Annotated in this window: 52 protein-coding genes; 29 read left to right on the top strand and 23 right to left on the bottom strand. The window is 66.6% G+C overall.

What is annotated here, in order from left to right; all coding sequences use genetic code 11:
* Positions 1 to 4,519 (bottom strand): PAS domain S-box protein (locus V5A38_RS02695; protein WP_332324207.1); only part of this gene is annotated, 4,519 nt, incomplete at its 3' end.
* Positions 4,520 to 4,712: 193 nt separating this feature from the next.
* On the opposite strand from V5A38_RS02695, the gene V5A38_RS02690 reads away from it, so the two are divergent.
* From V5A38_RS02690 to V5A38_RS02680, 3 genes are all read left to right on the top strand, one after another.
* Positions 4,713 to 5,864, top strand: coding sequence for a hypothetical protein (locus V5A38_RS02690; RefSeq protein WP_332324206.1), 1,152 nt, complete (start codon positions 4,713 to 4,715; stop codon positions 5,862 to 5,864).
* 320 nt (positions 5,865 to 6,184) lie between these two features.
* Positions 6,185 to 7,051 carry an ABC transporter ATP-binding protein gene (locus V5A38_RS02685; RefSeq protein WP_332324205.1) on the top strand — a complete coding sequence of 289 codons (867 nt, stop codon included), beginning with the start codon at positions 6,185 to 6,187 and terminating at the stop codon, positions 7,049 to 7,051.
* Complete coding sequence (locus tag V5A38_RS02680) at positions 7,048 to 8,631, top strand: hypothetical protein (RefSeq protein ID WP_332324204.1); 1,584 nt, start codon at positions 7,048 to 7,050, stop codon at positions 8,629 to 8,631. The genes V5A38_RS02685 and V5A38_RS02680 overlap by 4 nt, the downstream gene beginning before the upstream one ends.
* Before the next feature lie 45 nt (positions 8,632 to 8,676).
* Here the strand turns inward: V5A38_RS02680 and V5A38_RS02675 are convergent, their stop codons facing one another.
* Together V5A38_RS02675 and V5A38_RS02670 are read right to left on the bottom strand one after the other, a co-directional pair.
* On the bottom strand, positions 8,677 to 9,561 hold the full coding sequence (locus V5A38_RS02675; protein WP_332324203.1) for an ABC transporter permease subunit: 885 nt from the start codon (positions 9,559 to 9,561) through the stop codon (positions 8,677 to 8,679).
* Positions 9,558 to 10,547 (bottom strand): ABC transporter ATP-binding protein, encoded by a 990-nt coding sequence (locus tag V5A38_RS02670; RefSeq protein WP_332324202.1) that lies wholly within the window; start codon positions 10,545 to 10,547, stop codon positions 9,558 to 9,560. Before V5A38_RS02670 ends, V5A38_RS02675 begins: the two co-directional genes overlap by 4 nt.
* A gap of 74 nt (positions 10,548 to 10,621) precedes the next feature.
* Here V5A38_RS02670 and V5A38_RS02665 point away from each other — a divergent pair, with 74 nt between their 5' ends.
* Both V5A38_RS02665 and V5A38_RS02660 read left to right on the top strand, forming a co-directional pair.
* Complete coding sequence (locus V5A38_RS02665) at positions 10,622 to 10,831, top strand: hypothetical protein (RefSeq protein ID WP_332324201.1); 210 nt, start codon at positions 10,622 to 10,624, stop codon at positions 10,829 to 10,831.
* A 53-nt stretch (positions 10,832 to 10,884) separates the two neighbouring features.
* The gene (locus tag V5A38_RS02660; RefSeq protein ID WP_332324200.1) at positions 10,885 to 11,277 is read left to right on the top strand and encodes a DUF302 domain-containing protein; all 393 of its coding nucleotides are present in this window, start codon (positions 10,885 to 10,887) and stop codon (positions 11,275 to 11,277) included.
* Positions 11,278 to 11,307: 30 nt separating this feature from the next.
* On the opposite strand, the gene V5A38_RS02655 is transcribed toward V5A38_RS02660, so the two are convergent.
* The 3 genes from V5A38_RS02655 to V5A38_RS02645 form a co-directional block, all read right to left on the bottom strand.
* Positions 11,308 to 12,267, bottom strand: coding sequence for an acetamidase/formamidase family protein (locus tag V5A38_RS02655; RefSeq protein WP_332324199.1), 960 nt, complete (start codon positions 12,265 to 12,267; stop codon positions 11,308 to 11,310).
* Positions 12,268 to 12,397: 130 nt separating this feature from the next.
* The gene (gene solA / locus V5A38_RS02650) at positions 12,398 to 13,531 is read right to left on the bottom strand and encodes an N-methyl-L-tryptophan oxidase (RefSeq protein WP_332324198.1); all 1,134 of its coding nucleotides are present in this window, start codon (positions 13,529 to 13,531) and stop codon (positions 12,398 to 12,400) included.
* A 141-nt stretch (positions 13,532 to 13,672) separates the two neighbouring features.
* Entirely contained in the window at positions 13,673 to 14,242 is a 570-nt protein-coding gene (locus V5A38_RS02645) for a metallophosphoesterase (RefSeq protein WP_332324197.1), read from the bottom strand.
* A gap of 165 nt (positions 14,243 to 14,407) precedes the next feature.
* On the opposite strand from V5A38_RS02645, the gene V5A38_RS02640 reads away from it, so the two are divergent.
* The 8 genes from V5A38_RS02640 to V5A38_RS02605 all read left to right on the top strand — a co-directional run bounded on the left by V5A38_RS02640 (position 14,408) and on the right by V5A38_RS02605 (position 22,087).
* Positions 14,408 to 16,702, top strand: a complete 2,295-nt coding sequence (locus V5A38_RS02640) for a type II/IV secretion system ATPase subunit (protein WP_332324196.1) — start codon at positions 14,408 to 14,410, stop codon at positions 16,700 to 16,702.
* Positions 16,699 to 18,630, top strand: coding sequence for a type II secretion system F family protein (locus V5A38_RS02635; RefSeq protein WP_332324195.1), 1,932 nt, complete (start codon positions 16,699 to 16,701; stop codon positions 18,628 to 18,630). The genes V5A38_RS02640 and V5A38_RS02635 overlap by 4 nt, the downstream gene beginning before the upstream one ends.
* On the top strand, positions 18,627 to 19,364 hold the full coding sequence (locus V5A38_RS02630) for a hypothetical protein (RefSeq protein WP_332324194.1): 738 nt from the start codon (positions 18,627 to 18,629) through the stop codon (positions 19,362 to 19,364). The genes V5A38_RS02635 and V5A38_RS02630 overlap by 4 nt, the downstream gene beginning before the upstream one ends.
* Positions 19,361 to 19,885: a hypothetical protein gene (locus V5A38_RS02625; RefSeq protein ID WP_332324193.1), complete on the top strand. Its 525-nt coding sequence runs from the start codon at positions 19,361 to 19,363 to the stop codon at positions 19,883 to 19,885. Before V5A38_RS02630 ends, V5A38_RS02625 begins: the two co-directional genes overlap by 4 nt.
* Positions 19,882 to 20,553: a hypothetical protein gene (locus tag V5A38_RS02620; RefSeq protein WP_332324192.1), complete on the top strand. Its 672-nt coding sequence runs from the start codon at positions 19,882 to 19,884 to the stop codon at positions 20,551 to 20,553. Before V5A38_RS02625 ends, V5A38_RS02620 begins: the two co-directional genes overlap by 4 nt.
* Entirely contained in the window at positions 20,546 to 21,004 is a 459-nt protein-coding gene (locus tag V5A38_RS02615) for a hypothetical protein (protein WP_332324191.1), read from the top strand. Before V5A38_RS02620 ends, V5A38_RS02615 begins: the two co-directional genes overlap by 8 nt.
* Complete coding sequence (locus V5A38_RS02610) at positions 21,001 to 21,552, top strand: hypothetical protein (protein ID WP_332324190.1); 552 nt, start codon at positions 21,001 to 21,003, stop codon at positions 21,550 to 21,552. Before V5A38_RS02615 ends, V5A38_RS02610 begins: the two co-directional genes overlap by 4 nt.
* Before the next feature lie 259 nt (positions 21,553 to 21,811).
* The gene (locus V5A38_RS02605) at positions 21,812 to 22,087 is read left to right on the top strand and encodes a hypothetical protein (protein WP_332324189.1); all 276 of its coding nucleotides are present in this window, start codon (positions 21,812 to 21,814) and stop codon (positions 22,085 to 22,087) included.
* 68 nt (positions 22,088 to 22,155) lie between these two features.
* Here V5A38_RS02605 and V5A38_RS02600 read toward each other — a convergent pair whose 3' ends face one another.
* Positions 22,156 to 23,340 carry an MFS transporter gene (locus V5A38_RS02600; protein ID WP_332324188.1) on the bottom strand — a complete coding sequence of 395 codons (1,185 nt, stop codon included), beginning with the start codon at positions 23,338 to 23,340 and terminating at the stop codon, positions 22,156 to 22,158.
* A gap of 107 nt (positions 23,341 to 23,447) precedes the next feature.
* Between V5A38_RS02600 and V5A38_RS02595 the strand changes: the two genes are divergently transcribed.
* Positions 23,448 to 23,696, top strand: a complete 249-nt coding sequence (locus V5A38_RS02595) for a hypothetical protein (protein ID WP_332324187.1) — start codon at positions 23,448 to 23,450, stop codon at positions 23,694 to 23,696.
* Positions 23,697 to 23,817: 121 nt separating this feature from the next.
* Positions 23,818 to 24,315 carry a hypothetical protein gene (locus V5A38_RS02590; protein ID WP_332324186.1) on the top strand — a complete coding sequence of 166 codons (498 nt, stop codon included), beginning with the start codon at positions 23,818 to 23,820 and terminating at the stop codon, positions 24,313 to 24,315.
* A gap of 6 nt (positions 24,316 to 24,321) precedes the next feature.
* Here V5A38_RS02590 and V5A38_RS02585 read toward each other — a convergent pair whose 3' ends face one another.
* From V5A38_RS02585 to V5A38_RS02570, 4 genes are all read right to left on the bottom strand, one after another.
* On the bottom strand, positions 24,322 to 24,543 hold the full coding sequence (locus V5A38_RS02585; RefSeq protein WP_332324185.1) for a hypothetical protein: 222 nt from the start codon (positions 24,541 to 24,543) through the stop codon (positions 24,322 to 24,324).
* A 286-nt stretch (positions 24,544 to 24,829) separates the two neighbouring features.
* Complete coding sequence (locus tag V5A38_RS02580; protein ID WP_332324184.1) at positions 24,830 to 25,405, bottom strand: hypothetical protein; 576 nt, start codon at positions 25,403 to 25,405, stop codon at positions 24,830 to 24,832.
* Positions 25,402 to 26,175: a P-loop NTPase gene (locus tag V5A38_RS02575; protein WP_332324183.1), complete on the bottom strand. Its 774-nt coding sequence runs from the start codon at positions 26,173 to 26,175 to the stop codon at positions 25,402 to 25,404. The genes V5A38_RS02580 and V5A38_RS02575 overlap by 4 nt, the downstream gene beginning before the upstream one ends.
* Before the next feature lie 294 nt (positions 26,176 to 26,469).
* Positions 26,470 to 27,531, bottom strand: a complete 1,062-nt coding sequence (locus tag V5A38_RS02570; RefSeq protein ID WP_332324182.1) for a membrane dipeptidase — start codon at positions 27,529 to 27,531, stop codon at positions 26,470 to 26,472.
* A gap of 131 nt (positions 27,532 to 27,662) precedes the next feature.
* On the opposite strand from V5A38_RS02570, the gene V5A38_RS02565 reads away from it, so the two are divergent.
* Positions 27,663 to 28,259, top strand: a complete 597-nt coding sequence (locus tag V5A38_RS02565; RefSeq protein ID WP_332324181.1) for a uracil-DNA glycosylase — start codon at positions 27,663 to 27,665, stop codon at positions 28,257 to 28,259.
* A gap of 158 nt (positions 28,260 to 28,417) precedes the next feature.
* Entirely contained in the window at positions 28,418 to 29,065 is a 648-nt protein-coding gene (hisH, locus tag V5A38_RS02560; RefSeq protein WP_332324180.1) for an imidazole glycerol phosphate synthase subunit HisH, read from the top strand.
* Between the two features lie 24 nt (positions 29,066 to 29,089).
* Here hisH and V5A38_RS02555 read toward each other — a convergent pair whose 3' ends face one another.
* Both V5A38_RS02555 and V5A38_RS02550 read right to left on the bottom strand, forming a co-directional pair.
* Positions 29,090 to 29,521, bottom strand: a complete 432-nt coding sequence (locus V5A38_RS02555) for a hypothetical protein (RefSeq protein ID WP_332324179.1) — start codon at positions 29,519 to 29,521, stop codon at positions 29,090 to 29,092.
* Complete coding sequence (locus V5A38_RS02550) at positions 29,518 to 29,925, bottom strand: hypothetical protein (protein WP_332324178.1); 408 nt, start codon at positions 29,923 to 29,925, stop codon at positions 29,518 to 29,520. The genes V5A38_RS02555 and V5A38_RS02550 overlap by 4 nt, the downstream gene beginning before the upstream one ends.
* 113 nt (positions 29,926 to 30,038) lie before the next feature.
* Here V5A38_RS02550 and V5A38_RS02545 point away from each other — a divergent pair, with 113 nt between their 5' ends.
* Positions 30,039 to 31,541: a hypothetical protein gene (locus V5A38_RS02545; RefSeq protein ID WP_332324177.1), complete on the top strand. Its 1,503-nt coding sequence runs from the start codon at positions 30,039 to 30,041 to the stop codon at positions 31,539 to 31,541.
* A 5-nt stretch (positions 31,542 to 31,546) separates the two neighbouring features.
* Here V5A38_RS02545 and V5A38_RS02540 read toward each other — a convergent pair whose 3' ends face one another.
* Together V5A38_RS02540 and V5A38_RS02535 are read right to left on the bottom strand one after the other, a co-directional pair.
* Positions 31,547 to 31,960, bottom strand: coding sequence for a hypothetical protein (locus V5A38_RS02540; RefSeq protein ID WP_332324176.1), 414 nt, complete (start codon positions 31,958 to 31,960; stop codon positions 31,547 to 31,549).
* A complete protein-coding gene (locus V5A38_RS02535) occupies positions 31,953 to 32,351 on the bottom strand; it encodes a hypothetical protein (protein ID WP_332324175.1) in 399 nt (132 codons plus the stop codon). The genes V5A38_RS02540 and V5A38_RS02535 overlap by 8 nt, the downstream gene beginning before the upstream one ends.
* 116 nt (positions 32,352 to 32,467) lie before the next feature.
* Between V5A38_RS02535 and V5A38_RS02530 the strand changes: the two genes are divergently transcribed.
* Both V5A38_RS02530 and V5A38_RS02525 read left to right on the top strand, forming a co-directional pair.
* Entirely contained in the window at positions 32,468 to 33,928 is a 1,461-nt protein-coding gene (locus V5A38_RS02530; protein WP_332324174.1) for a hypothetical protein, read from the top strand.
* A gap of 53 nt (positions 33,929 to 33,981) precedes the next feature.
* Positions 33,982 to 35,097: a glycosyltransferase gene (locus V5A38_RS02525; RefSeq protein WP_332324173.1), complete on the top strand. Its 1,116-nt coding sequence runs from the start codon at positions 33,982 to 33,984 to the stop codon at positions 35,095 to 35,097.
* A gap of 102 nt (positions 35,098 to 35,199) precedes the next feature.
* On the opposite strand, the gene V5A38_RS02520 is transcribed toward V5A38_RS02525, so the two are convergent.
* Positions 35,200 to 37,290 (bottom strand): hypothetical protein, encoded by a 2,091-nt coding sequence (locus V5A38_RS02520; protein ID WP_332324172.1) that lies wholly within the window; start codon positions 37,288 to 37,290, stop codon positions 35,200 to 35,202.
* A gap of 40 nt (positions 37,291 to 37,330) precedes the next feature.
* Here V5A38_RS02520 and V5A38_RS02515 point away from each other — a divergent pair, with 40 nt between their 5' ends.
* On the top strand, positions 37,331 to 37,918 hold the full coding sequence (locus V5A38_RS02515; protein ID WP_332324171.1) for a hypothetical protein: 588 nt from the start codon (positions 37,331 to 37,333) through the stop codon (positions 37,916 to 37,918).
* A gap of 6 nt (positions 37,919 to 37,924) precedes the next feature.
* Here the strand turns inward: V5A38_RS02515 and V5A38_RS02510 are convergent, their stop codons facing one another.
* Both V5A38_RS02510 and V5A38_RS02505 read right to left on the bottom strand, forming a co-directional pair.
* Positions 37,925 to 38,344 (bottom strand): hypothetical protein, encoded by a 420-nt coding sequence (locus V5A38_RS02510; RefSeq protein WP_332324170.1) that lies wholly within the window; start codon positions 38,342 to 38,344, stop codon positions 37,925 to 37,927.
* Positions 38,344 to 38,748, bottom strand: coding sequence for a hypothetical protein (locus V5A38_RS02505; protein WP_332324169.1), 405 nt, complete (start codon positions 38,746 to 38,748; stop codon positions 38,344 to 38,346). The genes V5A38_RS02510 and V5A38_RS02505 overlap by 1 nt, the downstream gene beginning before the upstream one ends.
* Positions 38,749 to 39,148: 400 nt before the next feature.
* Between V5A38_RS02505 and V5A38_RS02500 the strand changes: the two genes are divergently transcribed.
* Positions 39,149 to 39,553 carry a hypothetical protein gene (locus tag V5A38_RS02500; protein WP_332324168.1) on the top strand — a complete coding sequence of 135 codons (405 nt, stop codon included), beginning with the start codon at positions 39,149 to 39,151 and terminating at the stop codon, positions 39,551 to 39,553.
* Positions 39,554 to 39,559: 6 nt separating this feature from the next.
* Here the strand turns inward: V5A38_RS02500 and V5A38_RS02495 are convergent, their stop codons facing one another.
* The 4 genes from V5A38_RS02495 to V5A38_RS02480 form a co-directional block, all read right to left on the bottom strand.
* Positions 39,560 to 40,762 carry an iron-containing alcohol dehydrogenase family protein gene (locus tag V5A38_RS02495; RefSeq protein WP_332324167.1) on the bottom strand — a complete coding sequence of 401 codons (1,203 nt, stop codon included), beginning with the start codon at positions 40,760 to 40,762 and terminating at the stop codon, positions 39,560 to 39,562.
* 55 nt (positions 40,763 to 40,817) lie between these two features.
* A complete protein-coding gene (locus V5A38_RS02490; protein ID WP_332324166.1) occupies positions 40,818 to 41,747 on the bottom strand; it encodes an ABC transporter ATP-binding protein in 930 nt (309 codons plus the stop codon).
* 90 nt (positions 41,748 to 41,837) lie between these two features.
* Complete coding sequence (locus V5A38_RS02485) at positions 41,838 to 42,791, bottom strand: ABC transporter permease (RefSeq protein WP_332324165.1); 954 nt, start codon at positions 42,789 to 42,791, stop codon at positions 41,838 to 41,840.
* A 4-nt stretch (positions 42,792 to 42,795) separates the two neighbouring features.
* Positions 42,796 to 43,812: a substrate-binding domain-containing protein gene (locus V5A38_RS02480; protein WP_332324164.1), complete on the bottom strand. Its 1,017-nt coding sequence runs from the start codon at positions 43,810 to 43,812 to the stop codon at positions 42,796 to 42,798.
* 162 nt (positions 43,813 to 43,974) lie between these two features.
* Between V5A38_RS02480 and V5A38_RS02475 the strand changes: the two genes are divergently transcribed.
* The 6 genes from V5A38_RS02475 (at position 43,975) to V5A38_RS02450 (ending at position 48,272) form a co-directional block, all read left to right on the top strand.
* Positions 43,975 to 44,655 (top strand): TOBE domain-containing protein, encoded by a 681-nt coding sequence (locus V5A38_RS02475; RefSeq protein WP_332324163.1) that lies wholly within the window; start codon positions 43,975 to 43,977, stop codon positions 44,653 to 44,655.
* 258 nt (positions 44,656 to 44,913) lie between these two features.
* Positions 44,914 to 45,750, top strand: coding sequence for a PAS domain-containing protein (locus V5A38_RS02470; protein WP_332324162.1), 837 nt, complete (start codon positions 44,914 to 44,916; stop codon positions 45,748 to 45,750).
* Between the two features lie 137 nt (positions 45,751 to 45,887).
* Positions 45,888 to 46,757 (top strand): prephenate dehydratase, encoded by an 870-nt coding sequence (gene pheA / locus V5A38_RS02465; protein WP_332324161.1) that lies wholly within the window; start codon positions 45,888 to 45,890, stop codon positions 46,755 to 46,757.
* A gap of 86 nt (positions 46,758 to 46,843) precedes the next feature.
* Positions 46,844 to 47,275, top strand: coding sequence for an Hsp20/alpha crystallin family protein (locus V5A38_RS02460; protein ID WP_332324160.1), 432 nt, complete (start codon positions 46,844 to 46,846; stop codon positions 47,273 to 47,275).
* A 223-nt stretch (positions 47,276 to 47,498) separates the two neighbouring features.
* Positions 47,499 to 47,687 carry an Hsp20 family protein gene (locus V5A38_RS02455; protein WP_332324159.1) on the top strand — a complete coding sequence of 63 codons (189 nt, stop codon included), beginning with the start codon at positions 47,499 to 47,501 and terminating at the stop codon, positions 47,685 to 47,687.
* 165 nt (positions 47,688 to 47,852) lie between these two features.
* Complete coding sequence (locus V5A38_RS02450; protein ID WP_332324158.1) at positions 47,853 to 48,272, top strand: hypothetical protein; 420 nt, start codon at positions 47,853 to 47,855, stop codon at positions 48,270 to 48,272.
* Here the strand turns inward: V5A38_RS02450 and V5A38_RS02445 are convergent.
* Positions 48,255 to 48,461, bottom strand: coding sequence for a hypothetical protein (locus tag V5A38_RS02445; RefSeq protein ID WP_332324157.1), 207 nt, complete (start codon positions 48,459 to 48,461; stop codon positions 48,255 to 48,257). The genes V5A38_RS02450 and V5A38_RS02445 overlap by 18 nt on opposite strands.
* A 189-nt stretch (positions 48,462 to 48,650) precedes the next feature.
* On the opposite strand from V5A38_RS02445, the gene leuS reads away from it, so the two are divergent.
* Positions 48,651 to 51,590, top strand: coding sequence for a leucine--tRNA ligase (gene leuS / locus V5A38_RS02440; protein ID WP_332324156.1), 2,940 nt, complete (start codon positions 48,651 to 48,653; stop codon positions 51,588 to 51,590).
* Positions 51,591 to 51,736 lie beyond the last annotated feature (146 nt).

Below are 51,736 nucleotides of genomic sequence, written 5' to 3'. Positions count from 1 at the left end.
TCTCCAGCGCTTCCAGTTGGCGCTCCGAGAGGCTGTGCTCCAGTTGGCCGCCGACCTCGCTCGGCGTGGTGTCGGCCGGCCGGTGCTGGCGCTGGGCGAACAGGTCGAGTTCGGGAATCGTCTCCTCGAGTCGTTCGACGAAGCGCCGCGTGTTGGTCTCCGTCGGCCGTTCGACCACCAGTGTCGTCCGGTCCGGGGTTGCGTGGCCCCGGCGCAGAATCCCGCCGTTCTCCGAGAGGATAGAGCCGAACCACATCGTCCCGCTTCGCTCGACAACCACCTCGTCGTCACTCCGGCCGATGACCTCCACGTCGCCGGGGAGTGTGCGCTCGGCGATGCGGTCAACGTCGTCGGGGATGTCGCCGATGACGGTGTAGACGACGGAGATCGACCCGTCCTGCCGACGCACGGTCCGGTCGTGGCGCACCTGACAGTCCGTGGCGCCGGCGAGGCGGGCGAACGGTACTGGCGCGCCGTCGGCCCGGAACTCCAGTTCGATGGTCTCGTCAGACTCCAGTGCGCGGCGGCGCTCGATAGCGGTTATCGCGTTGCCGATGGAGATACCGAGCTGCGCGAGCGTCTCGCGGGCCGCGCCGTCGAACGCGCCCGGCGTGGTAGCGTGCACGACAAGCACGCCGTGAGTAATCCCCTCGTAGGCGAGCGGTATCGCACACACCGCCTGGACGCCGCGCCGGAGCAGCTCACGGCGCCAGCCGCCGCCGCCGACGAGGTCGCTCTCGACCGCCAGCTCGCCGGTCTGCCACGCGTGCTGAGCGGGGTGCGTGTCCCGACCGTCACCCGTGGGCGCCTGCTCGGCGCGCTCCCGCGCGATACCCGCGGTGGTCCGTGGGGTGAGCCGGTCCGCCCCAGGTTCGACTTCGGCGGTCCACGCGGCCACGAACGGGTCGATATCCACGAGGCGTTCACATACGGCCCGCTCCACGCCGATGCGGTGTGACTGCCCGGTGATTGCCGCCTCGACCCGGCGGGTGAGTTCGGCGACCCGTTCCATCTGCTCGGCGCGCTCGGTCTGGGCCTCCAGTTCCTCACGCTGGGACTCCAGCCGTCGCCGCCCGACGAGGTGGTTCAGTGCCCCCTCCAGCGTCGCCGCGACGAGGTGGGTGGTTTCGTCGGCGGCGTCGCTTCCGTCGGTCCAGACGGTTATGACCCCGTGGCCCGCGAGCGGCATCACCAGCACCGACCCGCTGGAGCCGACCGCGACTGACGGCGCCTCGCTCACGCCGGTCCATATCGGCCGCTCGTCGACGAACGCCTCCCACGGAATACGGTCGTCGGAGCCCCACGCCGGCAGGTCTTCGACCGGACCGACACTGTCGGTCGCCGCCGTCGGTTCGAGCCGTCCCCGCTCGTCGTCGAACAGGTGGACTGCGACCGAGTCGAAGTCGAACACCTCGGTGGCCGCGGCGACGGCGGTGCGACACGCGTCCGTCGTGGAGTCGGCGGTGGTCAACTCCGCCGTCGCAGCCTGGAACGACTGGAGGCTCTGCTGGCGGCGCCGGCGCTCGGTCGTGTCACGGCTCATCGAGACGACCCGGATGACCTCGCCGTCCTCGTCACGAATCGGGTAGAGTCGGCCGTCGACCCAGCGGACCTCGCCATCCTCGCGTCGGACCCGGTAGTCGTAGCTATACACGGCATCACCCCTGGCTTCTGGGTCGGTTAACTCGTCGCTGACCCGGTTCAGGAACGCCATGTGCTCTTTCCGGTCCTCGGGGTGGAGCGCCGCCTCGAACGCGCGGGGGTCCTCGTCCATCTCGGCGACGGGCCGGCCCCAGATGTCCTCGGCGCCGGGGCTGAGATAGTACGTCTCGGAGAAGTCCGGCGCGGCGAGGTGGATGACCTCGTCCACCGCGTCGGCGATCTGGCGGAACTGCTTGCGAGTCCGCTCGAGTTTCTGCTCGCGGCGCTTGCGCTCGGTGATGTCCCGGTCGATGGCGACGTAGCGGTCCTCGCCGCCGATGACCGCCGGCGTGGCCTTGACTTCGAGCCAGCGGCGCTCGCCGTCGCTGGTTTCGGCGGCCCAGTCGACCACCTCCGGTTCGTCACGCTCCATCACGCGCTGGATGATCTCCAGCCCCTTCTCGGCAGTGTACCCCTCGTCGGTCGGGCTGAGCCCCTCGATACCCCGTTCGAGAATCTCCGCCTGATCGTAGCCCACGAGGTCAGTCATCGCCTCGTTGGTGTCGACGATCTCCCCCGTCTCTGGGTCGTGGACCGTGATTCCGTCGATGACGGCGTCGAAAATCTGCTCGTACTCCCGCTGGCGGCGCTTGCGCTCGGTCACGTCGTCGAAGACGGTGACACGCCCGTACCGGTCGGACTCGGGAAGTGGGTAGGCCGTCAGGTGGATCCACCGCGTCTCGCCGTCCGGGCGCCGGTACCGGAACTCGAAATCGTATCGGTCGGCGGCATCGCCGGCGGCGACGTCGTCGAACATCGCGTCCCTGTCGGCGGCGGTTTCCCCGCGGTCCTCGGGGTGGATGCGCTCACGGAACCGGGTGATATCCGCCGCCAACTCCCCGTGGGGGATGCCGGCAATCTCCTCGATTGCCGGGCTCAGGTACGCCGGCTGGCTCACCTCGGCGGCGTCCTCCCAGAGGGCGACGGCCTCGTCGATTCGCTCCACGATGGCCTCCAGTTGCCGGCGACGGCGCCGTCGCTCGGTGATATCCCGTGAGAGCACGAGCACCCGCTGTTCGCCCCCGACGGTCGCCGGCGTCACGTTCGTCTCCAGCAGCCGTCGTTTGCCCTCGGCAGTTTCGACACGCCATTCGACGGTCCGGGGGTCGCCCGTCTCGGCCACCTCGCGCTGTATCTCGTAGGCGCGCGCTTCGGTGAAGCCGTGAGTGCCGGCACTGATGCCGGCGATGTCGCCGGCAAGCACGGTTTCGCGGTCGTAGCCGACGAGGTCACACACCGTCTCGTTGGCGTCGACCATCTCCTCGTTCCACGGGTCGTGGACGGTGACGGCGTCGTTCACCCCGTCGAATATCTGTTCGTACTCCCGCTGGCGGCGCTTGCGCTCGGTCACGTCCCGGACGCTCGCGAGCACCCGCTCGGTGCCGCGGATCTCGACCAGCGAGAGATGGACCTCGGCGGGGAACGCGTTGCCGTCGGCGGTGTAGGCCGGCCACTCGAACAGTTGTGGGCCCTCCTCGCTGGCCTGCTGAATCCGTTCGCGAGCCCGGTCGTAAGTGATGTCCGCCTCGGGCGAGGTTATCAACCCGACCGTCGCCCCGACGAGTTCGTCCCGGTCGTACCCCATCATCTCGCAGTAGCGGTCGTTGACGTCCACAATCCGGCCGGTCTCCGGTTCGTGAACCACGAGGCCGTCGCTGACCCCCTCGAACACCTCCCGGTAGCTCCGCTCCAGGTTCTGCCGCTCGGTGACATCGGCCCAGCGACAGAGCACCACCCGCTCCCCGTTTAGTGACCCGGGCGTGAACGATAGTCGGTACCTGCGCTGCTCGTCGTCGGTGTGGGCCGTCGTCCACTCCGTCGTCTCCAGCGTCATCTGGTCGTCGACCCGCCGGACGAGTTCACACAGCGCGTCCACCGAGCGGTCGGCTTCGACCGGTGCCAGCGCGTCCAGGCCCGCCGAGAGCAGCGCCGAGCGATCCTCGTAGCCCAGGCTCTCGGCGAGCCCGTGGCTCGCTTCTCGCAGCGCCCCCGTCTCGGGATCGTGAAAACTGGTCGCCACGTCCGTTCTCGCCATCGCCCGCTCTACGTCGACCTGTTCGTCCTTCCGCTCGGTCACGTCCCGCTCGCAGGTCACGATTCGCTCGTCGCCGTCGACGACGGTCCGGGTGAGGCGGGTGGCAAGCCAGCGACGCTCGCCCTCACCGGTCGTCACCGGCCACTCCACCGTGACCGGTCCCTTCCCCTCGCGGGCCTCGCCCAACGCTTCCGCCGGCGTCTCCCCGTCGTGACCGGGCGCGGCCATCCCTGCGAACCCGCGCTCGCGGAGCTCCGCACGGTCGTGCCCGTAGAACTCGACGTACTGGCGGTTCACGCGCAGTATCTCGCCGGTCTCGGGGTCGACCACGGCGACGAGGTCCGGAAGCGCCTCGAGCATCTCGGACATCGCCGTGTCCCCCTGGTTCGGGACTCCGCCGTCGGTGAGTGGCCGCCGCGAGGGAGCGATCCCGTTGAGGACCGTCCGCGGGTCGGAAGCGACAGTCGTCGCTGGAACGGTCGTCGTCGCCCCGGCGGCGAGGGCGGCAGTCGGGTCCACACCCTCGCCGACGACGGCCACGACTGGCCGGTCCGGGTTCGCCCTCCGCGCCGTCCTGACGGCGTCGAGGAGCCCGTCGCCGGCGCTCGGTCCGACCACTACGACGCAGTCACTGGTCCGGTCGCTGTTGGCCGGGTCCAACCCCGATAGCCGCTTCGTCTCCGCGAACCGCTCGGTCGCGTCGGCGAGCGAGCGGAGATCGGTTACGGGTCCATCCGCCGTGGCGACGACGAGCAGCGGGCGTTGCGCGTCCCCGATGTCCATGTGAACTTGTTGCTATCGAGTAGCAAAAACCCCACACACTGTCAGGAATCGCCGACACCCGTGTTTCAGCGCCAGCAACCCGGCTTGCGGGCTTATCCGGCTTCCGGACGTGTTCGGTAGATAACCCATGTTGTCGAACTGGTTGGGACACCCGCCTCGGCCCAGCGAGCGTGCCTTACCGACTGTGGGGAGCGTGAACCGCGGTGGATCCCACGTCGCCTCGGCGCCGGTTGGCGACAGGGCAGAGAACACGATGCGGGTGCTGGTCGTCGGTGACACCGTCCCCGGACTCGTGCTGACCCGACTGCTCGAACGCGACGGTCACACGCCCACACTGGTAGGGCGGCGCGGCGACGACACCTTGATCGACGCAGTGCTCGCAGCGTCGGCGGCGGCGACTGTCGACCACCTCGTTGACGGGAGCGTAGCCGCCACCGCCACGCCGGTGACCGAGATTCAGGTGAACTGCGACTGCGGAGCGACCGCCTACTGCGCTGGGGCTGACCCAACATCGCTTTTGCTGGATTACCGCTGGCTTCGACGGTCGCTCCGACGCGCTATCGACCCGAAGAATCGACGGACGGCACGCATCCACCAGCTTCAGCCCTGCGAGCAGGGCGTCGAGGTGGCGTTCGCGGGCGGCGAGCGTGCGATATTCGACCTCGTAATCGGCGCCGACGGCCCCAACTCCTTCGTCGGCTTTCTCAGGGCAAACAGCCGCGAGCGCGACGGAAACGTACAGGAGTGGACGTTCCGAATCCCTCGGCCACAGGACTGGCCGAACGGGATGGTCGAATCGTGGGACGACGACGCCGTCGTGACAGCTTCCCCAGTCGGCGACGGCCTCGCTGTCCGTCTCGGCGTTCGCGGTGGGGCCGACGGGAAGCCGATGCGGAGCACCGTCGCGGCGGCGGCTCTTTCGACGCTGCGTGGCCGACTCGGAGATGCCGTCGGGAACGCGTTGCCCGAACGAGCGAGCTACCGGCGACTTCCCGACCCGGGGGTCGACCCCCGTTGGCGGGCCGAGCGGATCGCGTTCTGCGGGAACGCCGCCGCTCCGGTCGGTCGGCTTTCCGGCCTCGAACCGACGTTGGGCGTCGAGGACGCGGTGACGCTCGTGGACGAGCTGGCCAGGAGTTCGTCGGTCCAGGATGCGCTTGACAGGTACGCGACGGAGCGGACGGACCGCCTCCGCACGCTCCGGGCCGCGGCCAACGACGCGGCCGCCAGCGCCGTGGAGTACCTCCCCGTCCAGAAGCCGGGGTCGCTCGGCCGACTGGCGAAACTTCGGACTGTCGGGTTCGCGTCCGTACTCGGCGGCCAGGACTGTTTCGGGGACCGATGAGTTCCTCGGGCGCAGTTCGAGAGCGAATCGTGAACTATCCAGTAGTTACGTCGTTACCATGCTAATACGCATCTCGTGCGATATCCGACACGACAGGAAGATGAATAGACGTGGAGTCAATCGAGTCAGGGAGGCGGTTAGCGAGCGTCCAATAGCCGCGTTTGGCTGTCTACCGGTCGGGGGGTCGGCGTGATGGCGTGGCTGTTCGACGGGACGGCCGGAATCGCACTGGCGCTCGCAGTGTTGCGTATTACAACCGTCTTGGTGACTGGCCGGGAACTCGCCTGCGGAGGGCTCCCCGCCGACGCACCGGTCTCCCCATGACGCTGGAAATCGATAACCTCGGGAAACGATACGGGGAGACGTGGGCGCTTCGGAACGTGAGCTTCCAGTTCTCCGACGGCGTCGTCGGACTGCTCGGGCCGAACGGTGCGGGCAAATCCACCCTGATGCGCATCGTGACCACGTTCACGACGCCGACAGAGGGGACGGTTCGGTGGCGCGGCACCGACGTCACCGAGAGCCGGCAGGCGGTTCGTGAGGATATCGGCTACCTCCCCCAGGAGTTCGGCGTCTACCCGCATCTGACCGCCGAGGAGTTCCTCTCGTATCTGGCCGGCATCCGTGGTGTTTCGAGTGCCGGTGAGAGGATCGAAGACCTCCTCGCGCTCGTCAACCTGGACCACGCTCGGGACCGCCGAATCGGCGAGTACTCCGGTGGGATGCGACAGCGCATCGGCATCGCGCAGGCGCTCCTGACGGACCCGGCGTTGCTCGTCGTCGACGAACCGACCGTGGGGCTGGACCCCGAAGAGCGGGTCCGTTTTCGCAACGTCCTCACCGAACTCGGCGAGGACCGTGTCGTCGTCCTCTCCACGCATATCGTCCCGGATATCGAAGCCACAGCGGCGGACGTGGCGGTTCTGAACGAGGGTCGCGCCGTCGCACAGCAGCCGCCGAGCGAGCTCATCGGGTGGGCGGATGGGGCAGTCTGGGAGTGGGTCGTCCCCGACGCGGAGCTCACCGCGATACGGAACGAGTACACGATTAGCGGGACGACCCGCAGACGGGAGGGCGTCCGCGTTCGGGTCGTGAGCGAGTCCAGGCCGGCGGACGCGGCGATGGCTGTCGAGCCGACACTGGAGGACGCGTACCTGCATCTCCTCGGGGGGAGAGCGGACGGATGACCCGTCTCACTGGCGTCTACAGTGTTGCAATCGCTGATTTCCGGGAGCGCTCACGAACCCCGAAACTGCTGGTCGTCTCGGTTCTTATCGCGTACGTCGCGAAGTTGGCGACCGTCGACGCCACGCTCGTAATCGCGGACGAGTACACCGGCGTCCCCACCGCAGCGTGGTACGGCGGGGCGGTCGCCGGGGCCGGAACGACGATACTCCTGCTGTTTGGCTACACGCTCGTCGCGGGGAGCATCGAGCGGGACCGGCGCTCCGGCGTTGACGAACTCGTCGCCACCTCGTCGCTCCCGAGTTGGGCGTATCTGCTCGGCAAATGGCTCAGCAACGTCGCGGTGCTCACTGTTGCGACTGGGGTGCTCGCGGCCGCGACGACGGTTTCGTTTCTCCTCGGCGGAACTGGCCCCTTCGACCCTGTCGCGCTGGTCTCCCCGTTTCTGTTAATCACAGTACCCACGGCGATGGCCATCGCCGCGGCGGTGGTCTGTTTCGAGACGATCGGCGTGCTCCGTGGCTCCATTGGCACGGTCGTCTACTTCACGCTCGCGCTCGCTGCAATCATTGCGAGCGTTCCTCCCGACTCACCGCTCGATCTCACCGGGATCATCGTTCTGCGCGACAGCATGAGTAGCTCACTCGCGGCACAGTCCCCCTCGTTTCAGACGCCGATACAGAGCTTCGCTTACCAGTCGGGCGCCAGCGGGCTCCAGCCGTTCGTGTGGGGCGGGTTCAGTTTCTCGCTCGAACTCCTCGCAACGCGTGTCCCTGTGTTTCTGGTGACGGCCGGCTTCCTGGGCGTCGCGGGCATCGCGTTCGACCGGTTCGCCGACCCGGGTGATCTGTTCAGTCTCGGGGGACGTTTCGGTAGTGACACTGGGTCGGACACCGACACGACAGCCGAGCCAGTCGAGGAGGTGTCCGCCGACACTGCAGTGTCCCGACGCGCTCTCGCGACTGCGGACCGTGACGGCGTCCCGGTTGGTCGCGTGCTGAGGACGGAACTCCGGATGGCGCTCCGTGGGCAACCGCGGTGGTGGTCCCTATCGTACGTGGCCGCAGTTGCGGCGACAGCTGTCGCGCCGCTCGGCCTCACCCGGTCGATACTGCTCCCGACAGCCCTCCTTCTTCCGCTTTCGATCTGGTCGGAACTCGGAGCGCGGGAACATCGGTACCGGACGATCGAACTCGTGTTCGTCAACAGCAACCCGGTACAGCTGCTGTTGTTGTCCTATACCGCGGGCGTCGCCGTGGGCCTGCCGCTGGTCGGTCCGACGCTGGCGCGGTTTGCCGTGGCTGGACAGTGGGGTGCGTTCCTCGGCGGTGCCGCCGCAGTGGTGTTCCTCCCGAGTGCGGCGCTCGCGGCCGGCATCTGGACGGGGCGTGAGGGTGTGTTCGAAATCGGTTATCTGATCACGTGGTATCTCGGACCGATGAACGGCGTCATCCCCTTCGACTACACCGCCGCGGTCGCAGCGACGAGTCGTGCTGGGGTCCCGCTTCTCTACCTGTTGCTCGCCGGTCTCGGACTCGGAGCCGCGGCCGTCGGCCGACGGCGGCAGGTGCGTCTTCCGTGAGATGTCGCCACGCGTGAATGCGGTTACAAACCAGTGCCTGGGTCCTTAGAGGTCGAGTCGCTCGAACCGGAGATAGCCAAGCACCGTGGGAATCACCGCCCAGGCGGCCAGGGTCAGGCCGGCGAACCAGTCACTCAGGTAGAACGGCAGCGCTCCGGGGACGCGGTTCTCCAGTTTCAGTTGCTCGGGAGTGGCGTCATTTGGGATGTCCTCGATGCCGAGTTGGACGAACGCCCCGAGCGGGCCCTCGACGAAGTTCTCGGCGACCACCCGGAACGCCTCGAGGGGGCTGAGACGCTTCAGCAGGAAGTACCACGCCTCGACCTCCAGCCCCGGCAGGGAGCCAGTGACGAGCGCATACAACCCAGCCGCCCCGGCATCCCAGACGAGCATGAACACGAGTAGGGAGCCGATAGCCATGGCCATCGCCTTCCCCCGAGTGCGCGCGCCGGCGGAGATACCGACCGCCAGGCCGGCAAATGAGACGCCGAACAGCACCAGCGAGCCGAGCAGTCCCGCCGCGTTGTCGAGGGCGGGCATTTCGATGGCGATGGCGGCGACCAGAATGCTCACCGCCGAGCCAACGCCGATGGTCACGGCGATGACAGCGTTCCGACCGACGAACTTTCCGAGCACCACGTCTCGTCGGGAGTGGGGGAAGCCGAGCAGTACCCGGAGGCTCCCCGACCGCCGTTCGCCGACGATGGCCATGTAGCCAGCAATCAGGGCGATTATCGGGACGAACAACTGGCTCAGCGAGGCCGTCAGCCCGAGGGCCACGTCACCCGTCGCCTCGCTGGTGTCGGAGGTGCCGACGGCGACGAGGATGATGAAGCTCATGAACCCGGCGAAGACGGCGATGATACCCCAGAGCATCTTCGACCGGACAGCGTCCTCGAAATCCTTGCGTGCGACCTGTGCCCACGTCATGCTACCACCTCCGAGGGCTGCTCCTCGGCGGCTGACTCGGACTCGGCGTCACGCTCCATCCTGTCAGGCCCGCCGTTCGTGTAGACGGCGAACAGTTCTTCCAGCGATGCTGACTCCGAACCCACGTCGACCACGTCGTGGCCCGCATCGACCAGGTCGGCGACGATGCCAGCTTTCACCCGCGAGTCAGTACAGGTCACGCGCAGGCGGTTCCCGCGGATCTCCACGTCGGAGACGCCCTCGCTGCTGACGAACTCGGGGTCGGGCATCGTCCCCATCGTCACCTCGAGTGTCGAACTCGCCCCGACGGCCTGTCGAAGCCCTTCGACGGTGTCGACGGCGATGAGGTTCCCGTTCGCGAGGATGCCGACACGGTCACAGACCGCCTCGACCTGGTCGAGGATATGGCTGGAGAAAAACACCGTCGTCCCGCTGTCTGCCTCCTCCCGGACGATGTCCCGCAGCAGTCGGATACCGTTCGGGTCCAATCCTGAGGAGGGCTCGTCCAGAACCAACAGCTCGGGGTCACCTGCCAGCGCCATCGCTAACGCGAGTCGCTGGGTCATGCCTTTGGAGTAGTCACCGACCGGGCGCGCGGCGTCTTCGCCGGCGAGGCCGACACGTTCGAGCAGTTCGTCTGGCGAGTCGTCGCCGTCCTGCCACTCGATGGCGAACTCCAGGTTCCGCCGGCCGGTGAGTCGGTCGTAGAGACTGTAGCCTTCCGGGAGGACGCCGACCCGCTCGCTGACGGCTTGGGGGTCCTCCTGTACGTCGAATCCCAGTACTTCGGCGGTGCCTTCGGTCGCCCGGGCGTAGTCGAGCAGCATGTCGATCGTCGTCGACTTCCCCGCGCCGTTCGGGCCGAGGAAGCCGTACACCTCGCCCTCCTCGACGACGAGATCCACGTCGTCGACGGCGGTGATGTCCGTTCCGAACAGCCCGCCGTCGTATCGTTTGGTCAATCCCTTCGTGTGTATTGCGCTCATTACGTCCCTGTCGTTTGGCTGTTCCCCCGTGTATCCACCCTCCGTGTTTCAGGGTCTGCAACCCGGATCCAGCGGTGGTCGGCATCGGTGCGGCCGACGAGGCGTTCCACCAGCGCGGGGTCACGAGCGCGCCAGTGGCCGGGACGCTGGTGCGCGCGCTCGTGACCGGCGAGGACGCCGAGCTTCCAGCGGCGCTGTTCGCGCTCGACCGGTTCGAGTCCACGTCGCCGGATTTCGAGTTTACGTCGATCTCCGCGGGTGAGGTCGACGAGTCACAGGGCTGACCGTGAGCCAATAAAAAAGACCGGTTAAGTGCGTTGGTCGTATAGTTGGTCGTATGCCCTATACGCTTGAGGAACGGGTCAGTGGCGAGTTCGACGACGTCGTCTCCCAAACCGAAGCAGCCCTCTCCGACGAGGGGTTCGGCGTGCTCTGTGATATTGACGTTCAAAAAACCTTCGCGAAGAAGCTGGACGCCGAGTATCGGCAGTACCGCATCCTCGGCGCCTGCAACCCACCGCTGGCGAAGCGGGCGCTGGAGGAGGAGATCCGGCTGGGTGCGCTGCTCCCGTGTAACGTCGTGGTCTACGAAACAGACGACGGCGTGCGCGTGAGTGCGGTCGACCCGCACGAACTGCTCTCGGTCGTCGACAATCCCGCGCTCGATGAGGTTGCGGACGAGGTTCGCGAGCGCTTCGACCGGGTGCTCGACGGACTGGCCGAGGCTTAGAGGGAGTCCTCGGCCGCCCGGCGGGTTCGCCTATTCGGGGAACAGCGACCCCGCCACGTACGCCGTCACCGTCCAGTTGGGCGCGTCGACCACCTCGCTCACCTTCAGGTCGACGGCGGCCGAGCAGAGGATGTACGCCTCCGCCCGAGTGAGGTCGCGCTCGGCTTCGAGGTGGTCGATCATGTGCAGCACCGCCTTCTTCGTCGCGTCCATCAGGTCCGGCGCGATGCCGGTCGTCGCGTACATCGGCTCGTCGCGGCCCGTCGGCGTGTAGGGGTGGTCGCTCTCGAACTGCGGCTGTTCGATGTCCACGTCCGTCCGGACGTCGAAGCGCGCGGTGACGATCATCGGCGCCTCGATACCCGTGACACAGACCTCGCCGTCGCCCTGTGCGGCGTGGCAGTCGCCGGTCGAGAAGCGCGCCCCCTCGACCTCGACGGGGAGGTAGACCGTCGAGCCCGTCGTCAGGTGCTTGACGTCCATGTTGCCGCCGACGTCGCGCGGGGGGAGTGTGTCGTGTTCGCCGTCTTCCGCCGGCGCGTTGCCGATGGTCCCCGGGAAGCAGTCGATGGGGACCTCGATGCCGTTCACGAACTCGGCGACCCCGTCCTCGAGTTCCCAGGCGTAGTAGCCCGGCTCCTCGAAATGCTCGGGGAGCAGGCCGAGCCCCATCTCGCCGGGCATGAACCCGGTGTACCCCCAGCCCTTGTGCTCGAAGCCGAGCAGCTCGACCTCGAGGACGTCGCCCGGTTCGGCGCCCTCGACGGCCACCGGGCCGGTGAGCGGGTGGACCGGGTCGAAGCTCACGTTCCCGAACTCCTCGGCCGTCGAGTCGGGACCGACCTGGCCGTCGACGGCGTCGCGGCACTCGAAGCGGACCACTTCGCCCGGCTCGACCGTCAACACGGGGTCGATGCTGTTGTCCCAGACGTGGTGGACGTTCTCGTCGTCGTCGCTCAGGTCGTAGTCGACAGTGTGGCTCCGTGACATACGCCGACAATTGGCAACTGAGAGCATAAAGTCGTGGGTGCCGACAGCCGTGCGGGTTCCCATCTCCCGGCGTACCAGCGGTTCGGCGAGAACTCGCAGTAGTCGTCGGGCCGGCTGCCGACCCGGCTGCCTACAGTCGCCCGTCCAGCCGGTGGACACCGATGGGGTTCTCCGTGTCGCCGTCGGTCACGAAGTCCGCCAGCGTCTCGCCGACGACGCTGCAAAATTTGAAGCCGTGGCCGGAGAAGCCCGCGGCAATCGAAACGTGGGGGTACTCTGGATGGGTGTCGAGGTAGAAGTGGCCGTCGAGGGAGTCCGTGATGAGACAGGTGGCGAGCCGCATCGTCGGCCCGTCGGCGCCGGGGAAGCTGTTCTGCGTGAGCTGCCGCAGGAGCTTCTCGTCCTGGAGGGTCGGCTCGTCGTGCCAGTCGTCGGGGTCGATCGTCTCGGCGAACTCGGCCGACCGGCCGAACTTGAACCCCGGCCGTTCAGCTACCGGGAACCCGTAGAAGCTCCCCTCTGGGACGTCGACGCTGAAGACTGGGAAGTTCCCCGGCTGGAACTTCTCGGGCGCCGATGGGTGGAGCCACGCCATCACGCGGCGCTGGGGGACCAGCGCGTCGGAGAGCAGGTCGAGATGCTCGCCAGCCCACGCTCCCGCCGTCACCACGAGGTTGTCCGCCTCGTAGCTGTTCCGGTCGGTTCGAACCCGCACGCCCTGCTCCCGAATCGTCAGGTCGTGAACCTGTTCGCGGCCGTGAACTGTCGCGCCGTGCTCGTGGGCCTGCGTGACGTGCGTCGCGACGGCTCGTTCACATCTGAGGAAGCCGCCGTCGGGCTGGTAGACGCCGCGGTGGTCATCGGGAAGTTCGTAGCCCGGGAAGCGCTCGTTGATCTCCCCACCGGTCAGCAGTTCGTACTCCACATCGTTCGCCTCGCACGACTCGACCGAATCGGTGATCTTCGGGCCGTCGGGCGGGCCAGCGTGGATCGAGCCGGTTTCGGTGAGGATGGTTCGACCGGATTCCGCCTCCAGCCCCCGCCAGAGCTCGCCCGCCCGCTGTGCGAGGGGGACGTATTCGGGATGTTCCGGCTGGGTCAGTCGGAAGATGCGGGTGTCGCCGTGTGACGAGCCGTTCGTGTGCGGGATATCGTACTGCTCGATACCCAGTACGTCGACGCCGCGTTTCGCGAGCTGGTAGACCGCCGCACTGCCCATCCCACCCACGCCGATGACGATGGCATCGTACGAACGCTTGTGCATTGACCGTTATGTAGGGAGAGAGCGCGAAAAGTGTTCGTCCGCTACGCCGGAACCCTTCGAAGAGATACTGTCGGCCCCGTCCAATCACCGCTCACCGTGATCTGACTGGTTGCCGAGGCCCGAACTTTTCAGAGAAATACACTACTTCGCATCGTCACGACGCCGCAGCCGATCGCCTCGCTCCGAGTCGTCCAGGATGTCGACGATCGCGTCCAGCGTGATCGGGCGGTACTCGAGGATCTCCGCGCCGACGTTGATCCGCCGGTCGTCGGACGCGAGGAAGGGGTACGTCTCCAAGTCGTTGTTGTGGTGATGGCCGTGAATGACCCAGCCGTCCCACGTCTCTGGAACGGCTTCGGGCCGGTGGACGCAGTAGAAGCTGTACCCCCGGTGGTCCAGCACACAGGAGTCCACGACCGGAAACGGCGCCTGGCTCGCTGTGAGGCCGACGTCGTGGTTCCCGCGCACGAGGAGGTCACCGTCCAGTTGCCCGAATCGCTCGATCGTCTCTCGACCGTCCTGCATGTCCATCGCGACGTCCCCGAGATGAACGAGGACGTCGTCGGTATCGACGGTCTCGTAGTACCGGTCGAGCATGACCGTATCCATCTCACCGACGGACGTGAACGGCCGGTCACAGTAGTCGATGATGTTCGCGTGGCCGAAGTGATGATCCGAGATGAGGTAGCGAGCCATCCTGTCGCCGTCCAAAGGCGAAGTCGTGATGGGACAATAAACCTATCTGCGGTGTGTGACGGTCGGCCACACATCGCCTGTTGTGCCTTTCATCTCCCGCACTTATTCATAATCTCCTACAGATTCTTTGTTTAACCAAACCCTTAAATCGCGGAGCGAGCACACCGACGGTAGAGCAGTATGCCAGACTCACCGACGCAGTTCGATCGCGTACCGGCGCCGCGTCCGCCCCAGGATGGCGACGCCTGGTATGCGCCGACGACGCTTGCCCAGTACGAGAGCACGCCCGGCGTCGTCGCAACGGTGAGTTACGACGGCGAGAGCCCTGCCGACGCTGACCGCTTCAGCTACGGCGCCCGCGAACCGCCGCTCTCGCCGAGCGAGTCCGCAGCACTCGAGGCGGTCAGGGAGCATTTCGCGGGCACCCAGCGCCGCCGCCCACTCACCCGCCAGGGGGCCGTCGAGCGCGCCGAATCGGGGTTCTCGCCGAAGTACGGACGCACGCTCGACCGGCTGCTCCCGACAGGCGCGGGCGCGAGGCGACGGCTCGACTACCACGCGCTGCGAGACCTCCGACTGCTCGGTGAATCGACACCGCTGGCCCTCGACGACGACGTGGAGATCGCCGATAGCGAGGCTGAAGCGGGGAAGCTGGTCGTCCACACGACTGATTTCGCGCCGGTCGTCACTGACCTCGACGCCGGTGCCGAGTTCGTCGACCGCGTGGCCGCCGAGCGCCTCTTGCGGTACGAGGTGGAGTTCGCCGGCTATCCGGTTCCGGTCATCGTCTACCGGGACGGACTCCTCGGGAGCGACCGCTTCGCCACGCGGTACGCGGTGCTCGAACCCGACCTGCTGCCGGGCGACGAGGAGCTCATCGCGGAGTGCAAGGAGCGCATCTGGGAAACGACCACGGAGTCCGTTATCGGCGGCGGCACCGACCGGCACGCGTTCGTCGCCGAGCGAGCGCGGCGCTTGCTCTCCCGCCGACTGACGAGTCGGAACACCCGAGCGTGGCTCGCGGCTACCCAGTACCGCCTCCAGTCCCTGCTCGCGGATCTGGGCGTCGGGCTCCCGCCCGTTACCGACCGCTACGCAGCCGACCGGCTGGACGACCTCGTCTACCACGTGCTCCGGGATTACGTCGGCGAGGGACCGCTGACGGTGCCGATTCGGGATCCGAACCTCGAGGACATCGAGGCCAACCGGGTCGACGAGCGGGTGAAGGTGGTCCCGCGGACAGATGTGGCCGGTGGTGACCGGGTCCCGACCAACCTCCGGTTCGACAGCGAGAGTTCGTTCATCAACGTCGTCACCCAGCTCGCGGCGAGCGACGGCGTCGAACTCAACGCCTCCCAGCCCAGCGCCAAGGTGAATCTCGACCCGCCGGGCGTCGCGGAGACGGTGCGTTGTGCCCTCGCGCTTCCGGTCATCAGCGAGGGCGGCCCGCACGTCTCGATTCGGAAACAGGCTGCCGACGCGATGACGCCCGTCGACCTGATGCGCCGGGACGCGCTCTCGGCTGACCTGGTGGCGCTGCTCTGGTTACTGTACGAACACCGGGGCGTCGTGCTGTTCTCCGGGCCGACGGGGGTCGGGAAAACGACACTTATGAACTCGCATATGCCATTTGTCCCCTACGATGACCGGCCCGTTTCCATCGACGAAGGGAGCCGCGAGGTTCGGCTCCCCCACGAAACGGGCGTCTCACTCACCACTCGCGACCACGAAAGCGAGTTCAAACGGGTGACGATGGCGGACCTGATGACCGAGTCCAACTACCTCAACCCCGACGTGGAGGTCATCGCGGAGATCAACACGCCAGAGAGCTTCGAGACGTTTGCAGAGATCGTCAATACGGGCCATGGCGTCGTCGGAACGACCCACGCCGAGGACGTTCGCACCCTCGTCAACCGGGTCATCGAGCAGGGACTGCCTGCTTATCTCCTCGAGGAGATCGACCTCGTCGTGTTCCCCCACCGCTCGGAGGGCGAGCGCTACGTCGCCCGGGCGGTGGAGTTCCTCACGCCGGAGGCCGCCGACGAACTCCCGCCCGGCGACGACCAGGGTGTCATCGAGAAAGCCGACACACGAATCCACTGGAACGAGGTCTTCCGCCGTGACGTCGACGGTTCGTTCTCGCTTTCCGGGCCCACCGATCCTGCTGATCCAGACGAGCGCGGCTTCCGGCTGTTCCACCGGCTCGCGGTCGCTACCGACCGGACGGCGGAGACGGTCGAGCGAGAGTTCCAGCGCAAGCGCCGCTACGTCGAGTTCCTCGACAAGGAGGGCATCACGGATTTCGACGAACTGTTCGACCTGCTCTCGGACCTCCGGACCGACGAGGCGGCGACTGTCGAGCGCCTCCAGCGTATCGCTGTCGCCGACGCTGGTGACGGAGAGGACACGCCACGGGAAGAGACCGCGCGCAGGAGCCACGAAACGGCTGACGGCGGGCGAGAGGGTGGTCGATGAGCCTCGATGGCGAACCCAACACAGGGACGCGAGGGGCAGACGACGCGGCCGCTCCCATCCCGTCGAGCATCCGGCTCTCGGTGATCGATCGCGTGCTCTACACGCTGTTTGCGAGGAAAGCGGATAGCTCCCGCCACGCGGGTGACCGGGAGCAGTACCGCGGCGCGAACCTCTCGACGGGGTTCGATCTCTATATCGCCAGAGTGTACGGTGCCGCGTGGGCGACTGCCGTCCTCGCGGTCATCCCGACGCTGGTGCTCGCACTTGCGGCGCCGGCCGGCGTCTACGATGGGCTCGCACGGGTGCTGGCCTCGGTGTCACCGGTCGTCGGCGCCGCCCCGCGACCACCCCGACTGCTGGTTGCCGCCATCCTCGGCACTGTTGTCGGGCTGAGCACCAGGCGTGCGGTCATCGCAATCGGCGGCCGCTCTCTCAGGTGGCTTGCGAGCGCCCGCCGGGACGATATCGAGCGCACCCTCCCCGGCGTGGCGCGCTATCTCTACGCGCTCTCCTCCGGCGCCGACGGCCCTAGGGCGATGCTGCGGAAAGTCGCCGAGAACGAGGCCTACGGTGAGAGCGCTGTCGCTGCACGGAACGTGCTCAACACCGCCGCGCTCACCGGGAGTCTCGGCGAGGGGTTGCGCCGGGTTGCCCGTGACACACCCTCACGTGACACGCTCGCGCCGTTCCTCCTGAAGTTCCGCGAACACGCGGACCAGGGCGGTGACGCGCTGGCGAACTACCTCGAGCTCGAAGCCCGGATGCTGGGCCACCGGCGTTCGCAGGCCCGCCAGCGCAACGAGGGGTTTCTGGAGCTTATCGCCGAACTGTTCGTCGTTCTGCTCGTACTGCCCGCGCTGCTGGTCATCGTTCTCACCGTGATGAGCGTGCTCGCGCCCGGGCTCTCGGCGCCGATCCCGACACCGCTGGGGCCGACGACCCTCCGAGCCATCGTCGTCTACAGTGCCGCGGGATTCGTCCTCCTCGTCGGCGCCGGCGCAGCAGCGATGGTCGGCAATCTCCGCCCAACCGAGCGGAAGGTCACGTACAGCCGACCCGGCTCAGCGCTCGAAACGCTCAGAACCGCGCCGACGAACCCGGCGAGCGCCGTCGTCGTGCTCGCGCCGCTGACACTGGTCGGCGCGGGAATCAGCCAGGCAACGGGCCATCACCCGGTCGCCTCGCTGCTTGCAGGCTACGTCGCGTGGGGTGTCCCAGTCGGCGCCGTCGCGGTCCGGCGGGCTCGCGTCGACGATGCGAAAGATCGGGAGATTCAGGATTTCGTTCACGCTGTCTCGGGTCACGTCGGACTGGGACGCCCCTTCAGCGGGGCGGTATCTGTCGTCGCCGACGACGTGGACTTCGGCCCGCTGCAGTCGGACGTCGCGAGTCTGTCGTTCGACCTCTCGCTCTCGGACGGGCCTGACGGGGGAGACCGCCGGACTGCCGCGCTCGACCGGTTCGTCGACCGGGTCGGGACGCCGCTAGCCGCACAGACAATGGGGTTGGTGACAGGTGCACTCGACGCCGGCAGCGACACGGAGGCAGTCTTCGAGACGCTCCAGACGGAGGTCGGCCAGCTCTACCACGAGAAACGCTCACTCCGGAGCGAACTGGCGGTGTACGTCGCCGTGGGCTGGACGACCGCTCTGCTCGTCGTCGGCATCGTCGTCGCCGTCGACCAGTACGTACTCGACGGCTTCACACAGCTGTCCTCGATGCCCGGCTCGACGGGGTTCGCGCTCGATCCGAACGCCGTCGACCCCGAGCGTGACCGGTTCCGCTTTGCCGTCGTCGCCGGCGCGACCGCCATCGCCGCGGGCTGGTTCGCAGGGATGGCTAGCCGCGGCCCCTACGACGCAGTTCTGCACTCCAGTCTCCTCGGAGCGCTCGTCGCGCTGGTGTTCGCCGGGGTGGGAATGGCATGACAGTCAACGATTCCGGGAGTTCAGCCACGCGACGCGCCCAGTCCCACGTCGTGGGTGTCGCGCTCCTGCTTGCGATTACGACCATCTCGCTGGGGGTGCTGACCGCGGGAGTCGGGACTGTCGTCCAGAGCAACGCCGCGGCCGCGGACGCGAACCGCGTTGCAGACACGTTCGTGGGACTCCAGCCGTCGAAAGCGACCGGGACCGAACGCCACCGTCTGGCGTTCAGTGAGGGGTCGCTCCAGGTCGTCGAACGAACGGTGCGCGTTCTCGACGGCGACGGCGTCCTCGCCAGCCACCACGCGGACGCCCTGGTGTTCGAGAGCGGTGACCGCCGGGTGACGTTCCTCGCCGGCGCCGTCATCCGCGGGGGGACCGACGCCGCCCGGCTCACTGAACGACCGCCGCTCTCGACGGCCGACTCGCTGCTCGTCTTCGGCCTCCCGGTGTTGAACGCGAGCGGGACCGAGACTGTCTCCGGGTCGGGCGCGACCCGGCTCACCCTCGAAACGAACACCAGCCACGACCGGCAGCCCCTCGGGGAGGGCCACTATCGTGTAGCTGTCGAAACCTCGACGCCCGGTGCCTGGGAAGCGTACTTCGCTACCGTAGGTGCCGAAACCACCCGCCAGGAGTTCGACGAAGACGGTGTTCCAAGCGTTGTCGCCAGGTTCCCCGGAGAGCGAACCAGCTATCTCGTTGTACACGACACCCGACTGGAGGTGCGCCGATGAGGACTCGCCCCGACGACTCGAGCCCGCCGCCCGTCCGGGGAGAGCGGCTCAGGTCGGACCAGCGTGGGATCACGCCTGCGGTCGGAAAGGCGCTCGAAGTCGGCGTCGTCGTCCTCTTCGTCGGCGTACTCACAACCACGCTCTACGGGAACGCCGTGCCGGAGTACCGTGACACCGTCGGCGATGAGGTAGCTGACCGGACCGTCGCTGCGGCCGCCGAACGCGTGGAGAACGCTGTCCCGCCGCACGTCCGCCGTGCCCGGGTCGTCCATCGGGTTGACCTGCCGGAACGCATCCGCGGCGCGAGCTACCGGATCGCTGCGGTAAACCGGTCACTCGTGGTTCACCACCCGTCACGGGCGGTCGAAGCACGAACTCGACTCGCGCTCCCCGCCCACGTCGACGCCGTCGTCGGCGAGTGGGAGAGCGGCGCGGAGACGGTCGTCGTTGTTTCGGGGACCAATGGCGGTGTGACCGTCCGGCTCACTGACCAGGACCGTCTCGAGGGTGGCCCATCGTGACAGTGGTCCGATACGACTCTCGCGGACAGGCCAACCTCGTGGCGCTCGCGGTTGCCCTGGTGGCACTGGTCTCCGCGACGACGCTTGGGCTCGTTGTCGCCGATGGTGCGCTCGCGGATGCCGAGCGCGCGCCGCTGGAGCGCCGTGGCGCGGTTGCTGCTGCTGACCGGCTCGTGAGCGCGGAACGGACAACGACCCGCCCGAACGTCGTCCTCGGTAGCGTGCTTCGGTCACTCGGGGGCGACGACGTCGACGAGCTCGCGCCGCCAGTCGCGGGATACGCAGTCCGGCTTCGCCTCGACGAGAAGACGCTGTTCGAACGCGGTGACCCAACCGGTGGGACGACCGTGAGTCGGGTCGTCCTTGTGGCTGAGCGCACGACCCGCTCGCGAACGGTGACTGTCGACGACGGGACGACGCTCACGCTCCCGCGACGGACCGAGGCGGTGGAACTCGAATTCGACAGCGCCGCCGATATCGAAACAGTCCGGCTGAACGGCCGGGTCGTGCTTCACGATCCCGACGCCTTGACGGGCCGGTTCACGGTTCGGACATCCCGCTACGAGACTGTGACGCTCGCGTTCGAGGACGGCTCAGGTCGTGTCCGCATCACGAGTCATCCGCTCCAGACCACCAAGGCGACAGTCAGGGTAACCGTCGATGAGTGACGGACGGGCCCAGGCGTGGACCACTGTGGCGAAAACGGGGACGGAGACCGACCGGGGGCAGCTCTCGCTGTCGGCCGTCGAGGCGGCCATCGGTGTCCTTCTCCTGTTCGCGGCGACGGCCACTTTCGCGCTCGGTGTTCCCGATGCCGGCGCGGAGGAGGCACAGCTCGACGAGTACGCCGCCGATGCCGCGACGGTGCTTTCGCGAGAGCCACCACGCCACGAGGGGCCCACACGGCTGGACGAGGTGAGCCGCTCGCGGGCCGCGTTCGAGCGCGAGCGGGATGCGCTGGAGCGTCGGGTGGAGCGCATTCTTCCCGAAAACCTCATGTTTCGGGTCGTGACGCCCCACGGCGCCGTCGGCTTCCAGCGCCCGACCGACGCGCCGACCGGGCGAGCAACGGTGCCGACGCTCTCCGGCCGCGTGAGAATCTGGGTGTGGTACGCATGACCTGGCGAACTGGTCTCTGTGGCGACGATCGAGGGCAGCTGGTGCTCGTGGCCGCGGCGATGCTCGCCCTCGCGCTCATCCCGCTCGGGTTCGCGTATCTCCAGCTGGGCTACCACGCCGACATCCAGGCGGCGACCGCCGAATCGTCGCCCGGAAGCGAAACGCTCCGCCTGCTCGAACGCGCGGTACACGAAGCGGGCGACGAAGCGGTTGGCCAGCCGTGGGCCGGGCGAGCCGGCACTGCAGCACGGGTCAACAGCGCACTCGCGGCCGATATCGACGCCATCGAGGCGGCACAGGTCGAGCGTGGTGTCGCCACAGAGGTGCGCCAGAACGCGACCGAAGCGGCCGAATGGACCACCGCAAACTGTCCCGAGGGGTCGGGCCGGTCGTTCGGCGACTGTGAGACTCGCGGCGGTCTCGTCCTGCAGGAACGGGGGAACGAGACCCACCTGCTGGCGGTTGCGTTCGACGTACAGATCGTCTCCGAACGGGGCGAGACGACTCTCACTGTCGTCATCAGGACGGTCGGTGGGCGGGCAGGGTGAGCGCGCCGGTTGCGCGTGCCAGCGACCGAAGCTGTAAACGCTCCCCTAATCACCTTCTCGAATGGCCAGTTCGAGCTGCAATTTACAGGTTAGCCTGCCCCGCTAAAACTCTTGTAAAATCATTTGTAAACTTTTTACGGCGTTTTACAGGCGTGGTGAAAGGTCAGTTAGCGGAACTGCTAACCGGTAAAACGGGGCGAACCCAGAGCAACAATCTCGTACTTATAGGTAGATCTGGGTCATTGGCGGAAGTGGAACGATGTCCCCCTCCGAAACCTCCTCCATGTCCGGATGGCTCCGGACCGATCGAACCCTCCCAGCCATCGAGTCGCTTCGCTCAGCCCTCCTCGAGCCGGTACAGGCTATCGCGTTCTGGACGGCCATCGGCCTCCCGCTGGTCTACGTCCCGATGCTCGCGACTGGCGCGGTCTGGCAGAACCCGGTCGCGGTGCTGGCGATTCTCGTGCTGAACATCGTCGCGTTCGTCGTCGGCCACGAACACAACCTGCCCGAGAGCGGCCGGTCGCAGCACTAACGTAGCGGCGACCGGGTATCGAACAGCGGCCTCGACGCCGCCCTCCAGTTCATACGAACCCGTTCGACTCAGAGATTCAGCCCCAGCGCACGGTTCGTCCCGAGCGCGAACAGACCCCCAACCAGCAGCAGGATGACGATGCCGTAGGCGTGCACCCAGCCGCCGCTATCGGCGAGCGACCCGACGATGACGCTCCCGGAGGCCGCGAGCAGCATGTAAACGGTTCGGACGAGGCCGAAGCCGAACCCGCGCTCCTCGACGTCGAGTTGGTCCATCACGCGCGCCTGTACTGTGCCGGGCCAGGAGATTCCCGTACCGAGCAGGACGGTGCCGCCGAGCAGGCCGACAGTGCCGTCGACGGCCAGCAGGACGAGGAATGCCGACGCCGTCAGGGCCGCACTCATTCCGATGGCGAAATCCCGCGAGACGGCGTCTGAAACCTTCCCAGCGGCCGGCTGGGCCAACGAGGAGATACCGAAGACGACGGCAAAGAGGACCCCCGCAGTTCCCGGGTCCACGCGACGGTACTGCACCATGAACGTCGGGAGGAACGAGGAGACGGCCTGGAAGGTGAAGCCGGTAAGCACCGCGATCCCGGCGGTGTAGGCGAGGCTCGGTCGGGTCATCATTCTCGCGACACGACGGACGTTCACCAGCTCGGAGAGCCCTTTCTCGGGCGCTGCTGCCGGGCTTTTTGGGATGTAGAGCACCGTCGCGAGGACCACGGGGAGCGAGACGAGCGCCGCGCCGGCGACGGCGGTCCGCCAGCCGTAGCGGACGCCGACGATGCCGGCGCTGGCGGGGAAGATGACGCCCGCGAGCGCACCGCCGGCCGTGAGCGCGCTCAGCGCGCCGCCGTGCTCGTCGTAGACGCGGGAGAGCAGCGACGACCCGGGCGAGAAGAACAGGCCCGCCCCCGCACCAAGCAGCACGAGCGCCGCGCCGAACAGCACCAGTGACGGAGCGAGCGCGACGGCGGCGGCGCCGAGGACCGTGCCGACCAGCCCCGTGAGCAGGAGCGTCCGCTCGCCGAAGCGGTCGGCGAAGACGCCGCTGGGGAACTGCAGGAGGGCGTATACCGCCCACATCGCCGTCAGCGCGCCGCCGACGCCCGAGCGGGTGGCGCCGAACTCCACCAGCACGAGTGGGACGATCGGGCCGATGACGAACCGCACCCCGAGCTGGGCGAAGTTCCCGGCGGTGACAGTGGCCAGCACCCGCCGACGCGTCGTCGAATCGACCGAAATTGACACAGCTTCAGTCCACACTGCCAGCCCTAAGCCGCTTCGTTCTGGGGTCTCTCCTGCCGGTAGCGTCACCCTATCGAGGATTTTTGCTGCTCCCGCCCGTCTCCGGAGCCATGGTGGATTCGCGGACCCTGACGGCGACGGCGGGGCTGGCCGTCGGCATCATCATGAGCATCGTCGCCTCCGTGCAGTACGACACGCTGCTGGTGCTGCTGTTTCTCCCGTTCATCCCGATTCTCTTCCGGAAGGGCGTCGAGGACGAGACCGAACCAGCTCTGAAGGAGTGCCCGGTCTGTGAGTTCCGCACTCACGACCCGGAGTTCACACACTGTCCGCGTGACGGGCACCGACTCGAGGAGTAGCAGGCGACGAACTCCCGACCGCGTTCGCCAGAACTCCGAGCAACCACGTCTGGATCCGGCGCCACGCCGTCTCGCCGGGTAGCCGTGGATAGATACGTCCGCCAGCTGACGACAAGAGCCGATGAAGCGTCGCCACGCGCTCGAGCGGCTGGCAGTCGTCGGGAGCGTTCCCTTCGCCGGCTGTTCGTCCAGTATCGGTTCGGGCGGGACCGTTCTCGGGCGGATCGAGGTCATCAACTCCTCGTTCGTCGCGAACCGGATCCGGCTCATGGTGGAGCGTGACGGCGAGGAACTGCTCGACCGGAAGCTCTCGGTGGCAGCAATCGACGCCGAAGACGGTCAACGTGGTGTGGTTATCGAGCCGGTGTGGTCAGAAACAGCGGGGCGGTATACCGTTCGCGCGCTCCATTACGACGACTCCGAGGACAGGGAGAGCAGTTCGTGGGAGGACACGTTCACCCGAGCGGTCTACAACAGCTACTACGGGGACAGCCACGAGGACCCTGGCTGTCTCGGCGCCGTCGTCACGATCTCGAGCCGTGCCGACACCGAGAACGCCGCAATCGGGATCGGTCCAACGTCTATGGAGAACCCGTGCGGCGCTCGGAAATCCCAGTAGTGAACGCTAAACAGGGGCGTCGATGAACAGCCCGTACGCGATGAGCAGGATGGCGAGGAGCGCGCCAGCGCCCAATTCCTCGACAGCCGGCCCCGGCGCGATGACGCCGGCCAACAGCCCACTAACCAGCGGGATCGGGATCGTCAGCAACAACAGGTCGTACCGCGAAAGCTCAAAAGAACCGTCGACACTACCAGCCGGATGTTTCTGCTTCGTGCTCATCGTCACATTCAGAAATATTTCGTGATAGTTCTAATAACTTACGCCCAACTACCGACGGACGTGCGTTCAACGAGTCAGCAGTAGTTTCACACGGCCGTTGTACCACTCACATGCCAGTCTCAGATGACAGGCCCAACACGTGACCTGACGGACCTGGAGGACCAGTATCAACGAACGGTTCCCGATGATCGTGGTATCGAGTCGGCGGCCGCATCGACGCCGCGGTTCGTGCTCGGGATGCTGACCGACACCGACGAGCAGCCAGGGACCGAGTCCTCGTCCTGCGATCCACTCACTCCTCTGTCAACTGGTCGTCGAGACCCCACTCGGCTGCACGCTCCGCGGCTTCCGCCCGTGCTTCCTGTTGAATCTCGGCGATGCGGTCCTCGTCCTGGAGGAACGTCTCGACGGCGCTGGGTTCCGGTTTCTCACTCTCCAGTCGGTTCTCGGGCGCCCGCTCCCGGGTCCGCGCCGCCAACGGCGCGTCCGCGGCGAGTTCGTCGGCGGGCGCGCCCGGCGCCACCTGGAACGCGGGCAGGTCGTGGACCGGTTCCAGCGCCGCCGCGGGCAGTTCGTACAGGTCGACCGCACAGGGCCCGGGACCGGCAAGCGCCGCGAGCGCGTCGGCGCCGCCCTCGTCGGTGGTCTCGCAGTACGCCACAACTGGAATACCCGACTCGAAGGTGAGCACGCCTGTCGCCTCGTCGTCGAGGAGGAGGGAGCCGGCGGGTTCGACGACCGCGTAGCCTGTGAGCGTCCGGTCGAGTACGGCAGCGAGTGGCTCCGCAACGTCGTCGACGACGCGCGAGCGCAGGAGTTCGCCCTCCGGGACGTGAACCGCCGGCTCCAGCACGTCGAAGCCGCTCATGGCGAGTCGGGGATCACTGCCGAGCGGAACCGGTCGGCGACGGCCCCCCCGTCCGCGTCCTGGAGGTCGAGAGTGGCTGCCGCCCGGCGATAGGCCGCGGCGGCATCGGAGTCGGGGGCGTGAGCGAGCAATGGTTCGCCCGCCCGGCGCGCGGCGCGGGCGGCATCGCTCTCGGGGACGGTTCCGAGCGTCGGTCCGCCGAAGTAGCGCTCGGCCTGCTCGGCTACCCGGTCGACGGCCTCGTCGTCGCGTACGCGATTGAACAGCACGCCGGCCGTCTCGGTGCCGTACGAGCGGGCGTACTCTTGCACTTTCAGCGCGTCAGAGAGGGAGGGGATGGTCGGCTGAAGCACGACGACGGTCCGGTCGGCGAGCACGAGCGGGAGCACCGCCGACTGGGAGCCGAGCGCTGCGGGCGAGTCGAGGAGCAGCACGTCGGTGTCGGCTGCGAGCGTCGCCACCACCTCCCGGAGGCGGGTCGCGTCGGCCTCGCGGAACGCCGATAGCGAGGTACCACAGGGGACGAGCGAGAGGCCGAACCGGTCGTAGACGGCGTCCTCGACGGCCACCTCGCGGTCGGCGAGCAGCAGGTCCTGGAGGGTGGCGTCGGCGTCGGCCAGCCCAGTGTGGAAACAGAGGTTCGCCATCCCCGTGTCGGCGTCGATCACGGTGACGTCGTGGTCGGCGGCCAGGGTCATCCCCAGTGCCAGTGTGCTGGTGGTTTTCCCCACCCCGCCTTTCCCGCTCGCCACCGCTAACGCTTCGACCATATGGTGGTTCTCGCCGCTCCCGGATTAAAAATTTCTGCTCCGGGCGGGGAAACGGTCAGACGCCGAGCGCATCGAGCAGTCGGTCGTTCTCTGCTGGGCTGTGTGAAGACGACCCGGTCCAGCCAGCCGATTCGCCGCTCGCCGCCGGCGATGCGTTCGTGCGACCTCGTCAGAAACGCTTCCCGATGCAGGCAGTGCTCCCCGACAGCGGCGCCGGGCACTGAGAGTCCCGGGAAGGTGCGGGCGGTTTCGAGATGCTCACGGAGTTCACCGGTGGCGACGTCGACTGGGCAGCTACGCCCACCAGTCGCCGAGCACGCGGCGCCAGTTCCCATGGGCAATGGCCTGGCGCTCGCCCTGGTCGAACCCGCGGTCGGCCAGTCCGTCGAGAATCCGCCGCAGGCCGGTCACGTCACCGACTGCGTCCGGAATCTTCGCGCCGTCGAAATCTGAGCCGAGTGCGACGTGTTCGGGACCCATTCTGTCGGCGAGATAGGCGAGATGGTCGAGCAGTGTCGCGAGCGGCGCGTCGTCGTCGTGGGCGCCGTCCTGCCGGAGATGACCGAGCGCGAACGTACAGCCGACGAGCCCATCGCTCGCGGCGACGGCGTCGAGCTGCTCGTCCGTGAGGTTGCGCGCCGCGGGCGAGAGCGCATGCACGCCGGCGTGAGAGACGACCAGCGGCCGGTCGGTCTCCTCGCTCACGTCCCAGAACCCCGCCTCGTTCAGGTGCGCGAGGTCGACCAAAATGCCGCGCTTCTCGCAGGCCCGCACGAGGTCGCGCCCCGCATCCGTCAGCCCGGGCCCGGTATCGGGGGTGGTATCGTGGGTGAAGGGGACGCCGTGGCCGAACGCGTTCGAGCGCGACCAGGTGAGCCCAACCGACCGGACCCCGGCGGCGTACAGCAGGTCGAGGTTCGAGCAGTCCGGCTCGATTGCTTCGGCACCCTCGATATGCGGGATGGCGCCCACCGCGTCGCCGTCGATACAGGCGTCGAGGTCGACAGTGTCGCCGACGAGCCGGAACTCGTCGCCCTCGCCCGCCCAGTGGTGGAGCTCGGCGAGCATGTCGAACGTCTTGGCACGGGCTCGCGAGGCTTCGATTTCGGGCGGCCGCTCCGAGAGGTCGTCGATGTCGTCGGGCGAAGCCCGACTGCCCGAGGAGTTTCGCTCCTCGCTGTCGTCGCGCTCGTCCGGGACGAACATCGCGAACAGGCCGGCGGCGAGGCCGGCCTCTTTGGCCCGCGCGAGGTCGAGATGGCCGCCGCCGTCGCTGTCGAGGAACGCCCCGCCGTCGCGCTCTTCGAGGTGAGCGGCGAGCAGCGTGTCGTTGTGGCCGTCGATAACGGGAAGCACGACCCAGGGCTCGGGACGGGACGACTCGAAGCTACCGACCGGCGACCGTGTTGCCGGCTCGTGGAGCTGTTGAGACCGTCGCGTGGCCGCGAAGTGCCACCCTTCAAGCCATCCCTCGCCTCAGGTGGGGTATGGACGCGATGGAGGGTCTCTGTGTCGAGGGCTGTGAGCGCTGCCCCGCGCTGGTGGAGTCCCGCAGCCGCATCGTCGACGGCGTCGGCCCCGACGACGCGGACCTACTGTTCGTGGGGGAAGCGCCGGGGGAGCAGGAGGACGAAGGCGGCGAGCCGTTCGTCGGCCGCTCGGGCGACGTGCTGGACGAGGCGCTGCGCGATGCCGGTATCGCCCGCGCGGACGTCCGCATCACCAACTGCGTACGCTGTCGGCCGCCGGAGAACCGTGACCCGCACGAGGAGGAACTGGAGAACTGTCGGGAGTATCTCGAACAGGAACTGGAGATCACCGACCCCAACCTGGTCGTCACGCTTGGAAAAGTGCCGAGCCAGCATCTGCTGGAGCGCGACGTGGCAGTGACGACGGAAGCGGGTGAGCTCCACGACGCCCGTATCGGGGAGCGCTCCCAGCGCGTGCTGGTATCGGTCCACCCCGCTGCGACGCTCTACGACCGCTCCCAGCGCGAGACGTTCCTGGAGACGGTCGCCAGCGGGGCCGAAATCGCCGGGCTCGCCGACGCCGATGGCGGCCAGTCACGGCTCGGGGAGTTCTGAGAGAGACCCAACGGCCGGTTTGCGCGCTGATTGGTCGTCTCGGCGGTCGATCCACACCCACCGATTGGCCGTATCGGCGGTCGATCCACACCCGCTGGCTGACTGTGCCAGCGGTCCCGACGGAAAGCGACTTGAACGTTCCCACCCGAGTGCCACCTATGGAAACAGACGTGGTGGTCGTCGACTACGGGCTCGGCAACCTCCGGAGCGTCACGAAGGGGCTCGAACGCGCTGGCGCGTCCGTCACGATCTCGGACGACCCCGACCGCTTCGCGGCGGCTGACGGCGTGGTGCTTCCCGGCGTCGGAGCGTTCCGCGAAGGGATGGAGAACGCGGATCCGTACCGCGACGCGCTCGAGGACGTGGCGACCTCGGACACACCGCTGTTGGGCATCTGCCTCGGAATGCAGATGCTGCTCTCGGGGAGTGAGGAGGCCGAGCATGCCGGTCAGGGTGCCGTCGAGGGGCTGGACCTCGTCCCCGGCACCAACGTGCGGTTCCGGGGCAACCAGAAGGTGCCCCACATGGGCTGGAACGAACTGAACGTAGTTCGCGAACACCCGATCGTGGCGGGCGTCGAGGGTGGCCGGGGCGGCTCCGTCGACGGCCAGTACGCCTACTTCGTCCACTCGTACTACGCCGACCCGGACGACCCGCACGCGACGGTCGCCGAAACTGACTACGGCGTGACGTTCCCCGCTATCGTCGCCAACGACGACGGTACCGTGTTCGGCACGCAGTTCCACCCCGAGAAGAGCGGTGAGACCGGCCTGACGATACTGAAGAACTTCGTCGACCTCTGCTGAGCGCCCGGTCCGATTTCTGGTCGACTACAGCGGTTTGAGCGTCAACCCGTAGTGGCCGACGTTGTAGCCGCCGACGAAGAGCGTGAGCGAGACGACGAGCAACGGGAACGAGCCGTTCCTGACGGCGACGATGCCAGTGGGGAACGCAAGCACCATACTCCCCAGTCCGACGACTGCGAGGGCACGCAGGCCGGTCGACCCGGGCAGGCTCAACGAGCGGTCTGCGGTGGTCCTGTCGACGAGTTCGCCGTCGACGAGATAATGGCCACAGAAGTAGCAGCCCCAGGTGACCGCACAGAACGGGAGCACCGCAACCACCGTGGCTCCGTTGGCGGCGAGCCAGATGAGTGTCGTCGAGGAGCCGATGTTCCCCATGGTCGCGAGAAGGAACAGCGCCTGGCCCGTCCGGCCGGAACTGAGTCGAGCGGTCACACTCTCGCTGTGCTGGGAGCTCATAGCACCTCGCTGTGGACGCCGATGTGGCCCGCGACGTACCCCCCGACGATGAACAGGCCACAGGCGAGCATGGATGTCAGTCTGAGCGGCTGCATCGTCGCCTGGGCGCCGATGACGAACCCCTGTGCGATGAGGTAGACGCTGAGAACGAGCAGGACGAGCGTCCTGGCCCAGTCGAGTACCGTCTCGGTACTGTTCCCACCGAACTCGTGGTTCGAGAGCGTCCGAACCAGCCCGTCGCCGTGGCAGCCGTAATGGATCAGCTGGTAGCCCGCGACGATGAGGGCGACCCCCACCATCACGACTGGAACCTCGCCGCGGAACATATAGACGTCACCGAGCGCCGTCCCCAGGGAAAGGACGAGGAAGCCAACCAGCATCCAGAGCCAGTTCTGCACGCTCATCGTAGGAGCGATGGGGCAAGGGAGAAATAAATATTTGCGATACGTTGTCACGACCGACGGGTGTGACAGGCTATAGTTTTAAGGTCGAAACGCCGTTCTGGTGTCACGAATAGATGAGCGATCGGTCGGTGTACCCAATCCCGGTCTGGCGCCGGTGGGACCTCTCCATCGACGAGGAGGGGACTGAAGTGGAGACGCTCCCCGAAAAGCAGTTCTTCGAACTCTGTCCGGTGCCGTTCCTCCCTGGCGACGCCCTGTTCGAGGATGTGGCGAAACGGCCCGATATCAGCTTCGCCCCGCTGGCTGTCCGGATGGTGTTACGCCATATTCCAACCATCGTGCTGTTCGCGACGCTCGCTGTCGTCGTCGAGGCCGAACTCCGCTCCGACGTTATCGGCGTGTCGACGGTGCTTCAGGGGATGCACGTCGCCCCGCTCCTCTTTTTCGCACTGGTCTGGGGCGGCATTACAGCCGTCTTCATCAAATCCGGCATCGTGCCGCGGGACACGTTCCTCAAAGCCGTCATCATCGCCTCTCTCGGCGGGGCGCTCGCCCTCGGGACGATGTACGAAGCGTACTACACGTTCAGTTCCTCCGTTCCCAACGGAGGGAGCCCGCACGTCAGCTACATGGCGTCGACGCTCCTCGTCTCGCTGGTCGCCGGAATGTTCGCCTACGACCTCCTGCTGAAAGGCGAGAACATGTTCTCCAAACTGGGAAAAACGAACATCTTCGACGAGGAGCGTTACGAGGCGTTCAAAACGGAACTGGCGGCGGACCTCGAGGAGGGAGTCGCAGGCGTCCGATACGGCTATCTCTTTGCCGGGCTGTTTCTGCTTAATTTCATCTCGATCTGGTCGGTCAACGGCCCCGTGGGTCTCGGCCTCGTCTCGGGCCTGGTGTTCACGCTACTGATCGATTTCGTGCTGCTGGTCGGCGTGTTCCAGTTCTTGATCGGCATCACGGGGCTTCGCCGGATCATGCGCGGGCAGTTCACGGTCGAGGGCGTGACCCTGGAGCCGACGTATCTACCCTACCATCCGGACGGGCACGCCGGGTTCGGCGATATCGGCCGGTGCGCTATGCAGATCAACGTTATCATGATCATCGTCGGCGTCTTCTACGTCTGGCGCGCGTATTTCGCGGGGCTGCGGAACTTCCCGACGCTGCCCGACCCGGCGTTCGTGCCGTTCTACGCCGACCTCCTCGGCATCACGTCCGTGGTCGGCAGCCAGGGCTACGAGTGGGTTATCTGGGGATCGAACTACCTCCTCCCTATCGTCGCCTATCTGCTCGTGGTCTCGTTCTGGTTCTACTACACGTTCTGGGAGATTCACAAGCGCATGGTGAAAGGGAAAAAAGACACCATCCTCGCCAAGCAGTCCGACAATCGCGAGATGGTGCGAGTCACCCACCCGGTCAGGAGCGGCGACGACCCACGGGGCGACGACGAGCTCCCGGTCGGTGAGTACACCGACCGTGACCCGTGGCAGAGCCTCTACGAGGCGCCGGAGTGGCCCATCAACACCAGAAAACTGGCGTGGATCGTCTCCGGGAACGCGTTTCCCGTGTTGTTCTCGATCCCGACGCTGCTCCCCGAACTCGCGGTCATCTAAGGGCCTTAGAGAATCGTCCGCGAGCCCGCGTAGTGGGTGGTGTAGTAGCCCAGCAAGAACACCAGCGTCGCGCCTGCGGTGAACAGCACCGAATCGGCGTGCATTCCGTAGATGCCAATGGGGACCGCGGTCACCATCATCACCGTGCCGGCGAGGAACCCGAGCCGGTCCAGCCCCGCTGCGGGCACTGCGAACTCCCGACTGTCGCTCCCTTCGTCGACGATGCGGCCGGTCGCCAGATAATGGGTGAGAAGATAGCTTCCCCAGGTCGCCCCACCGGTCGGGAACACGGCAGCCACGGACGCGCCGTTGGAGGCCCGAAGGACGGAGAGCCCCATCAATACGGAGATTGCGACGGTCCCTCCCGCGATTGCGAGATACCGGGGTGCTCCTGAGAGCGGCGGCTCTGGCTCAGACATAGGCGTCGTTGATCCCGATATGGCCGATGACGTAGCCGCCGATCATCCCGACTCCCGCGACAACCAGCCCGGGAGGCGAGAGCGAGTCGACCGACTGAGCGCCGACGACGCCACCGTACGTCGCGACGCCGACGCCGATTGCGAACAGCCCGTATTTCCGGAGCCAGCGGCGGTCGATCGCGTTCCACGCGCGGGCGAGGAACCGCCCGTTACTGCGCTCTCCAGCCTCGTGGACGCCCCACTGGGAGAGCCGGTACCCACCGCCGAACAGCAGGAAGCCGAGATACGCCCCGAGGAAATTCCCGCGGAACGCGGAGACGGCTGTGAGCGTGCCGCCGAAGGAGACGACACAGCCGCCGCCGAGCACCCAGAGCCATTCAGTTCGGTTCATCTATCGGGTCGCGTTAATCTCGTTCGATGTCGGCTCACCGAGATGTCGTTCAGCCCTGCGGTACGTGTCACGTTCACCGATAGTTCTATTGTGGGGGACTAAAATCCCTCTGTAACTTGCATTTGTCTGATGACACTGCTCCGGGCTCGGAGACGGACGACGGCCCGCGCTACGAATCCGACCAGGGGCTGGAGATCTTCGTTCGGGGCGAGTGTGACCCCGACGCGACTGCCGAGTTCGGTATCCATACCCTGCCGTTTCACGAGTACTGTTCGGGACTGGGCCGGGGTGAATGGTACGCTTCGGAGGCGGAGAAGACGGAGGTTAAGCTCCATCCGGGAGCCTGGGTTCGGACGCTGGGGCGACGATGGCCGCTCCTCATCCTCGTGCTCGCGATCGGGACGGTCGTGTTCGCCGAGACGAGCAGCGCCATCAACGGGCTGAGTGCGTTCGCCGGCAACCACACCAGCGGCCAGTTCGTCTTCGGGCTGCTGCTGGTCGTGCTCTGGAGTGGTGTCGTGTTCCTCATCGACTACGGCCACGTCGTCGAGCGGAACGAACTCTGGAAACCGTTGCTGGTGTACGGGTTGGTCGGTCTCTTTGGCATCGGAACGGCGATTACCGTTATCCGCGTCTTTCTCGCGTCGGATCCGACGGCGCTCGAGGACAACGTTCTGTTCGCCTCCGGACTGTTCCTGGCGATGCTCGTTGCCGGAATGGTCGTCTACGACACGCTGATCCGAACCGAGAACATGCTCGCGAACCTGGGTCGGACGGCCATTCTCGAAAACAAGGCCGGCTATCAGGAGTTCAAACGGGGCCTCAGCGAGAAACTCGACCAGCGGCTGTTCGGAAGCCCGATGCACGTGTCGACGGCGTTCAGTGTTCTCTTTATCGCCCAGTTCGCGGTGTTCTGGTGGGTCGCAGACGGCCCACACGGCATGGGGTCACCGACGCTGCTCGTGGTGAACGTCATACTCGATATCCTCCTCATGATCGGTGTCTACCAGTTCGTCCTGGTGTTGAGCGAGTTCCGGCCGCTTCTCGGGCGTGGATACCGCTCCGATAACGGGGTCGTCCGGCTCCAGTACCGGCCGTTTCACTCCGACGGCCGGGGCGGGTTCCGTGACCTCGGCCGAGCCGCGATGCGCATCAACGGGCTGATCATCATCGCGGGGCTGTTCTACGGCTACCGGATATTCGTACAGGGGTCGCGCTCGTTGACGCCGTCCATCGCCGCCGACCCGCTGAGCACGCCGGCGCTCGTCTGGGGATTCAACTACCTGTTCCCCATGCTCGTCTACGGCGTCGTCGCCGCCGGCTGGCTCTACTTCACGTTCTGGCAGCTCCACGTGAAGATGGTCCAGCAGCGCGAAGAGATGATTCTCGAACGACAGCGCGCCCGGCGGACGGACGCCGACGGCCCGGACAAACCACTGGGCGATTACGGGGATGCCGAGTTCTGGCGGGATCTGGGAGACGCACCGGTCTGGCCCGTCGACAACCGCCAGCTGACAACCCTCGTTACGGCGAATGCGATCCCACTGTTCTTGACGCTCTCGAGCTTTCCGGTCTGAGCCGACGTCGGCGTTCGATTGCTTTTTGCCCTTCCCCTGACTGCCGTTCCATGATGCAGGTCCAGGTCGCCGTCTTCACGGATACGTATCTCCCGACCGTCAATGGGGTTACCTACACGATCAACACCTGGGCAGAGACCTGGAACCGCGAGTACGGGCGGATGGACGTCGTCTATCCGGGGAGCGACGAGTACCACCCCGCTTCCTACGAGCACCCCGTCCCAAGCCTCCCGTTCCCCTTCTACGAGGGGTTCCGGATGAGCGCGCCGTGGATCCCGAGTGCTGTTCGAGACGCCGACGTCGTTCACGTCCACAGCCTCGCCGTGCTCGGGGTTGCAGGAGACCTCCTTGGAAAAACGAACTCGCTCCCGGTCGTTGCCTCCTACCACACGCCGCTCAACGAGTACAGCGAGTATCTGGTGGGCGAAACGCGCCTCGCAGCGCCCGCCAGATCACTCATCCGGCTGCAGGAACGGATCGCGCTCGGGTTGGTGGACCACATCGTCGTCCCCTCCGACGACACACGGGCCTATCTGCAGGAGGTCATCGGAACCAACACGCCGATTTCGGTTATTTCGAACGGGGTCGATCTCTCATTTTTCACCCGCGTGCCCGACCCGCAGTTCGAGTGGGCCGCACAAGAGCGACCGGTCATCGGCTACACGGGGCGTCACGGCCACGAGAAACGCCTGGAGCTGATTCTCCGGGCGGCAGGCCGGATGGAGAGCGCTCCGACGGTCGTCCTGGGTGGCGACGGCCCGGCCCGGGAGACGCTCGAGTCGCTTGCTGACCGCCTCGATATCGAGGCCGAGTTCATCGGCTTCCTGCCGCGCGAGCGGCTCCCGGCGTTCTACTCGAGCCTCGATGTGTTCGCGTTCCCCAGCCCTATCGAGACCGAGGGACTGGTGGCGATGGAGGCAATCGCCTGTGGGACTCCCGTCGTGGGCGCGGAGGCGGGGGCGATTCCCGAGACTATCAGGGACGGGGAGTCCGGCTATCTGTTCCCGCCGAGTGACATACAGGCCTTCGCCGACCAGCTGGACCGTGCCCTCGCGAACCGCGGGACGCTTTCGGCGGGCGCACTCGCGATGCGTGACCAGCTCGGGCTCGAGACGACCATGGCGGAGCTGGAGTCGCTATACACCGGGCTGGTGAACGGCCCATCGTGAACTGCCTCACTGCCGCTCGGACGAGGCCAAACTATTCGCTGTCTTCACCGACCACTCTTGCGGTCCGGGACTGTTCGCGAAACGGGCCGCCCCGTCGGAGCGCTACTCCTCTTGTGGCTCGATGGCTACTTCTGAACCCGACCCAAAGAACCCCTGAATATCGTCGTCCTCGGGGAAGAACTCGGGGTAGGCGAACTTGCCGGTGATGAATTCGTCGTCGTTGATGTCGACGCCGAATTCGCTGCTTACGTTCTGGGGGCTTCGGTATTTCTCGTGGATGGTGCCGAACTCGCTGGTGTTCTCGAGCGAAATCTGTGCGTACAGCGCGACCATGCGGAGCGAGAAATCGTCGTCCAGCGTGACGATGTCGCTGTCGTTGAAGTTGTTGAACGCCTGTTTCACGCCGTTACCGTGGACGTCGCCGTCGTAGGTGCCGTCGACAATCTCGCTGTTGGCATCGCTTGACAACAGCCCGAGGAAATCTCGAACCTCTGGTTCGACCCGCGTGGTCTGGACGTCTTCGAGCCCTTCCGAGAGCCGGCCGATACCGTGACGGGTCGCGCTGACGACGTCCTCCTTCTCGATGACTCCGCCGGAGACGAGTTCGCCGATGGACTCCGCCGTCTCGATGACGCCCGGTGAGACGTCCTGGAAGCTGGTGAACGGGATGTCGGTGAACCGTTGCTCCGTGAAGTCCTCCAGCCGGGACTCCAGGGTTTCCCGTCGTTTCTCCAGGGAGTTGTAGGTGTTCCGGATGTCGGCCTCCTTGGGTTCGAGGTCGTCCTGGAGCTTCTGATCGAACTCCTGGGAGAAGTTCCGGGCTTTCACCCGCACATCACGTGCTCGGGATTCGGCGGTGTCCCGCCCGGTGAGGATCCGCTCGTACTCGCGGGCACCCGTCCGAAGTTCCTCGTACTGGGCCCGCCACTGCTCCTTTTTTTCGTCGAGCTCCTGGCGCTTGTCACGCCCGCGAAGCCAGCCGGTGTCCTCGATGGCCGCCTCGATGGCGTCGATCTTCTTGTCGTGGAACTCGTCGAGCGCTTCGTCCCACCGCTCGAGCGGCGAGGCCTGACTCAGCTGTACCACGTCGACCGAGAGCGAGGACTCTTCGATCTCGTCTTTGGTGTTACTCCAGACGTTCTCCAGCGTCTCCGGGAACGAGTGGTCGGACTCTAACGTCTCGTAGGCCGCTGCCAGCTTCTTGTAGTAGAAGAACGTGGCGACCGGCTCGGTGTCGAACTCGATATCGTCGGTGACGGCGGGAACCGTGTTGAGAAGCGACTCCTCCCGGTCGTCGACGAGCTGATTGCTGAACTGCATCTTCTCGAACCGGTCGGCCCGGTCCTCGGCGTGTTCGTCGAGCTCGCTCACGTGCCGACCCATCTTGTTCAGCTGGACCCCGTCGCTCGCGCCGTCGGCGCCGCCGACGCCGATATCCGTCGTATCGAGGAGTTCGATGCCGAGTTCAGTGCCCGGATCGAACCCCTCCTCGACGTCGTAATCGACGACCTTCCGCAACAGATCCCGGTTCGCTCGTTTCCGGTTGACCTCCCTGCGAGCGTCCCGGAGTCGGCGGCTCACCCCGCGGAGCTCGTCCAGGAGCGCCGTGTAGTCTTTCAGACTCTCCACTGGCACCTGGACGCCCGAGCTATCCAGGGAGTAGAGAATCGGGGACTCGTCTCCCGAGACCAGGTCGTCCCCGAAGTCCTCGAGGCCACTCTCCTCCGAGAAGAAGAGGGCGGTGTTCGCGGCGACCCGGTTCATCGCCCGCTTGGTGCTCTGACCCTCGCTCTCGTCCAGCCCCATTAGCCCGTAGAAGTCGTATGGACTCGAGGAGAACTCGAACGTCGAGCTCCCGCGGATACTGGAGGATGACTCCATCTCAATCTTCACCGGGTAGTCGGTTCCCCCGGCGTCGGCGAAGACGCTGTTTTCATGGTAGTCGTAGTCGATCAGCACCCCAAGCTCCCGGAGCGCCGTGTAGGCGTTGGCGTAGAGGTTCTTGCTCTCCGCCGGAATCCGATCGTTCACGGCGAGCCGGTCGAGCCGTGGAAGCGAGCTGACCTTCCCCTCGTCCGATATCGAACTGGAGTCCGGAACACGCGCTGCCTGGCGCCGCAGGGTCTCGAGGTCCTGAGTAGCGTGGCCACTCCCGTCGCTATCGGAGAAGTGGAACGACGCCCTTGCGGACACAACAGACAAATAGGCTGACGAGTAGACATATGCAGGTTCAATGCCCGAGTTCGAGCAACACCGTGAATCCGCGGTCACGTGGGCAGCAGTCGCCGCGACTGTCGCGGGGCCGCCTGTCCTCCTGCTGACCTACTCCTTGGCGTGGACTGCGGCTGCGATGCTTTTGGCCGGCCTCTCGGGCTACATCGGCGGGGTACTTCCGGACACTGATTCGTACAGTTCGGTTCCCCGCCGCTGGCTCAACCGGACGATCATCGCCGCCGTCGACGTGAGTTTGGCGCTGGTCATCATCACCAACTGGAATCTGATTACGGTGCCATTCTCGCCTCGAACCGCCGTTATCGCTCTGCTCGCGGTGATCATGGGCACGATGTCGGCACGGGTTGACGACGCCGTCCAGACGCTGCTCCCGACACACCGGCAGGCGCTTCACGACCTCCACGTCTGGATCGTCTTCGGCACTGTCTCGGGCATCGCGGTCGCTATCCTCACCGATGGCGTGCTCAGTCCGGTGTCGTCGACGGTATTCGGCGGTATCGTCGGCGCCGCACTCGTCGGTGGCGTGTTCACGCATCTGATTCTCGATGACGAACTACCGGGGGAGGAGGACGACCAGCGGGACGGGTGACGCTGGTTAGAGCAGCTCCCGAGTCGCGCCGTAGTGCGCGATGACGTAACCGCCGAGAAACAGGATGCCGCCGATGTTGGTCGCCAGGTGGTTCCCCCGGTTGATGTACACCGTTCCGATCACCATCCCGGCGATGAGGATGGCGACACCCGCGACGACGGCGACGTACTGCCAGGATGACTCCAGCTCCAGCGCTTTACGCCCACCGATGCTGTCGGTCGACCGGGTATCCGAGTCGAGGAAGCGCCCGGTAACCGCGTAGTGAGCGCCCAGATAGCCACACCAGGCAGCCGTTGCGGCGAGAACGGTGAGCACCGGCCGTCCTCGAGACGCCCAGATGAACCCCGAGGAGAGGGCAACCGAGGTCGTTCCGAGCCCGACCACGAACCCGGCCGTCTTTCCGGCGGGAAGCTCACGGACTGTCATCAGAAGAGGCTCTGGTGGATGAGGACGTGCGTCCACGCATAGCCGCCGATACTGTACACCCCTGCCTCTACGGCGCTGGGCAGCGATGGGTCCATAACTGTCAGTGAGAACTGCGTGACACCGGTCGAGATGACGAAGATGCCGACGAGCCCGAGAGAGGCTCTGACGAGCCAGTGCCCGGAATGCGTCGGCACGAGTCCCGCACGAACGGAGTCAGTCACGGGCAGCTTCCCGACGACCGCCCACCCGTCACGGGCGAGCAAGTAGCCCGCGGTGAAGAGACAGAAGCCGACAAACACGACAGGCACCGCGCCGCGGAACGAGTAGAAGCCGGCGATGCTCGCGCCGGCGATGGCCAGCACACTCCCGGCAACGAGTGTCGGCCAGTCTCGGGTCCCCGACATCGACCGGTAATCACTGTGCCACGACATAAATCCTGGTGAGTACTCCGTCTCGGTACCCACCCGAAGTCGTTCGGTTGGACTTCTCTCGAGATGCCTCGCTCAGTCGTCGAGGGAGTCAACCGGTCACTGTGTGAAACGGCCGAAAACAGCCATCGACGCTACACTGGCGAGGCGCTGTCCGATACTGCGTCGTAGCCAATAAACCGCTTTCGGCGATATAGAATCGGCCGACCCACGAACCAGGCAGCCAACGGACAAGAGATATGTCCCCAGCCAACTGATACTGCCGGACAGAATGATACAACCATCGCTCGCCGTGAATCGGCCGTCAGCTCGTGTGAGAGCCAGAGACTGGTGAGCGAGTCTGTACTGACTTCTGTCCGGCAGTATGAGCAGACACATGACTTACGACACCGCCGTGTTCGATATGGACGGCGTGCTGATCGAACGGACGCCCAGTTGGGTGTTCGACGACGCCGCCACCGCCGCGCTGGACGCGTTCGGGCTCCAGGACCACAGCGATACAGAGCACCGAACCATCCGGTCGTCCCGACAGGTTCGCTCGGAACAGGGCCACAGCCTGGCAGCGCGAGCCGAAGCTGAGCTGGAGGCCGTCTGGCGGAAACGTGAGGAACTCGTCGCCGCGAACCAGCGCACCGCTATCGAGCGGGAGGAGAAAGCGCTCTACGACGACTTCGACGCGTTCCACGGCGCCGGGCTCGACCTCGGTATCGTCAGCAACAACCAACACGAGATGGTCGAGTACGTCGACTCACTCTACGAACTCCGGCGGCAACTCGAGTAGCGTCGGTTACCACATCGCCGCGAACACCGACTCGATGCCTGCTTGGTCCGCATCCAGCCCAGCGGGCGCGGCTGCCATGAACGAGTCATCGATGACTGCCTGTGCGAGTTGGGGGAAATCAGTTTTTTCGGCGTCCTCCACAGTCCGGAGCTGTGCAGGAAGCTCGAGCCCGTCTCTAACGTCGGCGACGGCGTCGACGACGGCCTCGGCGGCCGCTTCCGGCCCCTCGGCGTCCACGTCGAACGCTTCTGCGAGGAGGTCCCGCCGCCCGTCCACGCGCTCGAACAGGTACGTGAGGACGTGTGGTGCGGCGATGGCGTGGGCCACTCCCTGCTGAATTGGGTAGTTCTGCGAGAGCGCGTGGCCGAACGAGTGGATGATCGACGCCCGGTAGGTCCGCGGTGTCGAAACGCCGTACTGGGTCGCGGCGATGCCCCTCAACGCAGCAGAGAGCGCCGACTCGCTTGGCGCGTCGGGCAGTTCCGGGAGGCTTCCCTGGAGTAGCCGGAGCCCGCGAATCGCCGTCCCGTCGGTGATGGGCGTGTGCTCCCGGGCGTACAGCATCTCGACACCCTTGTCGAAGCCGTTCATCGCCGAGCGGCTGAGGACGTCTGTGGGCGTCTCGGCGAGCAGTGCCGGGTCGTGGAACACCGCTTCGGGCATCAGCCGGGGGTCGGAGACGCCGCCGCTCGGTCGCTCGCTGGCGGGCACGTCGCCGGTGTCCATGCTGAGCGTGACGCCGGCCCCCTGTGAGAGGTCAGCACCGGGCAGCGTCGTCGGCACCGCGAAGATGTCGGTCAGCGGGCCGTTCGGGACGGTGATCCGCTTCTGCTCGGCCATCCGCTCGGCGGCGGCGCGTGCGTCGTCGTGGGCGGCGAGTACGCTCACGATTTTCGCAGCGTCGAGGCTGCTGCCGCCGCCGAGCGAGACCAGCGCGTCGACGTTCCACGCCTGAACCTGCTCGGCGGCGACGCAGGCGGTCCCGAGCCGCTTGCCCGCCCCGACCTCGTCGAACACCCCGGTGAGATGGCCGCCGATTCCCGCCGTCACCGGATCGACGACGGCGGGCGTGCTGCCGACGGTCGAGCCGGTGACGACGAGCGCTCGCGAGCGCCCGCGGCGGTCGAGTTCGTCCTCGAGGGCTGCGACGACGCCCGACCCGTGGCGGATGGTGGCCGGTCGGTACTCCAAGCTGTAACGGTCGTCCATTGTGATACGCTGGAAGCGAGAGCGGCATAAGGCTGTGTTCCGTGGCGAACGCAGGCTACGCCAGTTCGGTGATCCGGTCCGGAGGGACCGTCACCCCAACACGGTCACCGACGGCAGGCGGGTCGCTGGTGAACACTTCGACACGCTCGCCCCCCCAGTCGAGGACGACGCGGAAGGAGGCGTCCTCACGGGAGACACGTTCGACGGTGGCGTCGGCGCCGTTCCCGTTCAGGGTGATGTGCTCAGGTCGAACTGAGACCGGCTCATCACGCCCGAACCGCTCCCCCGGCAGCACGTTCGCGCCGACGAACTCGGCGACGTACGCCGTCGCGGGCGACTCGAACACCGTCTCGGTGGCACCGGTCTGAATCACCTCGCCGTCGCGCATCACGGCGAGTCGGTCGGCGAGCGCCCGCGCAGTCGTGCGGTTGTGTGTGACGTACACCGCAGTCACGTCCTCGGTTGCCGTCGCGAGGTCCTCCCGGAGCGACTGGCGGGTCGGCACGTCGAGCGCCGAGAGCGGTTCGTCGAGCAGGAGCGCCTCGGGCCGGATGGCCAACGAGCGCGCGAGTGCGACGCGCTGGCGCTCGCCGCCAGAGAGCGTTGGCGGAGTTCGGTCGGCGAGGTCGGCGACGCCAAGTGCGGCGAGTAGGTCGTCGGGGTCCCGGAGTTCGTCGTGGTAGCGCTCGCCGAAGGCGACGTTCTCCCGGACGGTCATGTGGGGAAACAGCGCGTAATCCTGGAAAACGAAGCCGAAGCCGCGTTTCTCCGGTGGGAGGTCGGTTAGATCGCGACCGCCGAGGCTGACGTGCCCGTCGTTCTGGTGGAAGCCGGCGACGGTCTCCAGACAGAGCGTCTTGCCGCTCCCGCTCGGGCCGAGGATGGCCAGCGTCTCGCCTGGCTCGACCTCGACGGCGACATCGACGGTGAACGGCTCGGCGCCCTCGGCGGTGAACGTCGCGTGGACGGTGGCGTCGAGGGTCACCGTGCACCTCCGAGGCGGGTCTCGCCCGCGGCATCGCCGTTCATACTACCCGCCCTCCGTCCTGGGCGATGCCGCCCGCGGCATCGCCGTTCATACTACCCGCCCTCCGTCCTGGGCGATGCCGCGGATGGCCAGGAAGATGGCGACACTCACCCCCAGCAGGATGAACGCGACGGCGCCGCTCTCTTCCAGCGAGCCCGTGAGGTAGGTTCTGAAGATGTACACCGGGGCGTGAGCCGAGCGCACGGTCTCACCCGTGACTGGGTAGAAGAACTCGATGGTGTAGGCGACGATGGCGACGGCGCCGAACTCCGAGACGGCGCGGGCCCACGCGAGGATGCCGCCGGTGAGGATGCCCCGCCCCGCGAGCGGGAGCGAGACGCGGGTGAACGTGCTCAGCGGGCCGGCGCCGTGACTTCGCGCGGCGTACTCGACGCGCCGGTCGAGGGACTCGAACGCTTCGCGGGCGCTGTTGACGGCGAACGGCGCCGAAACGAACGCCATCGCGAGCACCGCGCCGGTCAACGTCCCGAGCACCGAGAGCTGCGGGAACGCGCCGCGCGGGCCGAAGCCGAACAGAATCACGATGCCCGCGACGGAGTGGGGCACCACCAGCGGGAGGTCGACGAGGCTCTGGACCAGCGCGGCGCCGGGGAACCCACGGGACAGCAGGAAGGCCAGCGGGACGCCGGTCAGGAGAGCGAACACCGCAGCCAGCAGCGGCGCGTATATCGAGAGATAGAGCATCCGGTGGACCGCCGGGTCGGCGAGCTTCTCGAGCACCAGGGCCGGGTTCTGGTTCGCGGTGAACAGCAACAGCGGGAACGTCAACGCGACCAGTAGCAGGCTCCCGAGTGCTGCGGCGGCAGCGCCGGCGAGTCCCGAGCGGGCGCCGTAGCCCAACGCCGCGGCCGAGATGACCATGAAGACGGCGTACAGCGTCGGCCGCCCGACGGCGTCGGCGGCGACGAACGCCACGAATTGAACCGTGATGACCGCCAGGACGAGGGCGAGTCGACTGTAGCTCCGGCCGCTGAGCGACATCCGCTTAAAGCTCCAGCGGGCCCAGCGTCTCCCTGGCTTCGGCGTGTTCCATCACTCTGTCCGGAACCGCGCTCTCGTCGGATTTCGGGACGACGATGGGCGACACCGGCTGGAGCCCCTTCTGCTCGAGGACCGCTCGGCCCGGCTCGGTGGCGAAATACTCGATCCAGCGTGCGCCCAGCGCCGGGGATTCGGCGACCGAGGGGACGGTCATGCCGTACGCGATCGGGGCGCCAGTGAAGGTGCCCGACTCCGTCTCGACTGTCGCCTTCGCGTAGTGTTTGGCGTAGGCATTCGTGGCTTTCGAGAGGTCGACCTCCGGCTGCAAGTCGACTGAGGGTAGGTCCGAGGAGGCCGAGATGGACTGGTAGTAGATGACGTAGTCGAGTTCGCCCGACCGTAGCTGGCCCTCGAGGTTCGTCTCGGTGCCGGTCGGCACCGTGGAGTTCGCCCGGAGGTTCTGATAGGTGGCGTCGTCGTAGAGCCGCGCGCCGTCGAACTCGATGGCGCCGAGCTGCTGAGCCATCACCGCGCGGTAGCCGCCGGGATCGACCGCGGGGTCGGAGTGGCCGATGCTGATGCCGTCGCGGGAGAGGATCTCCCACCAGTTCTCCGCGCTGATTTCGTCGGCGCACGGCGAGTCTTCGCGATGCTGGATGGACATCGCGTTCGTGGTGAAGACAGCGTACCAGTCGCCGTAGTCGGGGACGATCCGGTCCCGGATGAGCCGGAAGTCAGAGGTGCCGAGCACGTCTGCCGTCCGGCCCTGTTCGGTGATCTTCTTGGTCGACGCGACCGAGCCCTTCGGCTCGCGGGTCACGTCGATGCCTGTCTCCTCCTCGAACGTGGGCTCGGCCATCGAAAACGGCGGTGCGAGGCTCCCGGCATGGAAAATTTCTACGTCAGCGTCCCCGGGCGTGTCGCTCCCGCTGCTCCCGCCGGCAGTACAGCCGGCGAGCCCGATCGGCGTCGCCGCCCCGAGGGCGCGGAGGAACGCGCGACGCGACCGTTGTTTCGCCATGGACACAACGGCGTTGTTCCCACCTCGATATAACTATTGCGCTCACGGCACTGCACCGGCGGCGCATCCGTGCCGACCGCGTCGGGCACGCAACTCGTGCCGACCGCCTCGGGCGCGCCTCCGTGCGGCAACTGTTTTGCCCTTCGCCCCACAGTCTCGGGTATGGATGCGGAGTTCGACGCACAGCTCCGGGCGGACGACGTGGCGTTCGACGGGCGCGACGCTGCGCTGCTCCGGGCTGTCGACGACGCGGGCTCGCTCAACGCGGCCGCCGAGACGCTCGGCCGCTCCTACTCCCGCGCACACGGGCGCCTGACCGATCTCGAGGCGGCGTTCGGCGACCTGGTCGAGCGCCGTCGCGGCGGCGAGAGCGGCGGCGGCAGCACGCTCACTGCCCGGGCTCACGAGCTGCTGGCCCGGTTCGACCGGCTCCGGGCGGGCTACAGCTCCGTCGCGGAAACCGCTGAGGCGGTGCTCGACGGCACCGTTGAGGAGCGGAACGGCGAACTCGGCACCGTCTCGACCGCTGCGGGTCGAGTGCGTGCGCTCGTTCCACCGGGGGCTGAGGCGGTGCAGGTGAGTCTGCGTGCGGACACGGTGACGCTGCACGACCCGGCCGAGATGCCCGACGAGAGCGCGACGAGCGCCCGAAACCGGTTCGACGGCGAGGTCACGGCTATCGACCGGGGCGAGGCCATCTCCCGCGTGACCGTCGACGTGGGTGCCGATGCGCCGCTGGCCGCACTGGTTACCGAGGAGAGCCGCGAGCGCCTCTCGCTTGCGACCGGTCGGCAGGTTGTGGCGTCGTTCAAGGCGACGGCGACACGTGCGACGGCGAAGTGACGGTCGCTGGAGCGCAGGGTTTCGTCTGCGGAGGGGAGTTTGTCTCCAGAACCTTCTGCGGATAACTCGCCTCCAGACTCACTTGTGCACGCGTCGCGCGATGGGCCCGATTACCGGTTGCCGGCGGCTATCCGCTCATCTCACCGATTAACGCTCCGATATTCAGTGTGAATCCGGGGCAAGTTGGCTAAAACGGCAGTAACTCGGCTTCGGGGACGTGCCAGTTCAATAGGAGGTCGGCTGTGTCCTGCAGTACCGATGGCACCAACCCAGGACGAGCGGATAAACGTTCTCCACGTGGACGACGACCCGGAGCTCGGCGCGCTCGTTGCGCAGTTCCTCGAACGAGAGGACGACCGGCTGGAGGTCTACACAGCCACGACCCCGGACGAGGGGCTGGCTGTCCTCCAGCAGTGGGAAATCGAGTGCGTGGTCAGCGACTACGACATGTCGGGTCAAGACTGGCTGGAGTTCTTCAGTGCGGTGCGTGCGGAGTACCCGGCGGTTCCGTTCGTCCGGTACACAGGACGTGGAGGGGAAGCGGTCGCCAGTACGTTGCGCTCGGAGGAGGTGACGGATGCTCTCCAGGAGGGAGGTGGGGTAGTACAGTACGTGATTCTGGCGAATCGAATCACGAACGCCGTCGAGAGACGACGGACCGATGTCGACCGGCGGCGCCCCTCCGACGCGATCGAGACCGCCCCGGAGGGGAGGGGTCACCACGACGACGACGGCTACTCTCGCCTCGTCGACACCCGACCGTGGGTCGTGTACCGGTGCCGTAACGAGCTCGGGCGACCGATGGAGGATATCAGCGGAGACGTGAGGGAACTCACGGGCTATTCGGCGACGGCGCTGTGGGCCGGTGACGTCTCGTTCGGGGCGGACGTCACCTATTCGGAGGATAGGTCGGACGTGTGGGACGCCTTCAAGAACGCGGTGGATACCGACGGGTCGTTCGACCTCACGTACCGAATCGTCACCGACGACGGCGACACCAGGCGGGTCTGGGAACACGGACAGGTGAGCCCGCCGACCGGAGGTGTGACGACGTTCGAGGGGTTCATTATGGACGTCACCGACCTCCTGCGCTAGTGCCGGAGTCGACCCGTCGACGAGCGACTGTGACCGGCTCCCCAACGAGTTCCGGTGAACTCGCCTCGCCGACGCGGTCCACCCTCCGCAGAACAGTCGCCGACGCGTTTTTCGCTCCCCCTCGCCAACGCCTATTCATGCACGTAGTGACGCTCGGCCCAGCGGGCACCTACTCTCACCGCGCCGCGCGAGCGGTGCTCGAACTCCACGGCAACGAGGGCCCGGGGGATTCGGAGGGAGTGAGCTTCCGTGAATCCGTTACGGAGATCGTCGCCGCCGTCGCCAGCGGCGAGTTCGAGCGCGGCGTCGTCCCGGTCGAGAACAGCATCGAGGGCTCGGTCGACGAGAGCCTCGACGCGCTGGCCGACCGCAAGGTCAGCGTCGTCCGGGAGGTCGTCTCACCCATCCGGCACGCACTGCTGGCACAGGGCCCGACCTTCTCGACGGTTGCCAGCCACCCGCAGGCACTCGCACAGTGCCGCGAGTACCTGAACGAGCACTACCCCGATGTGACCCGCGAGGCGGTGGCGTCGACGGCCCGCGGCGTCGAGCGCGCCCGCGAGGACGAGTCCATCGCGGCTATCGGCCATCCCGCCAACGCAGGCTCGCCGGCAAGTGCAGACGTCGATGCCGGCGACGGGCTGGAGCGCATCGCCGAGAGCATCCAGGACCGGGACTCCAACGCAACCCGGTTCCTGGTGCTCGCGCCCGAGTCCGAGCGATCGCTCGCGGGTGGGAAGACCAGCCTCGTCGTCTACCCCGGGGCGAACTACCCCGGCCTGCTGCTCGAACTGCTCTCGGCGTTCGCCGACCGCGACATCAACCTCTCGCGCGTCGAGTCTCGCCCAAGCGGTCGCCGCCTCGGCGACTACTGCTTCCACTTCGACATCGAGGCCGGGCTCTACGAGGCCCGAACCCAGGAAGCCCTCGAGGAGATCGAGGCGGTCTGTGAGAACGGCTGGGTCCGCCGGCTCGGCTCCTACGATACCGAGCACGTGGTGGACTGACCCCGCCAACATACTACCGGCCAAACCGACAGGAGATTCGCTACCCGGCGGTAATGCTTAACACGAGTCAGTACTTCCACACATATATGTCCGGTCGTCGAAACCCCTTCGAGGAGATCGAGGAACTGTTCGACCAGCTGAACTCCGGCTTCTCGGAGATCAACGAGACCGTCGAGTCCGAGCTCGCTGGCAGCGACATCAACGTCGACGTGGCCGAGACAGACGAGCAAATCGTCGTCACCGCCGACGTACCCGGGTTCGACCCAGACGATATCGACGTGTCGGTACAGGACCGTCGGCTCACTATCTCGGCCGAGTCCAGTGCGGAGACCGAAGCGGAAGCGGAGGCCGACTACTACCGGCGCGAGCGCACCACCCGTGCGGTCAGTCGGACCATCACCCTCCCCACCGAAGTCGAGGAGACCGAGGCGAGCGCGAGCTACGAGAACGGCGTGCTCACCGTCGAACTGCCGAAAGTCGAGGCGGAGCGGGGCGGTGTCGATATCGAGGTTAGCTAACTCCGCCGCCGCGCTCGCGGGCGTCGATGATCGAGCGGTTGCCGCTCGCTGGTGTACCGGTTCCGTTTTCGCCGACTGGTGGGATGACCATCTCGGGTTTGCCGACGTGACGTACGCTCGCACTGCTCAGTACGTCTTTATCTCCTCAGCGAGCGTCCTCCCTGTCGAGGAAAACATACTGCGTACAACCAGGTTCGACGACATCGACCGGCTCTTCGAGCGAATGAACCGCGTTGCAGGACTCGACGACGGCTCGTGGAGTGACTCGATGACCGAGCACTCGATGCGCTCGGTCTCGCTCCCCGTCTCCGTCGATCCGGAGAGAGGCTCGGCCAGCTACACGAACGGCGTGCTGACGGTGACCCTGCCCAAGCTGCCCGGCGACAGCGGTCACCGAATCGATATCAACTGACCCCGCTGACGACTGCTGAGGAAGCGCTGACCGCTCTCATCGGCGATTCACGACATTCCCCTCCGGCGACTCCCGCTTCGTCCCCCCGTTCTGCAGCGCAGCTCCCCTGTTGGACTCCTCGCATCCACCGGTAGCGTTTTCTCACCTTTCGCCCAAGCCGGGGGCGTGTCCGCCCCGCTCAACCAGCGTCTCGTCGCCACGTTGCTCGGTGGTGCGGTCCTCTGGCGCGTCGTCAACGGCGTCGGGGCAGTGGTTCGCTGGCTCTGGCTGGGTAACCGGCTCGGCGATACGCCGATGGCGCTGTTTCTCGTCTCCGTCGTCGTCGCGCCAATCGTCGGCGCCGTCGGCGGTGATATCGCCGTCCGCCGAGGAATCTGGCCGAAGACGGCCGGCGCACACGCGCGTCGACGAGAGACCGTTGTGGGGGTCGTGGTGCTGCCCGTCCTGGGCAACGCGCTCCTCGGGTGGCTGCTCGCCGGCCGGGCGGGAGCGCTCCCGCTGCACGGACTCACGACGCTGGCGCTGGTGACGCTACTACTGCTCGTTGAGCAACGAGTCGGCCCGCTGTTAGGCGGCGACGAGTGAGAGGACGGCGATGGTCATCACGACCCCCAGGACGGGCACTGCGGCGGCGAGAGTGAGATAGCCCGCGAGTGCGCCGAGCGTCACAGGAACCATCCCGAGGAGGCAGGCGAGGCCGAGACCGAACGCCAACTCGGGGAATCGCTGTCTGAGGATTTCGACCGTGTCGATCGTCCCTGATGCACTCGCCATACGTGTTCGTCGAGATGTCGCTCTGCCTGAAAGGCTCTTCGGTCGGATTCCCGGTGTGTGAGGCGACAACACGGCGGTTCGTGTCAGTTGCTGACTGATTCGGTCGTGCGTGGCGCGTCGCCGAGCGCGCTGTGGTGCAGCGGAGTCGAACTGAAGGGTATTTTTATCGCCGGACCGGCAGGAACTGGTATGGAGTACGAGCCCCAGGAACTGGAGGAGCGCTGGCGGCAGCGCTGGGCGGAGGAGGGTCGGTACGAGGCCGACCCCGCCGACCAGCCCGATGCCGGCGACGAGGAGACGACGTTCGTCACGGTCCCGTATCCCTACCCGAGCGGCGGGATGCATATCGGGCACGCGCGCACCTACACGGTGCCCGACGCGTACGCGCGGTACCGCCGCCAGCGGGGGGACAACGTCCTGTTCCCGATGGCGTGGCACGTCACCGGGACCCCCATCGTCGGCGCCGTCGAACGCCTCCAGAAAGGCGAGGAGGAGCAGCTCTCGGTGCTGCGGGACACGTACAACGTTCCCGAGAAGCGCCTCGAGGAGATGGAGACGCCGATGGGGTTTGCGGAGTATTTTATCGAGGAGCACTACAAGAAGGGGATGCAGTCCCTCGGGCTCTCCATCGACTGGCGCCGGGAGTTCACGACCAACGACGAGCGCTACTCGAAGTTCATCACCTGGCAGTACGAGACGCTCCGCGAGCGCGGGCTACTGGAGAAAGGGCTCCACCCCGTCAACTACTGTACCAACGAGGAACAGCCCGTCACCACCCACGACCTGCTGGAGGGTGAGGAAGCCGAGTTCCAGGAGTACACACTGATCCGGTTCCGTGGCCAGAGTCCGGGCGAAGGCGACGCGGACCGAGCAGGCGCGTCGGACGAGCAGGGCGCCGTCTTCCCGATGGCGACGCTCCGCCCAGAGACGGTTCGGGGCGTCACCAACGCCTACGTCGATCCCGAGGCGACGTACGTCCGAGCCACCGTCGACGGCGAAACCTGGGTCATCTCCGCGGATGCCGCCGAGAAGTTCGACCTGCAGGACCGCGACGTCGACGTCGAGACGGAGTTCGACGGCGCCGATCTGGTCGGCTCGACCGTCGAGAACCCCGTTACCGATGAGGAGGTTCTCGTACTCCCTGCCGGCTTCGTCGACGCCGACAACGCCACCGGCGTCGTGATGTCAGTTCCGGCGCACTCCCCCGACGACTACGTCGCGCTGCAGGAACTGAACGAGCGCGCCGACGAGCTAACCGAGTACGGCATCGACCCGGGCGCGGTCCGCGCGATCGAGCCGATTCCGATCCTCTCCATCGAGGGCTACGGCGAGATTCCGGCGAAGTCCGCCGTCGAGGAGCACGGTATCACCTCGACCGACGACCCGGCGCTGGAGGAGGCGACCAACGATCTCTACAACGCCGAATTCCACGCCGGCGTGCTGAACGACGAGTACGGCGAGTTCGCCGGCGAGGTGGTCGAGGACGTGCGCGACAGCTACCGCGAGCACCACACGGGCGACGCCTTCGACACGATGCAGGAGTTCAGCGAGGAGGTTATCTGCCGCTGCGGTGGCGATGTGGAGGTCGCCTACCAGGAGACGTGGTTCCTGCGGTACAACGACGAGGCGTGGATGGAGAAGACCAAGCGCGCGATCGCGAACCTCGACGCCATCCCCGAGAACACCCGTGGCGAGTACACCCACACGGTGGACTGGCTCAACGAGTGGCCGTGTATCCGCAACTACGGGCTGGGCACGCGGCTGCCCTGGGACGACGAGTTCGTCATCGAGCCGCTCTCTGACTCCACCATCTACATGTCCTACTACACCGTCGCGCCCCACATCCAGGACGTCCCCGTCGAGGACCTGGACAGGGAGTTCTTCGACACGATGTTCTACGGGGAGAGCGCCGTGGACGATCCCGACGAGACGGCCCTGGAACTGGGCGAGGAGTGGGACTACTGGTACCCCGTGGACTACCGGTTCTCGGGCAACGACCTCATCTCCAACCACCTGACGTTCTACCTCTACCACCACGCCGAGCTGTTCCCCGAGGCGAAGTGGCCGGGCGGCATCGTCGTGATGGGAATGGGGCTGCTGGAGGGCCAGAAGATGTCCTCCTCGAAAGGCCACGTCGTGCTGCCGGGCGAGGCCATCTCGGAGTACGGTGCCGATACGGTCCGGTTCTTCCTGCTGAACGCCTCCGAGCCCTGGCAGGACTACGACTGGCGCGAGGCGGCCGTCGAGAGCGTCAACGACCAGCTACGGCGGTTCCACAACCGCGGACAGGAGCTGATCGAGGAAGGGCCACCGGCAAAGGGAGCCGACGTCGACGGCGAGCCAGCCGATAGGGAGGCGCTCAATAGCGTCGACCGCTGGCTGCTCTCGAAGCTCCAGAACGCCATCGCCGAGACCACCGACGCGATGGAGCGCTCTGAGACCCGGACGGCGACCCAGACCGCCTTCTACGGCTTCGAGGAGCATCTCAAATGGTACCGCCGCCGTGCGGACCTCGAGCGCCCGGGCGCGCGCTGGACGCTCCGGCACGTGCTGGAGACGCGGCTGCGCCTGCTGGCGCCGTTTATCCCGTTCCTCGCGAACGAACTGCACGAGCAACTGAGCGGCACCTCGGCCGAGGAGGCGCCGTGGCCCGAGGTCGACGAGGAGCTGCGAGCACCCGGCCTCGAACTCGAGCAGGCTCGCGTCGAGACGCTCGTCGGGGACATCCACGAGGTGGCCGACGTGACCGACACCGACCCGGAGACGGTCCGGGTGTACGTCGCCGCGGACTGGAAGCGTTCGGTGTTCGAGGCTGTCGAGGAGGCCGGCGCCGACGTGGGCGCGGTGATGAGCGAAGTGATGAGCGATCCGGAGCTCCGCGAGAAGGGCAATCGGGTGAACGATCTCGCCCAGGACGCCGTCGAGTTCGCCCGGAACTACGACGAGGAGGAGCTCTCACGACTGCTGGAGATGGACGAGAAAGCGGCCTACGAGAACGCTGCGCCGTTCCTCGCCCGCGAGTTCGACGCGGACGTCGAGGTGTACACTGAGGACGACGAAGACGTGGTGGATCCGGCCGACCGCGCAGGCAACGCGATCCCGTTCCGGCCGGCGATCTACCTCGAGTAGCTCGCTCACTGGCGTGCTGTTCGGGGTTCGTTCTCTCTCACTTCTCGACGAGCGGCGGCGCAGCTGCTGATAGTGATTACTGCGAATAGTGTCATCGACGGTGTCGAACGCCGCCGGGTCAGGGGCTCCCATCACCGACACGGATG

This window comes from Halolamina sp. (genome assembly GCF_036626355.1).
Taxonomy (GTDB): Archaea; Halobacteriota; Halobacteria; order Halobacteriales; family Haloferacaceae; genus Halolamina.
Note: the sequence above shows the minus strand (reverse complement) of the source record. Positions and strands in the feature narration are given on the sequence as shown.

Coding starts and splice junctions, on each gene's coding strand:
- V5A38_RS02550 (WP_332324178.1), bottom strand. CDS start 29,925: ATGAGCGTGCAGAACTGGCTCTGGATGCTGGTTGGCTTCCTCGTCCTT.
- V5A38_RS02455 (WP_332324159.1), top strand. CDS start 47,499: ATGAACCGCGTTGCAGGACTCGACGACGGCTCGTGGAGTGACTCGATG.
- V5A38_RS02460 (WP_332324160.1), top strand. CDS start 46,844: ATGTCCGGTCGTCGAAACCCCTTCGAGGAGATCGAGGAACTGTTCGAC.
- V5A38_RS02595 (WP_332324187.1), top strand. CDS start 23,448: ATGGTGGATTCGCGGACCCTGACGGCGACGGCGGGGCTGGCCGTCGGC.
- V5A38_RS02575 (WP_332324183.1), bottom strand. CDS start 26,175: ATGGTCGAAGCGTTAGCGGTGGCGAGCGGGAAAGGCGGGGTGGGGAAA.
- solA (WP_332324198.1), bottom strand. CDS start 13,531: ATGCACAAGCGTTCGTACGATGCCATCGTCATCGGCGTGGGTGGGATG.
- V5A38_RS02445 (WP_332324157.1), bottom strand. CDS start 48,461: ATGGCGAGTGCATCAGGGACGATCGACACGGTCGAAATCCTCAGACAG.
- V5A38_RS02610 (WP_332324190.1), top strand. CDS start 21,001: ATGACCTGGCGAACTGGTCTCTGTGGCGACGATCGAGGGCAGCTGGTG.
- V5A38_RS02525 (WP_332324173.1), top strand. CDS start 33,982: ATGCAGGTCCAGGTCGCCGTCTTCACGGATACGTATCTCCCGACCGTC.
- V5A38_RS02685 (WP_332324205.1), top strand. CDS start 6,185: ATGACGCTGGAAATCGATAACCTCGGGAAACGATACGGGGAGACGTGG.
- V5A38_RS02535 (WP_332324175.1), bottom strand. CDS start 32,351: ATGAACCGAACTGAATGGCTCTGGGTGCTCGGCGGCGGCTGTGTCGTC.
- V5A38_RS02675 (WP_332324203.1), bottom strand. CDS start 9,561: ATGACGTGGGCACAGGTCGCACGCAAGGATTTCGAGGACGCTGTCCGG.
- V5A38_RS02505 (WP_332324169.1), bottom strand. CDS start 38,748: ATGTCGGGGACCCGAGACTGGCCGACACTCGTTGCCGGGAGTGTGCTG.
- V5A38_RS02640 (WP_332324196.1), top strand. CDS start 14,408: ATGCCAGACTCACCGACGCAGTTCGATCGCGTACCGGCGCCGCGTCCG.
- V5A38_RS02625 (WP_332324193.1), top strand. CDS start 19,361: ATGAGGACTCGCCCCGACGACTCGAGCCCGCCGCCCGTCCGGGGAGAG.
- V5A38_RS02615 (WP_332324191.1), top strand. CDS start 20,546: ATGAGTGACGGACGGGCCCAGGCGTGGACCACTGTGGCGAAAACGGGG.
- V5A38_RS02635 (WP_332324195.1), top strand. CDS start 16,699: ATGAGCCTCGATGGCGAACCCAACACAGGGACGCGAGGGGCAGACGAC.
- V5A38_RS02470 (WP_332324162.1), top strand. CDS start 44,914: ATGGCACCAACCCAGGACGAGCGGATAAACGTTCTCCACGTGGACGAC.
- V5A38_RS02480 (WP_332324164.1), bottom strand. CDS start 43,812: ATGGCGAAACAACGGTCGCGTCGCGCGTTCCTCCGCGCCCTCGGGGCG.
- V5A38_RS02495 (WP_332324167.1), bottom strand. CDS start 40,762: ATGGACGACCGTTACAGCTTGGAGTACCGACCGGCCACCATCCGCCAC.
- V5A38_RS02605 (WP_332324189.1), top strand. CDS start 21,812: ATGTCCCCCTCCGAAACCTCCTCCATGTCCGGATGGCTCCGGACCGAT.
- hisH (WP_332324180.1), top strand. CDS start 28,418: ATGGAAACAGACGTGGTGGTCGTCGACTACGGGCTCGGCAACCTCCGG.
- V5A38_RS02540 (WP_332324176.1), bottom strand. CDS start 31,960: ATGTCTGAGCCAGAGCCGCCGCTCTCAGGAGCACCCCGGTATCTCGCA.
- V5A38_RS02515 (WP_332324171.1), top strand. CDS start 37,331: ATGCCCGAGTTCGAGCAACACCGTGAATCCGCGGTCACGTGGGCAGCA.
- V5A38_RS02580 (WP_332324184.1), bottom strand. CDS start 25,405: ATGAGCGGCTTCGACGTGCTGGAGCCGGCGGTTCACGTCCCGGAGGGC.
- V5A38_RS02670 (WP_332324202.1), bottom strand. CDS start 10,547: ATGAGCGCAATACACACGAAGGGATTGACCAAACGATACGACGGCGGG.
- V5A38_RS02590 (WP_332324186.1), top strand. CDS start 23,818: ATGAAGCGTCGCCACGCGCTCGAGCGGCTGGCAGTCGTCGGGAGCGTT.
- pheA (WP_332324161.1), top strand. CDS start 45,888: ATGCACGTAGTGACGCTCGGCCCAGCGGGCACCTACTCTCACCGCGCC.
- V5A38_RS02555 (WP_332324179.1), bottom strand. CDS start 29,521: ATGAGCTCCCAGCACAGCGAGAGTGTGACCGCTCGACTCAGTTCCGGC.
- V5A38_RS02475 (WP_332324163.1), top strand. CDS start 43,975: ATGGATGCGGAGTTCGACGCACAGCTCCGGGCGGACGACGTGGCGTTC.
- V5A38_RS02630 (WP_332324194.1), top strand. CDS start 18,627: ATGACAGTCAACGATTCCGGGAGTTCAGCCACGCGACGCGCCCAGTCC.
- V5A38_RS02500 (WP_332324168.1), top strand. CDS start 39,149: ATGACTTACGACACCGCCGTGTTCGATATGGACGGCGTGCTGATCGAA.
- V5A38_RS02545 (WP_332324177.1), top strand. CDS start 30,039: ATGAGCGATCGGTCGGTGTACCCAATCCCGGTCTGGCGCCGGTGGGAC.
- leuS (WP_332324156.1), top strand. CDS start 48,651: ATGGAGTACGAGCCCCAGGAACTGGAGGAGCGCTGGCGGCAGCGCTGG.
- V5A38_RS02510 (WP_332324170.1), bottom strand. CDS start 38,344: ATGACAGTCCGTGAGCTTCCCGCCGGAAAGACGGCCGGGTTCGTGGTC.
- V5A38_RS02680 (WP_332324204.1), top strand. CDS start 7,048: ATGACCCGTCTCACTGGCGTCTACAGTGTTGCAATCGCTGATTTCCGG.
- V5A38_RS02655 (WP_332324199.1), bottom strand. CDS start 12,267: ATGTCACGGAGCCACACTGTCGACTACGACCTGAGCGACGACGACGAG.
- V5A38_RS02485 (WP_332324165.1), bottom strand. CDS start 42,791: ATGTCGCTCAGCGGCCGGAGCTACAGTCGACTCGCCCTCGTCCTGGCG.
- V5A38_RS02660 (WP_332324200.1), top strand. CDS start 10,885: ATGCCCTATACGCTTGAGGAACGGGTCAGTGGCGAGTTCGACGACGTC.
- V5A38_RS02565 (WP_332324181.1), top strand. CDS start 27,663: ATGGACGCGATGGAGGGTCTCTGTGTCGAGGGCTGTGAGCGCTGCCCC.